This window comes from Mycolicibacterium sp. HS_4_1 (assembly GCF_054515875.1).
Genome location: NZ_CM137261.1, coordinates 5,857,923 through 5,914,707, shown reverse-complemented (window position 1 = coordinate 5,914,707; position 56,785 = coordinate 5,857,923). Strand labels below are relative to the sequence as shown.

Below are 56,785 nucleotides of genomic sequence, written 5' to 3'. Positions count from 1 at the left end.
CCGGCACCTGGTAGGGCGCGGCGAATTCGTTGGCCAGATGGGCGGTTTCATGTCCGAGGCTGGCCTCATCGACCGCCCGGGTGCCGACCGGCATCGGCATGATGGCGAATAGTGTGCGGATCCAGGTGGCGCTGGACCGTAGCGCGGCAGCGGTCGCGGCGTCACTGTGCCGGAACGGTTCCGGTGGGTCGAGCGCCTCGATGTGCCAGGTGACGGGACGTCCCGTTGTCGGATCGGCCTGGTAGTCGCGGGTCAGGAAGACGGCCGCCTCGGGCAGGGGGCCGAGCTCGAAGGAGAAGTTGCCGTCGGCATCGAATTCGATGTCGGTATCCCGGATTATCGCCACGACGCGGTTGGACCAGGCTCCGGGGGAGGGCTCGTTGTACGCGGTCAGCGAGAGATAGACACTGTCGCCCTTGTTGCCGAAGATCCGGTATTTGCGCTCCGGGTCGACCGGACACATGTGGTAGTACGCGTCGGTGTTGTCGCCGCCCCAGCGGCGGTCGTGCCGCGTCGGGGTGTTGACCGCGACGAACTGTGGCCGTCCCGGCTCGGGGAACAGGTAGCAGTCCAGGGCCACGCCGAGTCCGGTCGCGAGCATCCGGTAACCGTCCGCGATCTGCCGGTCGTCGGTGACCGCGCGGGGACCCTCCAGGAAGGACTTGTCGAGGTCTCGGAGAGTGTCGAGGAGCTCCCGCCATGCTGCACCGGATTCGGTCATGCGCCAATACCTTTCAGAATCATCGTGGTGTTGCGGTCGATCCAGTCGTTATCGGGGGTGTCGCTGCGGGTGAGGGCGGCGAGCAAGGCGATGCCGGTGATGGTCTCGGTGAGGTCGGCGGCGGTGACGCCGGAACGGAGCTCGCCGCGTGCGGCAGCGGCATCGAGGCGGGCGTGTAACCCGGGGCCCAGTGCGTCGGCGAAGCGTTCGAGGAGGGCACTGTGCAGGGTGGCGTCAGCGGTCATCTCGCCGAGCAGTCCCGGCAGCGCGGCGCGGGCCGCCGGGGTGCTGAGGACCGCGATGGTGCCGCGGACCATCGCCCGGACGTCACCGGCCAGTGATCCGGTGTCCGGCAGGTTCGTGGCGATGCCGGCCGGGAACACGGCCTCGTGAACCAGATGAGCCTTGCTGGGCCAGCGCCGGTAGATCGCCGGCTTGCTGGTGCCGGCCTGCTGGGCGATGGCGTCCACCGACAGTGCGGCATAACCGACCTCGCCGAGCAGTTCGGCGGTGGCGGCCAGGGCCGCACTGTCGATGCGCGAATCACGGGGGCGTCCAAGTTCTTTCACCATTACGAAACTCATAGTAACATAACTAGTGTGACTGACACCACAGATGTCGTGCGGCTCGACGACCTGGCCGCTCCCACCTTCACGGCCGAGGCGCAGCAGCTCCGCGACATGATGGCGATGATGGCGGCGGACTGTCCCCTCGACGCGGACGCGCTGCACGCCAGGGCAAGCGCCGACACGGGTCTCGATGACTTCGGTGCCGACGACTACCGGGAACGCCTGGACGTGCTGCTGGGCGCGCTCCGGCAGATCGAGGGTTTCAACGGCCCCGGCGTCGTCAACTTCTACGGCCAGCTGCTGCAGCTGTTGAAGAACCGGCTGCTGCTCACTGATTTGTTGAAGCGGCATCCCGGGATTCACGACATCGAATTGCTGCCCCCCGTCGTGATTGTCGGGTTGCCGCGCACCGGGACAACTCACCTGCACAATCTGCTGGCTGCCGCCGGGACCTTCCGGACGCTGCCATATTGGGAGGCGGTGGAGCCGTTCCCCCTGCTATCCGAGGCCGGCGTCGAGCCGGACCCCCGCCGGACCCGGATGGATGTCGCGGTCAACGTCATGAACATCGTCATCCCGCATTTCCCTCTGATGCACGAGATGACCACCGACCATGTGCACGAGGAAATCCAGTTGCTGGCCAACGACTTCTCCACGATGTACTTCGAGACGTTGGCGGACGTCCCGGCGTGGCGTGACTACTACGAGTCGCATGATCAGACGCCGCATTACCGGCACATGGTGACCCAGCTCAAAGCCTTGCAATTCCTGCGCGGCGGCCGGCGCTGGTTGCTCAAGTCGCCACAGCATCTCGAACAGCTACCGGTGCTGAACGCCGAATTGCCCGGCGTGGTCGGTGTTTTCACGCACCGCGATCCGGTTCCGGTGGTGCTTTCGATGATCGCGATGATCACCTACTCGGCGCGCATGCACCGCAGCCCGGTTCCGGTCGAGCACATCGCGGCCTACTGGGTGCAGCGGCTGGAGCACATGCTTGCCGGACTGGTCCGTGATCGCGAGACCATCGGCCGGGATCGGTCCATCGACATCCGCTTCGACGACTTCATGGCCGACGATCTCGGCGCGGCGGAGAGCGTATTCGCCCTTGCGGAGGAACCGCTTTCGGAGACTGAGCGCAGTGCGATGGCGAACTATCTGGCCGGCCACCAGCGCGGCCGGCTGGGCCGGGTGGAGACGTCGTGCGCGATGTTCGGACTCGACCCGCACGACCTGAAAGCCCGCTTTGCGCCCTACACGCGGCGGTTCTTGAGCTAGGGCTGCTCCATGGTCGCCGGGTCGGCCAACGGCACCACCAGATGTGACGCGTGCACGCCCCCTTGGGAAAGCCGGTAGATTCCGCCTGCCAGCGCCGTCCGCTGCGGGCGCGTGGGCACGAGATGAGGGAAGTCGTAGGTTGTCAGCGTCAGCCGCAACCGGTGGCCCGGCGCGAGAAGTGCCGCCGTGGGGAAAACCTCGATGTCGTAGCGGGTCAGCTCGCCGGGCACGACGGGCTCGGCCGCCGATTTGGTGCTGAGGTGCTGCGGCCGGAGCGCGGTGCCGTCGGGCAACAGCCAGCTGGCCTCGGGGTCGAGCGCCCGGTGCGAACCGAGTAGCGCCCCCTGCGTCAGCGGACGGCTGATGCCCTCCGGGGAGAGGTCGTCGAGGTGTGCGACCCATAGGGTTTCACTGCGGTCGGCGGTGGCGAAGATGGTCAGCCCGACGGGCCCGGCCAGCAACTGCGCGGTGTCGAACGCCTCGCTGGTGTAGGTCAGCGCGTCGCGCTGCAGCCGGGTGTTGTTCTGGTCGTACCGGACACTGCGGCCCGTCTGCGAGGCCATGAAACTGCCCATGCCGAGGCTCCACTGCTCCAGGCTGCGCCCGGAAACCGGTCCGCGAGACAGGTATTGCAGCGTGGCGGTCGACTCCTCCGCGGACGGCGTGGCATGCAGGCCGCCACCCAGGCCGAGATAGAGCCGGGTCGGCATGGCTTCGGGGAACGGATAGGCATTGGTGCGGAACCACTTTGAACTCCCGATGGCCTGGAAGCGCACGGGCTGACCGGTAACGGAAGCGGTCTCATCGTCTTTGAGCCAACGGTTGAACCAGCGCAATTGCAGAGCCTGCAGATGCTGCCCGTCGAGATCCGAGACGTGGTACCAGGGGCCGGCCATCAGCTGGAACTTGTCGGAGACGGGCTGGTCGGCCGTCATGGCAGCGCCGGCGGGACGGCCGGCGAAGGTGTTCTGCAGCGCGGCGTAGTTCAGTGGCGCACCTCGCTGGAACGCGTCATGCCATCCGGCCACCAGAAACACCGCGATGCCGTTCTCGACGATCTTCGGCAGCACGTCGGCCGGGCGCATGGTGTCCCAGAACGCGCCGTCGAACGCGGTGTCACCGCCGGCCATCGCGTCTTTGATCAGGCCCTTGAAGTAGCTGCGCTGATCACGGCCGCGTTGTCGCACGGCGGAAATGCCGCCGGCTCTTGGCCTTTCATGGTCGCCCCGATGGGCGAACTCCAGCGCCGGGTTGACCACGTTCAGCAGCGAGTACGTGGCTCCATAGGCGCGCACCGTGCGCATATGCGGCACGCCGCCCATGGTGACGACGTCGCGATAGAAGTCGTTGGCTGCCATCGCCGGGAAGATCGCCTTCAGCGGTGAGCCAGGGCCCACCGCAGCCGCCGTCATGAGTTGGTTGATGGCCAGGTAGGAGATTCCGAACATGCCGACGCGGCCATTCGAATTGGGCAGGGAAGCAGCCCAATTCACCAGGTCGACGCCGTCCTGAACTTGCTCGGACCCCAGCATCGCGAAGGAACCGCCCGACACGCCTGTGCCCCGCACGTCGGCCATTACCTCGATGTAGCCACGACGGATCAGATACGGCGTTGCGCCGCCGCCGATCTGGGCGGCCGGTGGGGGCGCCTTCTTGCCGTAGGGCGTCATCGACAGTAGCACCGGGAAGGGCCCGGTGGCGGGCTCGCCGGTCGCGAGGTCGGTCGGGTAATGGATATCGACCCGCAGCGAGATGCCGTCGCTCATCGGTACGGCCACGTTGTGGTGGACACCGACGCCGTACTGCGCAGGCGGGGCCTCCCAGGGCGGCAGCAGTGGCGACGGGCTGGTCTTCCGCGTGCGCGCGGCGGCCCAACCCGCTATCGCCTTGATCCGTGCGCCCATCCCCGGTGTCTCGACATTCGTCTCCACGCCTCGACCGTACGCCGAACCCGAAAGAAGTTATTGCTTCGTGACGGAAACGTGTCTGGGTGCTCGGCGGTGTTCCCAGGGTTGGTCCGTAGCATCCGATCAGTGACCAGTAGTCCGTGTGAAAGAACTGACGAGGCCAAGGGCGTCGGCTGCATCTCGCGCCGGCGCATGCTGAGAATGGCTGCGGCAGCACCGGTTCTGGTCGGTATGCCTGCTGTGGTGTCCTCGCTCACCGCGCCGATGGCGAAGGCGGCCGGCCTCTCGGGTGCCGTCGTGTTCCTCGACCCCGGTCACAACGGGGCCAATGACGCGTCGATCACCAAGCAGGTGCCCACCGGCCGGGGCGGTACCAAGGATTGCCAGACCAGTGGAACGTCCACGGCTGCGGGTTTCCCCGAACACTCGTTCACCTGGAACGTGGTGCTGCTGATGCAGCAGCAATTGGCGAATGCCGGGGTTCAGGTGCACCTGTCCCGCAGCAACGACAATGCCTTGGGGCCGTGTGTCGATCAGCGGGCGGAAATGGCGAATTCCCTGCGACCGAATGCGGTCGTCTCGGTCCACGCCGACGGCGGCCCTGCCGGCGGCCACGGTTTTCACGTCAACTACTCGGCGCCACCGTTGAATCAGGTCCAGGCCGGGCCATCGGTGAAGTTCGCCCAGATCATGCGCGACCGGATGGTGGCAGCGGGGCTGACACCGGCGACCTACATCGGTAGCAACGGCCTCTATGGCCGGGCCGACCTGACAGGCCTGAACCTCGCTCAGTACCCGTCGATTCTGGTCGAGTGCGGCAACATGAAGAACGCGCAGGAGGCCGCCGCGATGGCCACCATGCAGGGGTGGCAGACCTACGCGAATGCCATCTGCCAGGGCATCGCCGCGTTCATCCAGGGCAGCTAGAGCTCGGCCAGCGCGATCCCGGTGACGCCCGGGCCCAGACGCGCCAGCTCGCGGTCGGTCCCGCCGGCGAGATCGACCACGCGGATGCCGCCGGAGCGCAGTTCGCTCACGTAGTACGTCGTGTAGTCGGGCGTGGCCAGGCCGATCGCTTCCTGATACCCGCGGGACAGGATCGTGTGCGCCCCGACCACGGGCTGGACCTGACCGCGATTGAGCGTGTTGCCGTCCGGCTCGGCGCCGCGGTCCGTCCAGACCAGGTTCCCGGAATTGTCCAGATCGAGGTCGATGGGCTCGGGCAGGTCCTGCCAGAGCAGCTCGACGTCGTCGCGGTCAGCGACCGTCTGTCGGGACGGAATTTCGGTGCCGCACCGGAAGATTCGGCCCTGGCCGCCGTCGGGCGCGCCCTTCTGTGTCCAATAGACCAGCTTGTTGACCGGGTCGACGGCGATGCCTACGCAGTGATTGCGCGGATCCTGCTCGTCGGTACCCGCCACCACCAGCGTCTCCAAACCGGAACCGTCCAACCGGCACCGCAGCACCTGCATGCCTTCGCGGTCGCACCAGTAGAGCAACCCCGCGTCGAAATCTGCGGTCAGCTGCTTGCCCGTGGTGAACGCACCCCGCGGGACGATGGTCCGTCGGTCCGATCCGTCCAGATTCACCCGCTCCAGCGACCCGTTGCGGGTGAAGAACGTCGAGAAGGCACCGCGTCCGGAGTCCGGGTCGGGCGTCCCCATGTTGGTCCAGTAGATGTGGCCTTCAGCCTGGTCGACGACGATCCCGTCGGGCGTCTCGTCGACGTCGGTCACCAACGTCCGCACGCGAGAACCGTCGAGGGGCACAGCAAGGATTTCGCGCTTGGCGATGTGCAGCACCAGCAGTTCGGTCACGACGCTCCCCATTCGGACGGCTCGACGCAGACGCTACTGAAATGTTTTTCCGGCGGCTAGCGTTGCTTCGACCCGTGAAATCATTGGAGGCTGACTGTGCACATTGATCTGACCGGCAAAACCGCACTGGTCACCGGGTCCACTCAAGGCATCGGACTGGCCATCGCCGAGGGGCTGGGTGCCAGCGGAGCGCGCGTGGCCGTGAACGGGCGCAGTGAGGAACGCGTGCAGGCGGCCGTCGCCGAGCTGGCCGGCAAGGGCATAGCGAACGTCATCGGCGTCGCCGCGGACGTCACCACCGCCGAAGGCGTATCGCAACTCACACAACAACTTCCGGATGTCGACATCCTTGTGAACAATCTCGGCATCTTCGGATCGGTCCCGGCCCGGGAGATCACCGACGAGCAGTGGCGCACCTACTTCGAGGTGAACGTGCTGTCGGCTGTACGGCTCATTCGTACCTATCTGCCCGGGATGACCGAACGTGGCTGGGGCCGCATGATCCAGATCGCCAGTGACTCGGCGATCGTCATTCCGGAAGAGATGATCCACTACGGCACGTCGAAGACCGCGCTGCTGGCGGTGACCCGCGGCTTCGCCAAGGATGCGGCCGGTACGGGCGTGACGGTGAACTCGGTGATCGCCGGGCCGACGCACACAGGCGGCGTCGAGGACTTCGTCTATCAGCTGGTCGACAAGAACTTGCCGTGGGACGAGGCGCAGCGGGAGTTCATGATCAAGTACCGACCACAATCGTTGCTGCGCAGGCTGATTGAGCCCGAGGAGATCGCGAACATGGTGGTCTACCTCAGTTCGCCACAGTCCTCGGCAACCACCGGCGCCGCGGTGCGCGCCGACGGTGGCTACGTCGACTCGATCCTGCCCTGACTTGCGTAAGCGCATCGTCATCGCCGGGCTGGGGGACAGCGGCATCCTCGCCGCTGTCCGCCTGGCGCCGCACGCGGACGTCGTCGGCATCTCGGTCAAGGACGGCCTGGTCAGCGGTCAGGAACTCGGCATGCGCATCTCGCGGCCGGACGCCTGGGCGCGAGACTATTTCATCGGTTACCGTCGGTTCCGCGGCCTGGATGGGGTGCGAATCGTGCACGGCGCCTTGACGAGTGCCGACCTCGATGCTCGGACCGTCACTGTCGTGGCGGCCGACGGAACCGAGACCGCCGAGCCATTCGATGTGCTGGTGATCTCGACCGGAACCACCAATGGATTCTGGCGCCGGCCGACGCTGCAGACGGCAGATGACGTCGCTGCGGATTTGAAGGACACCCACGAGCGGCTGGCCGGTGCGCAGCGCATCGCCGTGGTGGGTGGCGGCGCCACTGCGGTGAGCAGCGCCGGGAACTTGGCCCGCACCTGGCCGGACAAGGTGATCGACTTGTATTTTCCCGGTGCCCAGATACTTCCGGGATATCACGTGGGAACTCAGGTACGCGTCGCGCAGCGCCTGGCGGAGTTGGGCGTCCGGCAGCACCTCGGCCACCGCGCGATCCTGCCTCCCGGCCGTGATGAAATAACGACGGGGCCAATCGAATTCAGCACCGGTCAACCGGACGCTGTAGTCGATGCGGTGCTGTGGGCGGTCGGGTGCGTGCAGCCGAACACCGGATGGCTGCCGCCTGAGATACTCGACGACGACGGCTTCGTCCGGGTCACGCCGGCACTGACGGTGCCCGGGTACCCGGCTGTCTTCGCGGTCGGCGACGTTGCGGCCACCGATCCGCTGCGGACATCAGCACGTAATGGCGGTGGCGCCCTCGTGGCCCGAAACATCTTGGCGCAGATGAAGTCTCGGAAGTTGCGCCGCTACCGGCCGCCGTCTGTGCGGTGGGGTTCGGTGCTCGGCCCGCAGCCCGACGGGCTGGAGGTGTTCACCCCGTGGGGCCAGGCGGTCCGGTTCCCGGCGTGGACGGTCGACCGGGTGCTGCAGCGGTTCGTCGTGCGCCGCCAGCTGTACCGGGGCGTGCGGGATTGACGGCCGGGGCCTACTGCCGTTGAGCCTGTCGTTACGGCGCCCGCTACTCGCGCTTTTGCGCCCTCACTTCAGGGTCAACGGAACTCACCAGGTATCGACAAAGCCGCGGCGCGGGGGCAGCCCTGCGGGCTCGGCCGTCGCCAGCGTCGCGGCGATCAGGGACCGGGTTTCTGCGGGGTCGATGACGTCGTCGATCTCGAACATGGACGCCGCATTGAGCGCCGCGGCATTGGCTTGCGCGGCCGCGGTGGCGTCCCGCACCGCTTGCTCGCGGGCGTCGTCGTCGGCGATGGCTTCGAGTTCCTTGCGCAGCCCGAGTCGTACCGCGCCCTCGAGTCCCATAGGTCCGAGATGTGCCCCCGGCCACGCCACCGTCAGCAGCGGTTCATGCAGGCTGCCACCGCACATCGCCTGTGCGCCAAGGCCGTAACCGCGACGAAGGATCACGGCGATGAGCGGGACCCGCAATGCCGCACCGGCGACCAACAGCCGCGACCCGCGGCGCACCAGTGCTTCGGCCTCGGCCGCGGGGCCCACCATGAAGCCCGGGCAGTCGACCAGCGACACCACGGGAATCCCGAAAGCGTCGCAGAGTTGCAGGAACCGGGCCGCCTTGTCGGATGCCGCGGCAGTGATGGCGCCGGCCATGACCATGGTGTTGTTGGCCAGAATCCCGACCGGCCGGCCCTCGATGCGGGCCAGCGCGGTCACCAATTCGGGCGCGAACTTCTGCCGCAAATAAGTGACGGAGCCTTCGTCGGCGAGCGTCTCGATGATCGGCGCGACGTGGTAGGCCCGCCGGGCACGCTCGGGAACAATTGTGCGCAAAGCGTTTTGGTCTGGCGCGGTGCCGGGTGTGGTTGGCCCGCGGAAATAGCCGAGCAGTTGCCGGGCCACTGACACTGCCGCGGTCTCGTCCGCCACCACCACGTCCACCACACCGTTGGGTGCCTGCACCGAGAGCGGGCCGACGGCATCGGGTGCGATATCACCGAGACCGCCGCCGGCAATCATCGCCGGGCCACCCATGCCGATCGAGGTGTCCTCGGTCGCGACGATCAAATCCGAACAGCCCGCGATCACGGCATTGCCCGCGAAACAGCGGCCCTTGACCACCGCGATCCGCGGCACCACGCCGGACAAGCCGGCCCACAATGCGAAGGCGCGGACGTCGAGTGAGGACACCGTGGGATGGTCGGTGTCGCCGGGGCGCCCACCGCCGCCCTCGGCGAAGAACACCGTCGGCAACTTCATCCGCTCGATCAGTTCGAATAGCCGATCCTTCTTGAGGTGCCCGAGCGCGCCCTGCGTGCCGGCGAGCACGGTGTAGTCGTAGGACAGCACCGCGCAGGGCCGGCCGTCGACGTGGGCGGTGCCGGCCACGAGGCCGTCGGCCGGGGTGCGGGCGATCAGGTCGTCGAGCTCCCGGCGCGCCCGCTGTGCGGCGATCGCGAAGCGCCCGTATTCGACGAAGCTGCCGGCATCGACCAGGTCCTGGATGTTCTCCCGGGCCGTCCGCCCGCCGGCGTCATGCCGCCGCTGTACGGCGTCCGGCCGGGCGGCGTCCTCGGTCAGCGCGCGGCGGCGCAGGAGCTCGGTGTGGTCGTCGCGCAATGGTTCGTCCGGCATGAGGACAGCCTGCCAGGCGTCGCGGGTGGCGGTGCGGCATGATCGGTCCATGCAATCGACCGCAACCACCACCGTTGCCCGCCCGATCGACGTGGTCTGGGCGACCCTGATCGACCACGAAGGCATGGCGAACTGGGGCCCCGGCATCAGCGTGACCATCGACCAGCCCGGCACCCCGGCGCCGAATGGCCTGGGCGCCGTCCGGCGTATCTCGGCGCCGGGACCGGCTCCGGCGATCGTCGAAGAGGTCGTGACGTTCGACGCGCCCCATGTGTTCGGCTACAAGGCCCGCTCCGGCGTGCCGTTCCCGGGTTACTCGGGTGAGGTGCGCCTGACCGCCGAGGGTTCGGGAACCCGCATCGACTACACGCTGAACTCGACGGCGTCCTTCCCGCCGGTGAAGCTGGCGCTGACGGCCATCAACCAGGTCCTGCTGCGGCTGTTCGCGAAGGCCGCGTCGAAGGCGTAGTCCACGTCGGCCCGGCACGTTCGACTGCGGTAGAACGTGCCGGGCACACCGGTACCGTCGATCGCGAGTTGTCGCGATTCCGGACATTGTCAGCCGAAGGTGACGGTTTCGGATCGAACAGGTCTGGCGAGCTGCCGCATGGCGGTATGTGTCTGGTGTACGAGTGGCGCGGCTGTTTGCGAGAAGCTCTGCAGCCAAGTACGTGGCTTCAATCAGAACGCAATCGTGCCCGCCGTAATTGAAGGCGGGTACTTGCTGAGGCCGTCAGCAGTCCCTACTTCAATAACGACCGGCAGATCCCACCGCGACGGAGCTCGCGTACTTATCGTCCCTACCCAAGTGATCCGGCGTCGCCAAGCGCCCAGGGATTTATCAGTAGAGCCAATCTCGTGCGATAGAACCCGTGGGCGGGAGGCGTTCCAGGCTGATCGGCGGACTAGCGAATCTCTCGGGCGATCGCGTCGAGGAGCGCCGGGTACCGGTTCGCCTCGGGATGACCGCCGGGCTTACCACTGCTGACGACGGCGGCGGCGAGGTTCCGGGCCGGGTCGGCCCATACCGCGATGTTGGTCAGCCCGGTGTGGCCGAAGGCCTCGGGAGCGCCCCGGCCGAACGGGCCGAATCGCTTGGAGCCCAACATGTATCCCGTGCCCCAGCGCATCGGTTGGAGCCCGACGGCGATGTCGGGGCGCAACCGTCGGCATGGGGCGGTCGCCGCGCGCAGAGTTTCCGCACGTAGCACCCGAACTCCGTCGAGTTCCCCGCCGCGACAAAGCATCTCGGCGAAGCGGGACAGTTCGACGGCGTTGGAGACCGTGCTTGACGATGGCACCACACTGGTCAGGAAGTCCGGCGTGTTGCTGAACGGGATGATCTGGTTCGGGGTTCCCCCGACCGCTTTCTTGAACGCCGCCGCCATCGGTGCGGGCAGCGGCTTGCCGGTGACATGGCTCGGCGCGACCAGCGGAACGTCTTCCGACGCAACGCCGTAATTGGTCCAGCGGAATCCCAGCGGTTCGAGGATTTCGGTGGCCAAGATGTCGCGGATGCTGCGACCCGTTGCGGCCGAGACGATTTCGCGGATCAGCGGTCCCCAAGTGAGGCCGTGGTACATGTGCATCAGGCCCGGCCGGTAGATCGGCCGCAGATTCCCGAGCATCTCGCGGGCGTATTCACTGTCGTTCATCCGCTTGAGGTCGGGCCGCGGGCCGGTGGCCAGCGGAACCCCGGCGCTGTGGGTGACGACGTGCCGCACGGTGGTGCGGTCCTTGCCGTGGCTGGTGTACGTCGGCAGGTAGTCGCAGACGCGGGCGTCCAGGTCGAGCTCACCGCGCTCGACGAGCATGTGCACCACGGTCGTGCTGATCGCCTTCGCGGCCGAATACACGCAGAACGGGGTGTCGACGCCGACCGGGATCTTCTCGGCGTCAACCGGATCGTCGGGCCCGTTGCCCCAGCCATGACCGATGGCGCGGTTGAGCACCACCCGGCCGTTCTGCCGCAGACAAACCTGGATTGCCGGGTGCATGCCGGCGGCGTACCAGTGTCGCGCCGCCTGCCAAATCCGCTCCACCGCTTGCGGATCGATGTCGGTGTGGTCTTCTGCGCCGGTGGCCGTCACCGAGTCCAGGTCGGCGGGGAGCCGAATGCGGCCGGTCTGGGGTTCCGTCATGCGTCCTTCCGATGCAGCACAGCCGCGAGGTGGTGGCGCAGCGGGACGCCCACGGCGGCCATCCGGACGTTGTAGCTCAACGTATCTCCGTCGAGTCGGTACCAACGGCGCAGGGCGTCAACCTCTTTCGCGGAGTCGGTGCGTCCGATGTCGGTGGTGGACAGGTCCAGCACGAATTCGCCGTCGGTGCTGAGCGTGCCCTGCAGGATCTCGGTGATGCCGGTGGGATGCGCCAGCACCCACTCGATGCGGCCGGGCGCGGGGACCCGGAGGTAGCCGGTCTCGGCGTGCAGGGGACGGCCGTCCTCAGCAGCGCGGGTCTTCTGGCTGTAGGCCAGGAATGGCTTGCCGACGTGGCCGAAGGTGACCTCTTCGAGGTAGTCGAACGAGGCGATGGTCGGGTACTCGCCGGAGCCGGTGCCGGCCCAGGTGCCCACCAGCGGGGCCAAGACCGCGATGTCAGGGTGTAGATCGGGCATATCGGCTACTTCGTTCCGACGGTCAGTAGGTCGGACACGATGAGCGTCCACGCCGGCCGCTTCACCCGGTGCTGCTCAGACACGGTGAAGCCGGCGCCCTCGAACAGCTTTTTCATCTCCGCGGGCGACGGGTTGTGAGCGGGGTTCAGAATGTGTGACGACAGCACGTGAAATGGCAGCACCTGCCGTGGGCTGATGGTGGTGACGGCCGCGATCCCGCCGGGCTTGAGCACGCGGTGGAACTCCCGCAAGGCCGCCGGTTGGTCGAACCAGTGGAACGCCGACGTCGTGACCACCGCGTCCAGCGCACCGTCGTTGAACGGCAGCTCCTCGGCGGGCGCGGTGACCCAGTTGACCTTCGAGGACCGGGCCTTGGCCTGGGCCAACATACCCTCGGACATGTCCACGCCGGTGACCACGGCATGGAGCTCACGTTCGATCCGGTCGGCGAAAATGCCGGTCCCGCAGCCAATATCGGCGACGGTCAGGGCGCCGTGCGCGCGGAGCTGAGCCAGCACCTCGTCCTGCGCGGGCTGGTAGACGATGCGCTGGAGCACCTGGGTGTCATAGGCGGGGGCGGCGAAGCCCCAGAATCGGGTGACGGTGTCATTGAATCCCCGGCGTTGAACCATGAACGTAAGCCTAGGCGTCGCCGCAGCTCGGACGGGGCTGGCTACGCTGCCGCTTTATGAGTTCCTGGATCGCCCAACTTCTGGACTTCGCGCGCGACGGTGACACCTTCATCGCACCGCAGCCGACGGAGGGGCCCGGACGGTCCTTGTTCGGTGGGCTGATCGCCGCGCAGGCGCTCGGTGCGGCCGGTCGTACCGTCGAGCCCGACAAGCTGCCGCAGTCGCTGCACCTCTACTTCGTCCGCGGCGGCCAATACGGGGTCGACGTGGAGTTTCACGTGGAACGGACCAGAGACGGCCGGTCCTTCGACACCCGTCGCGTCACCGCGCAGCAGCACGGGAAGACGATCCTGGAGATGATCGCGTCGTTCCATGTCGCCGAGCCCGGCGCCGACTGGCAGCGTCCCGAAGTGGTGGGTCTCGAGTTCGACGTCGCCGTGCCGAAGGCGCCCAGCCTGACTGCCGCCGACCATTTCGATATCCGGGTACGGCCGGAAGACGCCGGTGCGTTCGCCGTCCCGCCGTTCTGGATCCGCACCAGAGACCAGATCGAGGACGATGCCCTGATCCGGGCCGCCGCCCTGACCTTCATGTCCGACTTCGGTCCGGTGCCCGTCGCGCGGCCCGACGGAACGGATCTGCACGACGGATTCGCGGCGAGCCTGGACCACGCGGTGTGGTTCCACCGGCCGTTCGCCCCGCACGACTGGCACCGCTACGAGGTCACCCGGCTGAACAACACCGACTCCCGAGGGCTGGTCACCGGAGCCCTGTACGACACTGGTGGGGTGCTGATCGCCAGCACCAGCCAGGAAGCCCTGTGGCGGCTGTAGCCCGGAAGATCACTCAATGACCGTCCCGACGCCGACCTGCTACCGGCATCCCAGCCGACCGACGTACGTGAGCTGCAGCCGGTGCGGCCGTCCCATCTGCCCGGACTGCATGACGCCGGCTGCGGTGGGCCAGCAGTGCCCGGAGTGCGTCAATGAAGGCAGGCAGTCGGTGCGTGAGGCCCGGACCCACTTCGGCGGACGGATCACCGAGGGTGCGCTGGTCACCTACACGCTGATCGCGGTCAACGTGGTGATGTTCGTGCTGCAGCACACCTCGGTGCAGATGCAGCAGGACCTGGTGCTGTGGCCGCCCGGGGTTGCCGTCTACGGGCAGTACTACCGCTTGGTGACATCTGCCTTCCTGCACTACGGCCTGGCGCACATCGTCTTCAACATGTGGGCGCTGTGGGCGGTCGGGCCGCAGTTGGAGCAATGGCTGGGCCGGCTTCGCTTCGGGGTTTTGTACGCGCTCAGTGGCCTCGGTGGGGCGGTCCTGGTGTATCTGCTGTCGCCGCTGAACTCGGGTACGGCCGGTGCGTCGGGCGCGATCTTCGGCCTGTTCGGCGCGACGTTCGTCCTCTTCCGGCGGCTGCAGCTCCAGGTCCGCGGCATCGCGCTGCTCATCGTCATCAACCTGGTGATCACTTTCGTGCTACCTGCCGTCAGCTCGCAAGCGATCAGTTGGCAGGGGCACGTCGGTGGGTTGGTCACCGGCACTTTGGTGGCAGCCGTTTTCGCCTACGTGCCTGCGCGGCAACGACTCCTGGCGCTGATCTCGGTGACCTCGGTGTTGCTCGTACTGTTCGTCGGCTTGGTGCTGCTGCGGACGCAGCAGCTACAGACGATGTACGGGATGATCCCGAGTTAGGGGAGCAACGCCATCTCGCGGGCGTTCTTGATCGCGGTGGCGACCTGCCGCTGTTGCTGGACGGTCAGGCCGGTCACGCGCCGGGACCGGATCTTGCCGCGTTCGGAGATGAACTGCCGCAGCATGGCGGTGTCCTTGTAGTCGATGCGCTCGATCCCGAGCTTGGTGAACATGTTCGCGGTGGGCCGTTTCGCTTCGACCGGCCGCCGAACGGTCTTGCGCTGCGCCATTACCAGCTCGCTTTCCGGATGCCGGGCAGTTGTCCTTCGTGCGCCAGTTCCCGCACCCGGACGCGGGACAGCCCGAACTTGCGCAAGTGGCCCCGCGGACGGCCGTCGACCGCGTCCCGGTTGCGCACCCGCACCACGCTGGCATCGCGCGGCTGACGGGCCAGTTCCCGCATGGCCGTGGCCTGTTCGTCGGCAGTGCTCAACGGAGACTTGATGATTGCCTTGAGTTCGGTCCGGCGCTCGGCAAAGCGCGCGACGGTCAGCCGGCGCTGCTCGTTCTTGGCGATCTTCGATTTCTTGGCCATGGCGGCTCAGCGCTCCTCTCGGAAGTCGACGTGCTTGCGGATGATCGGGTCGTACTTGCGCAGCACCAGCCGATCGGGATCGTTGCGCCGGTTCTTGCGGGTGACGTAGGTGTAGCCGGTGCCCGCGGTGGACTTCAGCTTCACCACGGGGCGGATATCGGTGCGGGACATCTAGATTCGCACCCCGTCCCGACGTAGCCGGGCCACCACGGCTTCGATGCCGTCCCGGTCGATCACCTTGATGCCCTTGACGCTGACCTGGAGCCGGATCCGGCGGCCCTCCGAGGGCAGGTAGTAGGTCTTGCTCTGGATGTTCGGGTTCCACCGACGCGAGGTGCGCCGGTTGGAGTGCGAAACCGTGTTGCCGAAGCCGGGTTTGCGCCCGGTCACCTGGCAGTGCGCTGACATGTCTTCCGCCCTATCGTTAATGAAAATCGTTTTCGACAAGTGCCGGTCGCCACTGTAGCGTGGCGGCGACAGAATTGAAAATGATTGTCGATAAGGAGTGGCGATGCGGACGCCGGTGATCGTCGTGGCTGGTCAGGGACCGACCGGATACGTGACCGAGGAACTGTTGAAGGGACCGGGCACGGTACTCGTGGAGCATCAGTTCGACGGGCACGTCGTGCGTCGTCGCACCGTCACCGCGCCGCACGGGATCGTCAACGAGACCGAAACGGCGCTGGAACTGGCGCACGGCTGCGTGTCCTGCACCGTCCGGGGCGACCTGCTGGTCTACCTGCGCCTGCTGCACCGGCGCGACGACGTCCACCGAATCGTCGTCCACCTGGAACCGTGGATGGAGCCCGAGTCGATCTGCTGGGCCATCAACCATGTACGGGTCCACGTCGGTCCCGGATACATCGACGGCCCGGCCGCCCGGGACGTGGCGATCGCCGGCGTGGTGACGTGCGTCGAAGCCGCCGACTGGCTCACCGACGCGCTGGGCGACGACGAACTGCCCGACGGTCGGACCGTCGCGCAGGTGGCGGTGGGGCAGGCCGAGTTCGCCGACGTCCTCGTGGTGACCCACGCCGAACCCGTGCTACTGGCGGTCTGCCGCCGGCTGGCACCGCGAGCGCAGCTGGTCACCGAGCCCGACATGATCGAGGGCGCGTTGCGCACTTTGTGGCCCGATGCCCGGCTGGGCCGCGCCGACGAACCGCACGGACCGCTGCTCGCCGGGCAGCCCAGCCTCAATACTGAAGGGCCCGTTCAGATTGTCGAGTTCAACGCGCGCCGGCCGTTTCACCCCGAACGTCTGCACGACGCCATCGACCACCTCCTGGACGGCGTGATCCGGACGCGTGGCCGGATGTGGCTGGCCAACAGGGCTGATCACGTTATGTGGCTGGAGTCGGCGGGCGGTGGCCTGCGAGTGAGCAACGCCGGCCGGTGGGTCGCCGCCATGACGGTCAGCGAAGCGGCCTACCTGGACCTCGAACGTCGGGCCCTGGCTGACCTGATGTGGGACAACGACTTCGGGGACCGGCACACCGCGATGACGATCCTGGTGTGCGGTGCCCGCCCAGGCGACGTCACCGCTGCGCTGAACGGCGCCTTGCTGACCGACGAGGAATTCGCCGCGCGCGACGCCTGGTCCGGCTACCCGGACCCGTTCGGGGACTGGCACCAGGAGCCGTGCACCGCCGGCGACGTGACCGTTGTCGGCGACGGCACCGATCATGGCACGGCGTGACCCGTTCTGGACTCGATAGTCAAACGCCTTGGTAACGAGGCGATCACACCGCGCGTTGGTCGGCCGAGCCGGCGCGCCCCGGCGTTAGTTTTCACTACGTGTTGGCGACTCTGGTTGGCAAGAATTTCGGCGCGAAACTGCGCCGGCTCGCGGTGGCGGCCGTCGCTGCCCTGACGGTCCCGGCAATGGCGATGCCCGCGGCAGTGCCGCAGGCGCACGCTGCCGCGAAAGCGGTTGAGGTGCTCAATATTCCGTCGCCCGCGATGGGACGTGACATCAAGGTCGAGTTCCAGGGCGGCGGGCCGCACGCGGTGTACCTGCTCGACGGACTGCGCGCCCAGGACGACCAGAGCGGTTGGGACATCAACACCGCCGCGTTCGAGTGGTACTACCAGTCGGGCATCTCGATGGTGATGCCCGTCGGCGGACAGTCCAGCTTCTACAGTGACTGGTACCAGCCCGCGACCAACAACAATGGCGTCATCACCTACAAGTGGGAGACGTTCCTGACCCAGGAGCTGCCGGCCTGGCTGGCCGCGAACCGGGGCGTGCAGCCGGCCGGCAACGCCGTCGTCGGTCTGTCGATGTCGGGTGGTTCCGCGCTGACGCTGGCCATCTGGCACCCGTCGCAGTTCATCTTCGCGGGCTCGCTGTCGGGCTTCCTCAACCCCTCGCAAGGCCTGTGGCCGACGCTGATCGGCTTCGCCATGAAGGACGCCGGCGGGTACAACCCGACCCAGATGTGGGGCATCGCCAGCGATCCGGCCTGGCGGCGTAACGACCCGACCGTCAACGTCCAGCAGCTGGTGGCCAACAACACCGCCATCTGGGTGTACTGCGGCAACGGCATGCCGTCCGACCTCGATACGCCGGGCGACATGGGCATCCTGTACAGCGCCCAGTTCCTGGAGAACCTCACGATCAGCTCCAACCGGGACTTCCAGAAGCTGTACCAGCAGGCCGGTGGCCGCAACGCGGTCTTCAACTTCCCGCAGGACGGCACCCACAGCTGGGGCTACTGGGGCCAGCAGCTGCAGGCCATGAAGCCGGACCTGCTGCGCGTGCTCGGTGTCGGCGCTCCGGTACCGCCGCCGGCCGCCCCGGCTCCGGCTCCCGTGCCCGCGCCCGCGGTGGCTCCGGTCGCGGTGCCGGCACCGGCTCCTGTCGCTGCCGCGGTTCCCGCCGCGGTGCCTGCTGCGGTTCCGGCCGCAGTCCCGGCGCCTGTCGCACCTGCTCCGGCCACCACCGGTGGCCTGGTGCTCGCGCCGACGGGCTAGATCCGCAAGACTCGGGGGTCGGAAACGACACCTGAAAGGGCGGGCAGCCGTGCAGACCACGATCATCTACGGGCCGGGCGACATTCGACTCGAGGAGCGCCCGGATCCGCAGATTCAGTCACCGGGCGACGCAGTGGTCCGGGTGGTGCGGACCTGCGTGTGCGGTTCGGACCTGTGGCCGTACCGCGGCGTCGCGCCGACGACTGCACCGCACCCGATCGGGCATGAATTCATCGGGATCGTGGAAGCCGTTGGCGCCGAGGTGAAGAACGTGCGCGTCGGGGATTTCGTGATCTCGCCGTTCACCGACAGCGACGGCACGTGCGTGCACTGCCGCAACGGGATCACCACCTCGTGCGTGAATTTCGGGGTCTGGGGCGGGGCCACCCGGTCCGGTGAACCCCTCGACGGGGCGCAAGGGCAATACGTCCGTGTGCCCTTCGCTGACGGCACCCTGTTCACGGTGCCGGAAGCGCCCGACGCCGCGCTGTACCCGCACCTGCTGACCCTCGCCGACGTCATGTCCACCGGGCATCATGCCGCACGGGCCGGGAACGTTCACCCCGGCGCCACGGTGGTGGTCGTGGGCGACGGCGCCGTCGGGTTGTGTGCGGTGCTGGCATCGAAACGCCTTGGTGCGGAACGGATCATCGCGATGTCTCGGCACGAAGACCGGCAGAATCTGGCCCGCGCCTTCGGGGCGACGGACATCGTTGCCGAACGTGGCGATGAGGGGATCGCGGCCATCGAGGAAATGTTGGGCGGGATCGGTGCCGACTCGGTGCTGGAGTGCGTCGGCACCAAGGATTCGATGCGCCAGGCGCTCGGCGCGGTCCGTCCCGGTGGCCATCTGGGGTTCGTCGGCGTGCCCGCCGGCGCACCCGAGTTGCCGATGCGCCAACTGTTCAACACGAACATCCACGTCGCGGGCGGCATGGCGACCGTCCGGCCCTACCTCGACGAGCTGCTGCCGGACGTGTTGTCCGGAGCCATCGAGCCCGGCCGGGTTTTCGACCTGGCCCTACCGCTCGCTCAGGTCGCCGACGCGTACACCGCGATGGATCAGCGCACGGCCATCAAGGTGCTGCTCGAGCCCTGATTGCCGGCGCGTCGGCCACAGGCAGGTGGCCGGTTCCTCCAATGTCATTGCCAGACTTGGCTCGTAGCGTTTGCGTTGAAGGCGTCTCTGGGGCGATGGAGGGACGAGCGATGCGCATCAACAGCAAAACAGCCGGGCTGGTGATTGGCGGTGCGGCAGTTGCCGCGGCGGCCGCGCTGGCCGTCGGTCATGACAGCGGTGTCTCCGACGGCGGTGTCACCTTGGCCAAGAACGGGGTCGCGGTCAGTTCGCAGTTTCCGTTCACTTCTCCGCCGCCGGCGAATGTCCGCGCCGGCGGATATGACTCGGGCCTGACCACGACGACCAATCCGCCCTAGTGTCGCGCGTCTGAAATTTGTTTTACGGGCGTGGGGCAGGATTTCGTCGGCGGTCTTGGTCCACACGAATGGGTGGCATCCGCTGTTCCAGCCGTCGATGCACGCACTGATGGCGGCGATGAGTTCTTTGACGCTGTCGAACGATCCCCGGCGGATGGCTTGTCGGGTGATGATCGAGAAGAACACTTCGACCACCGGGACTGAGCCCTAGCTAGCTAGGCGCGATCGACGGCGCCTCCGCGTCCACTGTCATCCGAACGGGCGAACTTTCATTGATTTGCTGCGGGTATTCCGTCCGGCGCTGACCGGGCGAAAGGCAGCCGTGATATACCGAACGGGCGCATGACGACCCCTGCCCTGATAGAGAATTGAGGACCAGTTGAAGGATTCATCGGCTTTAGTCACCCGGTCCCGCGAGTTTGCGACCAGCCAGCGTGGTAACCGGCCATCACGGTGGATCCCGGCGATGCTCGCCGCAGTACTGACCAGCCCCCTGCTGGCCCCGGCGGCCCACGCGGACCCGGTGGCCACAGTCATGGACAAGACCCAGCGGATGACCGAGCCGAATCTCAGCTCCCACCAGGACGGGTGGTACAGCCCCGGTGATCGCCTCACCCTGGTCTGTTCGCGCCGAGGCCAGCAAGTGAAGGGCCACTTCAGCTTCAACATTCCTGGCGGCTGGGACAACTTGTGGTACCGGACCTCTGACGGTCACTTCGTCGCCGACGTCGACATCGAAACCGGCACCCTCAAAGACGTGACCCCGGACTGCGGTGACGGCGGCGGGGCGCCCGCCCCGGCCCCAGCGGCCGCCCCGGCGCCGTCAGACAGCGCCAGTTCTGCGCTGGCCTGGGCGAATAGCAAGATCGGCTCGGATGACTACGACCAGGCGTGCGGGGTGTTTGTGGCGAACGCCTACGGCCAACAGGGGCTCGGGGTCGGCACCGCATACGCGTTCTACGAGAAACTGAATGGTGAAGGCAAGATCCACCCGGGCGTTGCGGCGCCCGCAGGAGCGCTGGTCTTCTCACTGGCGGGGGATCCCCGCGGCCATGTGGACCTGGCACGCGGTGACGGCACCTTTATCTCCGGTGGCGTCGACCCGCGCTACAACCTCGGGCCCGGCGGGGGCCACACCGTACAACTGCTCTCCAGCCCGAATCCATCGCGCGGATCACGGGTTCTGGGTTGGGCGTACGCACCATGGTGACGCGCCGGCGCGGTAAGGCTCGTCGGTCCGGCCGCGCCACCACATCTGGCGCCTGGGCTCACGATTCAGGCCAATGGCCGTCAGCGAAACTTGTTGTCGGACGGAATATTCGACGTTTGCGTGCATCCATTGCGCTCTGACACGTGCAGTTCTTCGACCCCCAAAAGAGAGAACACGGAGAAGCACCGGCGTCTGGACGCACCCTGGGACCTGATGGGCATGTGCCCGGGGAGGACATCCCCGCGACTGTCTGAGCATGTACGTGACCCGCACCTGACAGCGAGCAGTCGCCCGGATCGACATGTCCAAGATCGACGACGATCAACACATCCGGACGGGGGAGGGGGCACGCCAATATTTCATCGGCCGAGACTTCGTGTTCAAAATGGAGGACGTTGGATTGTCGGGGTCGATTCCGAGTTCCTCCGCTACGAACCCAACGACCGGGCGCACCCGGCACTGGAACCGTTGGTCCGTGATTGGCTGCAGCCGTGTGAGATTCAGCAATCTATGTAGGACGCCGCGGGAGTGCGGTGTGACTCCGGCTCCTCATCAATCACCGGATGATCTTGTCGTGCAACGTGTTTGACTCGCCGACCACGGTCAGCATCGTAGTCGGCGCGCGGGGCGATGCGCGCCGAGTGCAGCCGAGTTGGCCATCAACCCCCGCGCCTTCGCCGGACTGATCACCAGGTGCTTCGACCCGGCGGCGGACACGGGGCCGGCGGTGGCTACCGACGCATGATGGTGGTCCCCGACGAGCCCCGGTTGTGACTGAGCAGTTTCGCGAAGCAGTGGTCGGCGTCGAAACCCTGACTGTCACACCACCTGTTGGCCTGATCGCCGCCGGCGAACGGGACTCCGGCAACCGTCACCCACCAGGTGGGAGAGCTGAACACCGGCCAATCACCCGACCACAGTAGGCGCGCGCCGGGAAAACGCTGCCGCAACTGCATGTGTTCGCGCATGATGTCGCTTGCCGACCAAGTGATTCCGTCAGCGACCAGACCCGGTCGTTTCGAGCTGAGTTGCGGTTGCCACACCTCGAGCAGCGTCGCGTCGATCGCAACACGGTCCGCGGCAGCGAGATCGGTGAGCGCCGACTGGGCCGCGTCATCGACGGTGCCGGTTGCCGGTGTACCCACGGCGGCGGCGGTGATGCTGGACGCGCCGAGGGTGCCTGCGGTCGGCGTCTGGTCGGTGCCTTGTCGAGTAACGGTCATCCGCAGCTGATCGGCCGATCTTGGTGTCCGCCAGTAAGTTCCGGCGGGAAAGATCAAGGTGGCTCTACTGCCTCCGGGGGCGGCGGTCAGTGGGGCGGACGCCGTGTCGAACAGGCCAGCAGCCACATTGCGCCCGGAACCGTCGACGACGTCGACCTGTAATCGGCTGTTGGCCAGCAGGTCTCCGGCAGCACAGGCCGGGGTGATGCGGGTATCGATCGACAAACCCGCCGACCCGAGGTTAGCCGACTGGGGCGAGAAGGTTGGTGTGCTGTTGCAGACGGTGACCTGGTCCACGCGTGGCGGTGCAGTCGACCCGCCGGAACTCGCTGCAGGTGACGAACTGCCCCCACTGTTCATGAGCACGATGGCGAGCAGCACCAAGGCGACGACGGCCAGAGCCGCGCCGGCGAGCAGCAGGGGGGACCGCCGACGTTCCGCGGCGCGTACGGCATCGCGCGAGGCGGCCTCGGCGGCGCGGACTCGCCCGGGGGTAGTTGCCGCCGGTTCATGCTGTGGCGGATACCCGGGTACCGCAGTGGTGGATGTCGGTGCCTGGCCCGGGCCAGGCTGTCCCGGTGCGGTCTGTGGTTGTGGGGTGGGTTGTGGTGGGGAGGTGGGGAGGTGGGGGGTGCCCAGGGGGATGTGTGGGGCCGCGGCGCGGGCGACGAGGATCTGGGCGGCGGCGTCGACGTATTCCGTTGTCGCGGTGGGGTGCTCGAATCCGATCGGTTGGTACATCAGCACCAGGTCCCCGGCCGCTTCCACGAGGTACGGCGCTTCCTGGCGACCGCGGAACCTTTCGGGCACGACGCCGTCGATGGTGGTGGTGCCGATTTGGGTGACGACACCGAAGGTCTGGTTGTGTCGGGAGAACACGAACGCCGATTGCACGCCGGCGCCGATGAGCGCGATGTCTTTGCGCAGTCCGTTTCCGGCCGGTTCCCAGCCCCGCGCTGTCAGGCCGGCGACCAGTTCGGGGGGCAGTGCACCCGATGTGTCGGCGGGGATGTGCTGCAGACCGGGCAGGGCGTGGAGTTCGATGACGTCAGCGGTATCGAGGATCCGGGCACACCCGGCCGGGACGTTGCCGCCGGTGCAGATGCCCCATTGCCAGGGTGCTCGGGCGTCCCGCAGCCGCATGGCGATGTGATTGGTCACGAATTCGGTGTCGGCGCCGGCGGTGACACAGACCGCGATCGCCGACCCGTGCGGCCCCCCGAAGGCGAGCCAGAAGATTCCGGGCCGCCCGCGCAGGGCACCGAGGTAGCTTCCGCCGTTATCTCCGTCGGTGTCGCGCAACGCCGGTGCCAGAGCGGCGAACGACTGGAAGCAGGACGCTGCATCGCCGGGCCCGTAGAACACGAACCCCAACCCCACCGTGGTGAGCAACTCGTGGGCGACCTGGCGGGGGTGCCCCTGGGCCAGGTGGGGATCGGCCAGCCGGACGTGCTCGTCAGCCATCAGTGCCCTTTCCGTCCGCGCGGTTGGCGTGCTGCAGGTGAGCTGGTCGAGGTCACGATGCCGATTCCGGATCAGTCCAGCAACGCCAGTGTCTGCGCGCGCATCATCTCCGGGGTATGGGACTCATCCCACCACCGCAGACCACCGAACTGCTCCATGAACCCGGGAGCCACATCCCGATTGAGCACCGTGCCCAGACCGACACAGGTCTGCAGCACGACATTGGCCAGATGCTGATCCATCCAGTCCCACGGGAATTTCACCTCACACACCAACTGCCAATGATGCTCATCAGCGCCCGGCCGCAGCCAGTAATGACCCGCGTACTGCCCCGAGTTACGGCCGCTGATCCACTCGAGAATCTCCGGCGACACCGTCAGGTCACTGACCAGGGGAACGCGCACCGACAGCTTCTCCTGGTCTGCGTGGATGAACACCGTGCCGTCGCGCAGCCAGGTCACCAACGGGGTGCTCTCATCAGGAAACGATCCCCAATCCCGCTCCCGCGGGCCCAGCTTGACAGTCAGCTCAGCCTCCAACTGCGAAACGAAAACCTGCTTCGTATCGGTCACACCAGCAACCTAACAAGCAACAACACCATCACGCCCTCCCCCGAACGGACGACAAAACCCGATCCACGCACCGCTCAGTGTCACTGGTACCGAGGCTTTCCCTCGTCGACCGAACGTACGATTGCGATCCGACTACGGCAGTGCGAGGATTCGCTGGTCCAGCAAACTTGAGAGGGTGATCGATGTGAGCAACTGCAAGAAGTGTCACCGGCCGCTGAATGATTGCCAAGGATGCAATGGCGGACGGGCCAGCGGTATCGCCGGCAAGCTCACGTGCAGCAAGTGCAACAACACCGGGTTGGTGTGCAACGAACATGGTGGTTACTGGAAGTGAGCCTGCCGGGGTGGGGCTGAACATTCGGTAGCCGAGGCACATTCGCGTGGACCACGACCAGCGCGAAGTGCGCCCTGAGCGGGAGGCCACGCCGCCTCAACCGCGGCCAGATCATCGTGACGAGGACCGCACGGCGTATCGATGCTGATGGACACAAGGAACGGGAGAACGAGACCCCGATGCGTTTGGTAATCCAACGGAGCCAGAACGAGATTCGCGGAATGATGGGCGGCAGCAAGGGGTTCAAATTCACCCTGTCCTGCCAGCTGCAATTGACGCAAGCCGAACTGGACATCGTTCAGCGCTACAAACTGACGGAGTATCCGCTGACGTTCGTTAGCTTTCAAGGAACCCAGGTGCCTAGTGACACGATCGGCAAGCTGTTGGCCGGAACGTCCCAGACGGTGGATGACGTGGAAACGCTGCTCGGCAATGAGGAGACCATCAAGTCCGCCTGCGACAAGCTCCCCACGCTATTCGAAGTAATGAAGTCCTTTGGCGGCACACAAGTGATTGATTACCCCCGCGCATAGCCTCAACGCTGGATCGATGCCATTGAGCTCTACGGCTTCGGGCGGTGGGCCTAGCAGCATCAGTGGCGAGATACGATCGCGCCGCGACCGTCGCCCTCGAGAGCCGCCCGGTGAGACCCGGCGTCGCGGAGACGCTCGCCGCCCAGCCGTACGGGGATGACCTGCAGCGCAAAGGTATCCGCAAACCACGCCCGTTCACCTACGAGTCGGATCCGCGGCTTGCCATCAATCTCTCAATCGAGGATGCCACGACGGATTCCGCATCCGCTGGCCCAACTCGGCGAGGAATTTAAAGTAGGGCACACCCGGCATGTCAGAACCGAAGTACTGAAGTTCGCCGTTCTGGAACCGAACGCTTCCCCGATCCAGACCGATACCCTCGCCAGGCAATGTTTCTGACGTGATGTCCACGTACTCCAGGTGCGGCTTGTGTCCGTAGCGGGGAGCAGCTTGCGTGTATCTGCACAGTCGGCCATCCAGTGTCAGGATGGTCATGGAATCTATCGGTGCAAGAGTCTTGTCGACTTTCTTTTGACTGACAGAGATGATGAATCCCTTGGGGCATTTAAACTTTGAGAGGGTGCCTGTCTTCTGAACATGAGTGTATTGGTTGGCATGGTCCTCGGTCAGATACCGCGCTAGATCCCGTAGCGACTCCACTATCACCGCGGCCTCTGGAGCCGCAGCGGCTCTCAACGAGTTGTCGTGCGCCGCCGCAGTCCGATTCACACGATCCTGCTGCGACTCGTGCTCCCTCATGGCGTCGTCAAACCTGGACATTTGTTTGCGTCCTCCTGTTTCGCGGTACCAATCGAGCATCATCGATGGCCAGCGCGAGCCTGTCGATTCTGCAAGTCATCTAGTTAATCTCAAGCGGCGCTAGTGCATTTCGCCCGTATCTTAGCCTCCAGAGCTCACCGTAGAAGTGATATCGCGGCTACGGTGGGGGCTGATAGTTGGCACAGCTGGTGCCGCCTATGCACGGTCGGGCTTGGACTCCAGTGTTCCCAGTTTGGCCCGTGTGCTGATGGTCCGTCGGGCGGCGTTACCGACTGGTGTGTCACCACACGTCTTCGCTGACGAGCAGGTCGGTGCTCAGCGGCGTCTAGCCTGCGACCTCGGCGATCGGGCGGGCCTGGATACGGGTGAGGAAGACGCCGACGAGCCGATGAAGCATTCGAAATCGAGGTACTCGCCGGGGCCAACCAAACCCAGGTCGGTGATCTGGCGACGGATGTGCGCGTGGCGGAACCCCGTGAACACGATGCCTTTCCACCGTACGGTGGCCACAATGCGCGAGCGGGCGCCCCTGTGTGGTCAGCGGGCGCGCGCATTGAGGAGTCGACATGGCGGTCGGACGGGTCGGGCGATGGCCTCAAATCGGGACAATCCTGCTCGGGCACAACAGGTTACGCATGAAGTAGATCCGGTACCGCGGATCGTGGCCCGCATCCGGTGGGGAATCGGTTGACCCGATGCAGGCACCATCCGGTGCCGGCCTCATGCGCGGGAAGGACCACACTCATGCCCACCTCGGCCGATGCCGCTCACGACGGTTGCTCCTGCGGGTACGCGCAGTCCCGCAGCATTGCCCGCGCCGCGGTGGCGCGCCCACACCTGACCGAGCGGCAGCGCCAGATCGTCCTCGCGTGGCTGCAATACGGCACCAAGGAACGGGTCGCGCGGGCGTTGTTTGTCACCCCCAGCACGGTCAAGACCCATATCCAGCGCATCCGCAAGAGCTACATCGACGTCGGCCGCCCCGCCGGCACGAAGTTCGCCTTGTTCATCCGCGCCATCCAGGACGGCCTGATCAGCATCGACGACGACGCGGCGCTCCGCCGGTTCTTCGCCGATCCCGACCAATGAACTCGAACCCCTGGGCCACCGACCACCGGATTCACAGTTGACGGATCGGCGACGCCAATCAGCGGACCACGCCCCTGCACAGGGTTTTTGGCTGTTCGCGCACACGAGAGGGCGCCCGACGGCCGCGCGGCGACAGTTCGCCGATGTCGCCCGTCCGAGGGACAGACTCCGCCGCACCGCTCTGACACGATCAGACGACGTTCTACGACGATCGATGGAGTCCACGATGAAGTTCTTGTTCCGCGCATTCCGGGCCGTGTGTCCCAAGTGCAACGGCACCGGCGGTATCAGCGATTTCGGCAACTGGGTCAACTGCTCACGCTGCCACGGCACCGGCCGGGTCTGAGGCCAAGCGAAGCGCCGTTGGCGCGCTCCTGCCGCGCGCGCCAACGGCGCTTCGGCGGCAGGCGCGGGGAACCGGCCAGCGGGCGCGGAACCAGCAGTGAAAATGCCCGCGGAGAATAGGACCGTGCACGCCGATCTGTCCCGATCTTCACGGGCCGCCCCGCTGGTGTCCACCGTGTTGTTGATCAACCAGGTGGTCGCGGTGGCATGCCAGTTCTTACAGCACACCGACCCCCGATTCCCGTTGTGGTACTTCACCGTGGATTCCGCGATCCTGGCCGGGGTCGCGGCGGTGGCCGATCTGGTGGTGCCCGGTGCCCGGTGGCTGCCGGCGCTGCGTCACACCGCGGCGGTGGGGGTGGTGGTGTCCGCGGTGGTCTTCGCGGCGGTCATCGCGCCGGCAACCCCCAGTGGCACCTGGTTCCAGGGGCACGACGATGCCGTGGTGCGGGTGGCCACTGTGCTGTTCCACGCGGTGGCGCCGGTGTTGGTGAGTGCTGGCTGTCTGTTGCGGTGCAATGGTATTCGTGGCCGCGCAGCGGTGGGTTACGCGTTTGTGTGGCCGGTGGCCTACCTGATCGGCTTGTGCACCATGGTGGGCATGCGGGGGGCCGCGGTGATTCCGTATCCGTTCCTGGCTCCCGGCCAGATGGGCTGGGGCACGGTTGGCCTGGCTGCCGGCGCCGTGGCGCTGCTGATCGCGGTGAGCGGCATAGCACTGGGTGCGCTGGGGCGGTTCGGGTGCGCAGACAGATCGAGAATCGGCGTGTCGTGAATTTCACGACCCGGGCGGCAGAAGCAGATTTGAATGGTGCCACCACCGAGGAACTTGGAGGCCTGACCGATGACCGATGCGGAATTGCCCGACCTTGAGGATCCCTATGCCGGGGTGGACCTGATCCCCGACCTGTGCCGGGTGCACAACCCGTGGCGGCAGATCCTGCGGGATATGACGGCCCCGGCACCGATGTCCCATTGGGCCGCTGATGTCACGAGCCGCCGGATCTTTCATTACGACCGGATCCGGCCGTTCGTCACTCGGGGCGCTCTTCTGGGGCTCACGGCACTATTTCTAGGCATGGCCCCCGGCACCTGGTGGCTGACGTGGGTCCTGCTGATTCCGTCGGTCATACAGGTGGCTTTGGAAATCGTGTTGGAGCCGTTCATCGCGGCAAGCGACGAGCCAGGTCGAGCCATGATGAAATCCCTTGCGGCGGTGGCGGAATCCGCCCATGCGAGGACCCTGATCAACGTCACCGGGGTGATCGGAGCTGTGGCGGTGCCGTGCAACATCGTGGCCGTCGCCTACCTGTCTGGTCCCGGACAGCCGACCTGGCCGAAAGTGCTGGCGCTGGCCGTGGCCGCGGCCTACGGGGTGTCCGCGATGATGAGTTTTCTCGCCGACGCCACCCATTACTCGGCGAATCAGAGTCCGGGACGGGGACACCGGATGTTCCGGGCGGTACGGCCGCATGTGTGGCTGATCATCATGGCCGCGATGACCGCCATGGTGGCCGGTTCCATCGCGGCGGGCCGCTGGGCACCCGAGATGGTCCCGCTGGCCTGGGCGCTGTGCACGGTCCCGGTCCTCATCGGTACGAAACAACGTGAGTACGAACGAGTCCTACGTGCCAGTGCCGAACAAATTCCCGAGGTCCAGGCCGGCGCCAAGCGGGCGATGTCGAAGGACTATCACAACGCCAATACCGACATCCGGTCCTTTACCCGCCGTATAGCGAACAACACTTCGGTGCCTGCCGAAATTCGGATCCAGGCTGCGGAGCTGGCCCCGTTGATCAGCCTGATGTCGGAAGCCGTTGATCATGAACAGTGGCTGCGGCAGGGGCAACGGCCCTCGCTGGCCGGAATCGCAGGTAAACACGCTTCGGACAGGGGCTTGGCGCTCACCACCGACATCCGCCTTGACGACCTGCAGCCCGAAAACTATGCGCTGGCACGCTCATTGATCTCAGCGCTGTTGATCAACGTCGGCCAGGCTGTCGAGAAGCGGCAGCAGGCACTGGGCAAAGAGAATCAAAGGACACCAGCCCAGGTTCCGGTGACGGTCGTCGGTGCAGTTCGGGCCGGCCAGGTGTGCATCAGCGTCCGCGACCCACTGCCGCCGGTTACCAGCTGGGGCCGCGCCGGCTCCACCACGGCCTGGCTGCACGCCGAACTGCTGGCGCGCGGCAGCCGGGACGGCCTCACCCAGCAGCCGGTCGACGTCGCCGACCCGACCCGGGGCAAGGAGATCCGGGCGACCTGGCCGGTGAAGAAGCCACCGATCAATTTGAGGGAGCTCCGCAAATGACCGATCAGACCACGGCCGGCCGCCGCATCTACCTGCTACTGGACGACCACGGTGGGCGGAGCCAGACGTTCAAGACGCAAGTCGGCACCGAGAACCTATTGATTCAAACCGCGTTTGAGGCCAACGAGCTCGCCGGTCTGCGGAACGACCTAGAGGTGCTTGACGGGGCGATCGTCGATTTCCACCTGAGCACCTCAACACGCCCGGGTTACGAGTATCTGCGGTATCCGTGCACCGAGCCCGACTGCCCGGACATCGCGGCCGGCGGCGGGTCCGCCGACCATGTCGAGCGCGCCCGACGCGAGCACGACTGGCACACCACCGTCGGGATACCCCAGGTGAACGTGACGACCGGGCTCGGCGCCATGCTCTACATCAAGCAGCACGCCCCGGACACCGCCCTCTACGGCTTCTGTGAACTCAATGCCAACCACGCGCTGATGTTCCACCTCGCGGCGCGGGTCTGGCTGCAGGCCAGCGCGATCAACGCACAAACCTCTCCGTCGGCCATTCAGCACGCACTGATTTCCGACACGCCGGAGAATTTTCTGCCGATCAACCAGCAGCTGAGCCGCGCTGAAGTGGGATTCACTCAACTCACCGACAGCCTGGATTTCCTGACCTTGCCGGCGGAGGCCTTCGACTGGCTCAACGGCTACCGCCAGTGCGGGTACCGCGGCACCCTCGCGGAGTTCACCAACGTGGTGAAGGCCCGGTTCGGGGGCCGGGGTCTGGAATCGGATGTGTACGTGCAGATCATGTGCCGGTGGCAGGCCGCGCTGCATCGCATCCTGACCGCGTTCGACATGGACACCAGTGGGTGGCCGGACCTGCGGACGGCGAAATCGGCCCGGCACTGGAATGGCCACAATCCGGTCCTGGATTTCCTGAAAAGTCACGACTACCACACCTTCTTCACCGCACCCGATACCCGCGCGGCCCTGGCCTACCACCGCGCCAACCAGCGCCGGATCGGCGAGGAGGACCCCTACTGTGGCTACTGATCAGCATCCAGGCTGGTCGGCAGTCACCCATCCCCGGCCGGGGGAGGCCGGATCTCCGCTGCTGGTGGCCTCCACCGACGGCCGCCGGCAGCCGGGGGATCGCACTTTCATCGTGGTGCAGGGCATCCGGTCATGGATCGAACCGTTTGAGATGCAACGGTTTTCGCTCATCGCCGAGCGGTTGAGGGCTCGATTGGTCATTGTGGAGACACCCGGCTTCGGTACGGCGGGATCGCACCTGTTGACCCCGGAGCGGCGGGCGCTGCGCCGGGGTGACTTCGGCCCGGTCGCGGCCCGGATGTTCACCGCGGCTCGGACGACCTTGGGGGAGGGCGGCGCCGCGGCCGCGCCGGTGTCCTTCCTCGGCTACAGCCTGGGCGCCTCGATCGCCGCGGCGATGGCCCGCGCGGCCGCTGACCAGGGGTGGCCGGTGGGTGAGCTGGTACTGGTGGAACCGGTGGCACTGCGCCGGTGGCGGGCGCTGGATCTGCTTGCCGCGTCGCGGCGTGAAGACCGCCGGCTTGATGACTATCTGTCCTGCAACGAGGACATTCCCGATGTGGTCGTACCCTGGGACCGCCGTCCCGGGACCCGGCCGCCGAACGAACGGCGCCGGGACCTGCTGGCATTGGCGCTGGCGCTGCGGCACGGCCGGCTGTACGCCGATCTGCTGACCACGCCGGCGCGGAGGCTGGTGATCATCCGGGGTGACCGCAGTGCGCTGTCCACGGCAGCGGGTGATCGGCCAATGGCCGACCTGCAGCGGCGCGGCATTCCGATGGTCGAGATGAGCGTCCCCGGCCACCACGCGCTGTGGCATTCGTTGCCGGCGGTCGACGCTCTCACCCGCACCTTGCGCAAGGTGCTCGACACGCCGCTCTAAGACAGGCGAGGCCTCGGTCGCAGCAACCGCTGGCCCGGAGCGCTCCGGCACCCCGAATCGGGTGATCGGGGCCTGCATCCGCGGGTCGTGAATTCCCCGACCCGCCGGTCGTCGTTTCGACGACCGCTGCGTCGTCGACGCCACGACCTGCAAAAACATCGATTGACACCCTCCGGGGGATGGTCGGCACCACGCCGACCTCCTACCGGAGGAGTCAGCGATGAGCGAACGCAACGACGAGCGTCGACCTGCGATCGAGCAAACCCCGATCACCGATGCGATCGCGGCGCGGCCGGCCGCGTCGCCGCTCTGGACGCGCGCCGCGGCGACTGCCGAGGTCGCCGAGAGCTGGGTGCGCGCGCACGCCGAATACGACGTCACGGTGAACGACCTGTCCAAGTTCACGCAGCAGTTGCTGACCGAGCTGCTGCAGACCGGCCGTCAGCGCGGGCGCAATCGGCTGGCTGGGCATGCCGGGTCGGTGCTGCGGGCGGCGGGTATCGATGTCGAGGCGTTCGCCGCCGCGCGCACCGCGACCATCCGGGGCGACGTCCCCCGCGAGGAAGCGTTGGCGTTCGGCCGGCTGGCTGAGCTGATGGCGCCCTTGGCCGCGGCCATCCAGCTGGCCCGCACACCGGTGGCCGATGTCGCGGCCCAGCTGGTAGCGGCCCGGCACCCAGACAGCGGCCTGACCCGCCGCCAGCTGCGCGGATTCGTGGTCGGTCAGGTCCGGCCGCACGCGCAGGCGATACAAGCCCGGGTCGGCGTCGGGGCAAGCACCGAGTCGTATCTGCAGCTCATCATGGCGGACCTCGACCGGCTGGCAGCGGCGGTGGTCACCGTAGCACTGGACAAGCAGGCCGTACCCACCACGATCAGCGGCGGCGCGGCGGCGCGGCTGGAGGCGTTCACCGCCGAGCACTTGCCCGAGTTGCGGCGGATGGCTCGTCGCTACGGTACCGATGCCGAGGACATCGTGGCGCAGACGATGCTCAAGCTCACGGTGGCGTTGCGCAACGACCCCGAGGGCACCCTCGACATGGGTTTTGTTCGCACTGCATTGGCCAACACGGCAACCGATTTCGCCAGCAAAGCGGCCCTGCGGGCCGCCCGGGAGATGAGCGATACCGAGGCCGTGGAGCGGGAAGATGCGCTCCGCGACGACACCCTCATGGTGGATGCCGCGGACACCATGCTGCACCTGGTGCTCGACGCAGCCGCGACATTGGGGAATCCCGAGGCCGGCTCTGAGCGCGCGCTGGCCCGCCAGACGCTGCTGCGGTACTTCCTGACCGATCCCAAGGTGGCCGACCCCCGGCGCGCCCGCTTGGCCGCGCATGTCCTGGAGCTGACGGCGGCGCGCGCGCGTGGCCGCGACGAAGTGACAACCGGCCTGGAGACTGCGGCCATCGGCCTGGCGGCGAACCCGACGGCGGCCCGTCGGGTCAGCCGGTTGGCGCTGACCGCGCTGCGAGGCGGACCGCACCGCTGACGCAGCGCCCACAGGTACGGCGGCCAGCCGGGGAATCGGTTGCAGCACCGGATGGGTCGTCCGCCGACCCGGAAAGGACTGTCGATGATCGGCTCCGAACGGCACGAATTCGAACCCACACCGCGGTGGCAGGGTGTCGAACTGACGACGGCGCGCCCTAACCCCGATCAGGATTGTGCGCGGCTGCGTCACAGCTTGCCGGTCGCGCTGGGGGAGGTGCTCGCCGAAGTTCCCGACGCCACACTCCGTCTGAGGCTGATGACCGATGCGGACGGCATGGTGGCGGTGACGGTGGCCGTTGAAGCCGGCCCAGCCACGGGATCGCTGGCTGCCGCGGTGGACGACATTCTGCAGCCTGTCGCGGAGACGACGGTCCGCGGGGAGTTCGACGAGGCCGCCGCGTGGTGGCCCATCGTCGCAGAGTACCGCTGCGGCACTATCGGTTTCGGCAGCGGCCCCGACCCGCGTGCGGCAACCGCCCTGTCGCTCGCGAACGACGCCACGCCGACGCAGCTGGTCGAGGACCTCGCCGCGTTGCCCGGTCATGGCCTGCACATCGAGCTGCAGTCCCCGGGGACATCGGCGCAGCCGAGGTGGGAGGCCCGGATGTGGGCCCTGACCACGGGCGGCGAACCGTCGCTGCGGATGCGCGCGGCCATCCGTCGCCGGTTCCCGGACCTGCTGATCGCCAGCGACCCCAGCGTGGACCCGGTGCGGGTCCGGGTGGATGTGTCCGGTCTACCCGCGGCGCTGCCGGTCCCGGTGGCCGGTGCCACGCTGCTGGCCGGGATGTACCCGGGTCCGGCGGCACCGATCCCGGTCGCCCCAGATCGGCGAGCCACGGAACCGGGTCTGCGGATCGGGCAGGCGGTGACCGGCGGCGGTCGGCCGATCCCCGTCGAACTAACCACAGCCGAACGGCTCCGCCACGTTCATGTGCTGGGCCAGACCGGCACCGGTAAGTCGTCGGCGCTCGCGGGCATGGTCGCCGGGCTGGCGACCCGCGGGGATGGTGCGCTGATCGCCGATCCCCACGGGCAGCTGTGCGACCGTGTCCTGGCCGAGCTGCCGGCGCAGGCGCGGGACCGGGTGTGGCTGATCCGCTGCGGCGATGTGGACCACCCCGTGCCGCTCAACCCGCTGGCCGAGAGCGACCCGGTGCGGCGGGACATCGCGATTCAGGAAATGTGCGCGACCTTTCAATACTTGTTCGACAAGCGGCACACCGGGATCGTGGGGCCACGCTTCCTCGACCACGTGGCCATGGTGCTGCGGGCACTGGCAGAGATGCACGGGACCCGCGCGTCGCTGCTGGATGTGCCGATCGCCTGCGCCGACGAACGCTTCATGACCAACGCCGTCGCCCGCTCCACGGACGAGCGGCTGCGGACCTGGTGGCAGACATTCAAGTTGTCGGCTCGGTCGAACGAGCACGGCGACTTGCTGTCGTGGGTGAATTCGAAGTTCGGGCCGCTCTCGGGCACCGTCGCGATGCGCGCCATCCTCGGTTCCGGTGCTGACGCCATCGATTTCGCGGCCGCCATGGATGAGGGTCGCATCATTCTGCTGGATCTGTCGAAAGCCACCCTCGGCGAATCAGCCAGCCGATTGCTCGGCTACCTGTACCTGAGCCGCGTCTGGGAAGGGGCGCTGCGGCGCCGGCACCCGGAACGGCCGTTCACGGTGATGGTGGATGAGGCGCACACCCTCATCTCCGGGTCACTGACCAACATGCTCGCCGAAGGCCGCAAGTTCGGCCTGTCGGTGGTACTGGCACACCAGTACCTCGACCAGCTGGACGAAGACCTGCGTCCTGCAGTGGGCGGTAATGTGGCCACCACCATCGCTTTTCGGTGTGCCGCCAGTGACGCCGCACAATTGGCCCGGCGACTCGGCGACATGGTGAATCCCGCGGCGCTGGTCACCTTGCCGGACCTGACCTCGATCATCGTGCGCAGCTCGGCCGCGGGACCGCCGTTGCCGCACACGCTGATGATCGATCACAACGACCGGGCTGTGCCGAGGCGGGGGGCAGAGTTGGCGGAGCACATCAGGGATGTGGAGGACGCGACACGCCTGGACCTCGTCGCGCCGCACCGGTCGGTCACCACGGCCGCTGTCGCCGGCGTTTCGAACGTCACCGCGATCCACGTGGAGATGCCGCTGGCCCCCCGGCCCGCCCCGCCGCAGCCGGCTTCGCCGAAGCCGGCCGCGCCCAAGGCCACACCGGACGAGCCGTCGTCTGCCGCGCGCGGCGGCTCGTTCCTGGACGAGTGGCTGGCCAAACGCCAACGGTTCGCTGCGGCCAAGAAGGACCCTAACGATGCCGATTCCCCTGGGGCGCAGCAGGAGTCGTCGGTATCCGCCGAGCCGGCGCCGGGCACATCTGCCGACAGATCCCGCGATGCGGTGCCGGGGGAGGACGCCACGTCGGCGGCGCGCGCCTCCTGAGCGCCCGCGCCTCGGTTCGGTGGATTGCCGGGTCGTCCTGGTGGTCTGGGGGCCGGTGGTGTCGTCCGGACGGGTGATCGTTGTGGTGTTGAGGTGAAATTCCTTGCTGCGCTGCAGGATCGGGGCTATTATTACTGGTTCTGTGAGATGACCTGTGCATGTTCTGAAACCCCGCCACCTCTCCAAGGGGAGAGGTGTGTGCACAGGAGGTTTCAGATGGTCGAGCAGGACAAGATGCAGGCAGCGCTGGCCCTGGTGAAGGGCCGGCTGCACACCGCCGCCGGTAGCACGCGGTGTGGTTGTGGGCCGTGCGCGCACCAGGTCGCCACGGCGGCCCGGCGGGCCGGGATCCCGCGGCAGCGGCTGGAGGCGGCGTTGGCGCCGGTCGCCAAGCCGGACCGCTTACGGCAGGCGCGGCGGCCGGAGCCGATGCGGACCTGGATCGGCGACTCGAGCACGATCCGGCCGCGGGGCCACGACGGTAACCGTGACGAAGGTCTGTCGGCGTTGTTGTCCCGGCTGCACCGCCCAGGACCCGACGCGGTGGTGTGGCCGGCGCGATTGCCGGCCACACCACCGAAAACCCTGGGGGATCGGTGATCTTCTCGACCACCACCACCGACGGTGGCCTTGTCGAGAGGAATATCGCCATGTCCACCAACATGATGCGGGGCGCCGCGGTGATCACCGCTACGGTCGCGGCCGTGACGCTCGCCGGCTGCGGCGCCGTCCCCGACCGGTCGCAGGCGGCCAACCTGATCGTGCTGGCCACCGCCACCAGTAACGAGCCGGGCGCGGCGCTGCCGGCCGACTTCGACACGACGCTGCGCGCGGCGAACGCTACGCATCACGGCACACTGACGGTGCTGATGCCGCACGGCGGCAAAACCGACCAGGTCGGCACGGCGCTGCCGGTCGCCGTGCTACGGGCCGGCAGCGGAGCGGAGAACGACCCGCAACTGATCGACCAAGGCCTGCAGAAGATTTCGACCACTGTCACCGGCCTGGTGACCGCGCTGGCCAGTAACGAGCCTTCGTTGGACCTGCTCACCGGGCTCAACGACGCGGCCCGCCGGACACCCAAGGCAACGATCGTGGCCATCAGCAGCGGCTTGCAGAGCACCGGGCTGGCCGACTTCGCCGGCCTCGGCTGGGACTTCGGCAACGCCGAGGTGATCGACACTTTGCGGTCGAAAGGATTCCTGCCGGACCTGAGCGGGAAGAAGGTCGCTTTCGTCGGGCTCGGTGACACCGCAGGGACGGCCCAGATGCCGCTGCCGGCACCCATGCAGACCAAGGTGGCGTCGCTGTGGCTGGACATCTGCCGTGCCGCGCACGCCGATGAGTGCGCCGCCGTGCGCCCCGCCGCCGATCTGCCTCCGGTATCGACGGCACCGGCGAAAACGGTTGCGGTACCGACGTTTGCGCTGCCGCCGCTGCCCGTCGACGGCGGCAGCGTGCCGCTGGCCACCGAGGCCCTGTTCGCCCCGGACAGCGCCGATCTACTGCCCCAGGCACAGGGCCCGCTGGCCACCCTGGCCGATGAGCTGCGGACGCGCGGGGCCAGCGTCGACCTGGTCGGACACACCTGGTCAGTAGGCCCAGCAGACAGCGCCCGAGACCTGTCCCGCCAGCGCGCCCAGGCCGTCGCCAATGCGTTGGTGGCCTATGGGCTTCCGACCCAGCACCTCGGCCAGGTGACCGGCGTCGGCTACGACAGCCCCGTCGAGACCACCGGCACGGACCCCGCCGCGACTGCGGCGGCCAACCGAGTCGTCGTGATGACCGTACGCGGGGCCTGAACACCTCGACCGTGCCGCAGCGGGTAACGATCCACGATCGATACCCGTTGCGGCACCGGAACACTCAACACCCTCCGATCGTCGACCCGACCCACATCGGTTCCGCTTACCACCGGTGCAGGGCGCGCCGGGTGGTCCCGTGGCCCCGGCCGTCGTCGGCCGCTTTCCGAACGGACTACACACCGGGCGGGGGATCGGTGCCACGCAGTGAATGGCCCAATCTCCGACGAAAGGACACACCAATGCCCCTGCCCACCTGGTTCCGCCGAGCAGCCCCCCGCCGGCAGCGGTCGATACTGATCGACACCGCCGGTGAACAGATCAGCCGGATCAATCCCGGCGATTGGCACGCCGACCGCATGCTGCACGGCGAGTTGGCGATCATCTCCGGCGTGTTGGCGACGATTGCCGCGCTGGTCGATGCCGCGACCGCCAAGATGACCAAGCTGTCCAACCGGCACGGTATCGCGGCATCCGCGGTGACCGCCCTGCAGCTGCAGATCGCCCAGCTGCCCGATCGCCAGCATCTGGTGGCGCCGGCACCGCACCAACGGCGACGCCGACGCTTCCTGCGCCGACTACCGCGCCTACCTCGCCTGGCAAAACGTAGCCCCGGCCGGTTTGTGTCGAAACTGCAAGACCCCGAACGGGTTCCGGAAAACGCCGTATACGGCGATGCGATCAGCACCGTCGACGCCATCAGTGAAGCCGAGCAGCTCGACGCACGCATCGCCGCGGACATCGCTGCGGGCCAGTCCCGTCACGATCACCACGTCAGCCGGGCCTGGCAACGCGTCACCCGCGTCGTGCTGCTCTTCGACGTGGTGGCGCTCTCCACGCTGACCATCAAACTGCTGAACGTGCCGGTGCAGGACCTGACCCCCTGGCGGGAGAACCCGGTGGGCCAACTGCAGCTGTTGGTGCCCGCCGTCTGCTTCGCATTGTTCGCGGCCCTGGTGATCGCGGTGGCCGCCCACCTGGTGGGTGAGCACACCTGGCGCTATATCCACCGCATCAGCCCGCTGGCCGCCGCGACCAAGGTGCACAAGCGGATTCTGATCGCCGGGTGGGCCGGCCTGGCGGTCTTCTCCAGCCTGATGGGGCTGGCGATCCTGGTCCGGCTGCACGCCGATGCCAACGGGACCAGTTCTCCGGCGTCGGTGGTGTGGTGCGTCGCGCTGCTGATCGGCTTCGCCGGCGTCTTTGCTCCGCTGGCGGTGGCCGTGGTCGACGCGTGGCACTCCTCCCCGGAGGTCCAGCGGCGAGCCGCGCTGGCCCGCATCGTTGAAGCGGTAAACCATGATGGGCAGGCCCTGACCCAGCAGATCTGCCACCAGCAGACCACCATGACCGAACTGCTGCAGCGCGCCGAACGACTACTGGCCGACACCAAACGGCGAGTCGACACCGAACGCCTACCCGCCCACCAGGCCATCCTGATCCTGCGCGCCCGGCACGGCTACGCCGAGGAACACGCCACCCCGCTCGCTTACCCGCAGGGCAACGGATTTCGCGTGGACGCCGAGCACAGCGTGCAACTGGGACCGCTGGAGGAGCAGGTGCAGCGGATGCGCCACGCCACGGTGGCGCACCAGCTCATGCTGATGCCCGATGGCGAGCGCACTTCGGCAGTCCCGATAATGGCCGTCGCCGCGGCGATATCGGAACCCGGGGCACACCCGAACGTGCCGGCGCACAACGGCCACCCCGTTTCTACCGGGTAGGAGGCAGGCGGGTGGGTCCGGATCACCACAGCCCCTACCCGGACCCCGACGGCCGGACGACGTATCCCAAAACGCCGGACCGCGAACTTGACACGCCTTCGAGCCGGTGCCGTCGCAACCGTTCGGGCGGTCCGGCGGCGTCGGAAATTCACCGCGGGAGCCGGGGCCGTGGCGGCGCAACTGACATGTTCTGCTGCAGCGACTTCCGCTGGCCTTCCGGCGAGAATCGAGCGGCTGCGCTACACACGTGAGTAATTTCGACCGCGCCAGTCGACGCTTGAGCGGTGCGCATGCCGTCCTACGGAGGTCGTTCCCCCTCTATTGGGCGGGATCGGTAGCCAACAGCCGGGCGATCCCAATATGGCTTTGAGCAGCACGCCCGTCAAGAGACGCTGAGCTTCGACGAACGGACCGACAGGCTCGTTGTCGTGGCGCTCAATCCAGTCGACTGCGTCCGTTGTGAATCGCCCGACGTCGCGATAGTGAGTACGCAAACAGGTGCCCTAGTGGTCGCTGCCGCGATGGCGATCGACGTGACCATCGTTCCGTTGGGACGTCAAGGCAGCGCCGGCCGAGATCTGCGAGGAGCCGGGAAGCGTTGTGCACGTGCGAAATTGGGTGCGATATAAGCGGGTTGCACGTCGACGGCCTAGCCGATGTCGGGGGACATCGGACCGTCGCCGCAGGCGCCGGTTCCGGGCACGGCCCCCTGGATGGATCCTTCGATCCATTGGCTGCAGTGGGCGAAGCCGAACCAGTGGCCGGGGGCGAAGAAGCCGCTCGGGCCGTAGGACCATGTCTGTTCGTAGAAGGTGCCGTCGGCGAATGGCGTTCCGAGACAGTGCCGTTGGCCGCCGTAGCCGGGTCGCTGGCCGCCGGGGCACCAGTTGGCGGCGCCGTCAGGCAGATGCGGGTCGGGATCGGCGACCGCGGGTGGGGCGAGCGCGAGGGTGAGCGCCGCGGCGATCGCGGCGATCAGGCCGGTCTTGGTCATCGGGTGTCCTTTCGGCGCGGCGGCGGGAGAGGTGGGGCTCGTCACAGGAACGGCGCGGGGTCGATGCGGCCGTGGGAGGTGTGGTCGTCCCAGTTGGGGTTCAGCGGGAGCACTTCGAAGTGCAGGTGCGGCCCGCTGGCCGCGCCGGTGGCGCCGCTATAACCGATCAGCTGCCCTTTGGAGACGTGCTGGCCGTTGTTGATCACGGTGCGGCTGAGGTGCGCGTAGCCGGTGTATTTGTCCGAATGTTTGAGCAGGACGCAGATGCCCGCTATCTCGGTCATCCAGGGGTTGTTGGCGCCGTAACCCTCGAAGGTCACCACCCCGTCGCCGGCGGCGTAGACCGGAGTGCCCGCACCGACCGCGTAGTCGATGCCGTCGTGTCCGTTGCCGAAGCCGCGGCTGATGGGCGGCGCACCGTCCAGCGGCACCCGCAACTCGCCGGATGGCGCGGGTGGGTTGGCGGCCGGGGGCGGCGTAGTGCACTCGGGGGCCACCACGTTCAGCGTGCCGGTCTCGATGTCGACGTCGGCGACGTAGTTGCCGTCAGATGTCTTGTACCAGAGGTTATCCCAGCCGCCGTTGGGGATGTTGAAGCTGAAGAAGCCCTTGACCGCCTGCCCGCGGGTCGAGCAGACCAGCGTGAGCCGGTCGCCGGGGTTGTACCACCCGTTTTGGGCCGAGGTGAGGTTGGCGGCGGACATGCGTTGGGTCTTGGCTTTCACGGTCGCCGACGCGTCGGCGACGGCGGCTGGCGCCGCGCCCAGTGCCACGGCGGCTGCCGTCAGTGCGGCGATCGTGGCGGCGCGGGCAAACGTGGCGGTGCGGATGGTCATCGTGCTCCCTTGCGGTTCGGGTCAGCCTTGCCGGCTCTACGCTGGGTATACCGATTCCCCCGGGACGGCGTTACGCGTTATCGGGCCCCGACCGGGCTTGTGAGCAAAGTTCACCCGTTCGGCGGACACCGCCGGAGCTGGTGGTTTGGATCTGCCGATGGCGCGGTGGTTTGGCGGCTACGCAACTTGCGGGGCGCCGGTGTCGGTCCGAGGTGCCGGGTCCTTGTCCGTCGGTGTCGGTTGACGCCGGTGACTGCGCGTGAACGGTTGTCGCGCACCGGATGAAGGTAGCGGCGGTGTGCGAGGGGGAAGGGGCTTGCGCAGGCGGCTGTGCGTCGTCAGCGAGCCGGCTTGCCAGCGGTGAAGAAGTCCAACGTGGCAAGTGCCGTCCGCCGGTCGTCCCATCGTGATGGCTGCTCGCTTGCGCGAACGCTATTAATACCCCGACCGCCAATAACCGCCGGCGACGGCGCCGAGCGGAATGAGCAGCCAACCGAGGGAGATATCGAAATAGCCACCGACGATCAACGCAGGAACGAGCATGGCCAGCGCACCCCACAGTGCGTCAACTACCAACTCCGACGGGCTATTTGGCTTGCCGTCCAGCGGCGATGCCGTTACCAACGGCGTCAGGTTGCGGCCACTTGTCGGTATCGAGAGGACACCGGTCCGGTCGTACTGTTGAAAAGTCGCGATCCACGAATTCGCCGTAGCAGCATCTTGGTCAATCTTCGCGCCGGTCTTCTCCTTGCACATCCGATCCGCGATTCGCCGTAGCTGATCGTCTCAACAGAACTCGACTTCGACTGTGGTGCAGCTGGATTCATCATGATCTACGCAGGCTGCGTTTCCTGGTGGTGCTGAATTACGGCTTCCGACCTAGGTTCGAAAGCCGTAATTCAGCACACCCTTGATGTGCGAATTCGACCATCACGAAACGTATTTGCACCAAAAATGCACAGTGTTACAGAAGCGCCTCGGCCTATCCGGTCTCGACGTTCTTCACGTACTTGTCCTTGCCTGTTGTGTGACAGAAGGCTTCAGCGGAGAGCCGAGTCGCCGTGATATTCGACTTGGAAGTGCTTTGGCCGCGGGAGGAAAGGAATGCCTCGATGGTGGCGTTCTTTCCCGCCTTGTCCTGCGCAAGGAAAGCCTTGCACGTCATATCGCCACCTGTCCCGCTGGCACTCGACCCGCTTGACGAAGAGCTGCCCGAATTCGAGCTCGACGATGAACTCTGGTGCTTTGAACACCCCGCGAGCAGGAATGACATAGCCGTCAACGACACCAATGCTCCGGCAGCGACATCCTTGATCTTCACCTTGAGAATTCCGTTCTGTTCGTTGGTCAATCGGACTGGGACCTCATGACGATGTCTGGGTCGGAGGGTCCCGATTCCGGCCATGGTCGAATCAGTGGCCACTGGTGAAACGTAGCAAACTCAATATCGCGAAGTATGTCGGTCGAACGGTTGATATATCGAGCGCTTATGGGGAGAGGAGAGAGGTCAGCTAATACGGATTGCGGCACGACACGTGTCGGAGTTAAGACGAAGAACGCGAGGTGACGACCATCAGGCAGCTCCGGTCACCTACAACTGGGTCAGTCTCGATTTCATCTACTACTCCGTTTCTGGGAATCCTGTGGATCTGGCACACGAGTTTCAGCTGGATTTTTGCGCCGATCGTGTGGCTTCTCGTGTGCGCTTTTCGGTCGTACTGTTGGTGTTCAACATCGGGTCGACCCTGTTCGCGCGGTGGTGGGATCGGCGCGCACGACACGACAGATGCAATAACTCCAGCCGCAGATCAAGGCTTTGCAGAAGCAGTTCGGTACGGACCGCCAACGGCTCGCGCTGGAAATGCAGAAGCTACAACACGATCACATATTCAACCCACTCATGGGATGCCATCCCATGTTCATACAGATACCCGGTTTCTTCGGCCTTTACTGTGTCATCCATTCATGCAGCCGGACGGTCTGGCGTTGCGGGCACGACGCGCAGATCCGTCGTTAGCAAATTGTGCGTCTGGGTCAGGTTGTGTGAGTGTCGCGCGAAACGCTGGAATCATGTGCTTCGTGGAGGACATGACGGAGCGCACTGTGTCCACAATCAGCGACAGGATGATGTCGACAATCACGAGCGATCCCGTGGTTCGACACTGAGCAACAGCAGGCGATGACGGCGGCGGTCGGCGCAGCCCGTCCACGGCAATGACCCGTCGCCACGTTATTTCGATCCGAAGACGCGTATGCGGCGGAGCTTCCTCCTCGAAACAAGCTGCGCGCCAAGCCAGAACACGACGGCGTATCCGACGAGCATGGCCATGGGTGTGGTGGACATCAGCTGACCGCATTCAGCACCGTGCCCGGTCGTCACTGTCAAGAGTTGCGCAAAACCAAGAAACAGGCCGCACGCCATCATGACGATGCCAGAAGAAAACGCGGCAGCGGCACCGATTGCGGCTGCCGCGGCCAACAGCACGACGGCACCCGCCGCGGACGCCCCATCGCCCAGCGGTCCCGACAGGTAGATGATGACGTCGACGGCACCGAATGCCGCCAACCCTGTTGGCGCGGAACGAAATCCGGACATTGTCTTGACCAGTAGACCGAGCGTCAGCATTGCCGCCCAGGTCGCGGCCATCATCACGGCGCCGACAACCCGCACCGTCTGCGCGGTCCCGGCATCACAGCCCGCAGCTCCGACCAACCGGACGATCGCTGGGATCGCGGCCACGAGACCGAGAACACTGTAGAAAAGCTCATAGCCAAGCCTTCCTGGCCACCACCGACGTATTCGCAGACCCAGCACCGCAACGCCACCCAGGAACGCGCCCGCGGTGAACGAACGCCCGTCGCCGCCTCCGGCAGCGGCGATCTCTGCGCATGCCAACACGACGACGATGCCCTCCAGGAAGGCACCAACCGTCCCGCCGAAGGTGGTGTTGCTGACCCATCCACCTCTACCGTCGAGCACCCGCCCGACGCCGACGCGGCTGCCGAGGATGAAGTAGTAGGCCATCATCAGCACGCCGAGAACAGCGACGAGTCCGGTCGCCTCTTGCATGACCGGTCAGCCGCTCATGAAGGTCGGCGAACCAGACCCCGGGCCATCGACGCGATCGATTCGGCGATGGTGTCCGAGGTGGCCGCGCGCGGAGATTCGGATTTTTCGGTGGAGATCACGTCGAGCTGGGCGGCGCTCTGGTCGCCCAAACCACAGGTAATGATCCGAATGCCATCAGCTTTCAGCAGCGCCGCCGCGTCGACGGCAGACTTCGGATCGCCGAGATCGCCATCACCGAAGATCGCGACCACGCGATCGCCGGCAGGTGTTTTCATGAGCGCTGCGTGCGCGTCCTGGAGACACGGAACGATGTCGTTGCCGCCGTCGGCGGTCGCCGAGTCGATCATGGTGCGGGCCTTCGTGGGCGACGCGTCGGGCGCGGTGAATGCGCCGATGCCGTGGTGCCACAAAATCACACCTACCGAGTAGTTGTCGGCCACGGCCTCATCGATGAACCGCTGGCAGCCTTTCTGCGCTTGTTCCAGGCGGGCACCGTACATCGACCCGCTCACGTCGAGCGCAAGAATCACCGCTCCCATGAAGCCCGCCCGCAATCGGTCCAGGTTGGGGCCCGGCAGGTATTCGGTTACCGGATCGGCATCAAATTTCTTCTTGGTCCAGCCGGCCATGGCGCGTCCCTTATTCCTAATCGGCCAGCATCAGCTTGGCTACGGTCTGGGTTTGGCGGACGACCTCATCGTCATCGAGGACGCCTTCGATGAAGCACTCCATCGGCAGTGGCTTGTTCTTACGGCAGCGTGCGGCGACCGAGATGCGGCCGTCGATCCCCACCGAGATGAGCAACTTGATTTCGCTACCGCCTTGTGCCGCAGGGATTTCTGACACCTCGCCGTCGAAAATCAGCCGGTTGTCCTGCGGGCGTTCAGAGACGACCGCGCCGCCCTGCTCATACAGGCGGATGCGGGCCCGTTCCTGATTGTTCAGGATGGTGCCTACCGACACCTCGTGGTTCACGATGGGCAGTGGCGTGTTGGCCGACAGGGCCGGTCGAATGTACGGGTCGGGCCGCCAGGGCTCGTGACTCGAATGGGTGTACAGCCCAAGCGATCTCGGGAGCACCGGGGTGATCCTGGCCACCTCGGACGGCCGATTGATCAGCGCCGGCTGACCGAGCTGTTCGGCAAGCACCGCGGCGCCGCGGGCGACGGCCTTGTCGGGGTCGTTGATCTCCACCGGGACGTGTAGCACCGACGCCAGGTAGTCCCGGATCATCGGCATCCGGGTCGATCCGCCAACTAGCAGCACCCGGCCGATCTTCGGTGCGCCGAGTGCGCGGGCGGCCGACGTCACCCGGTCGACACTCTGACCGCATTGCAGAACCAGGTCGCGGGTCGCTTCCTCGAACGCGTCCCGGGACACCGACAGAGCGAATTTGTGGCGGCCGTTCCTGATCGTCTTGGGCGCCGACACCGACTGACTCAGTTGCCTTTTGATCTGCTCGGCGGCAGCGCTCAACTCGCCGGCGAATTCCTCGTCGTCGCGCAGGTCATCGGTGTCACCGACCTGTTGTTCGATCTGCTCCCAGAGGATGTCGGTGAGCCGGGCGTCCCAGTCCAGACCACCCAGTCGTGTTTCGCCGTCCACTGCCCAGACGCGCGGGGTGCCACGGTCGATGCCGACCACCGCGACGTCGAACGTTCCCCCGCCAAGATCGAACACCAGCGACGTGGTTGCCGAATCTTTGTGCGCGCCATAGGCATATCCGGCCGCCACCGGCTCGGCCAACAACTGCAGACAGACCAGCCCCGCGATCCTGGCGGCGGCGTGCGTGGCCTCTTTTTCGGCGACCCCGAAGTACGCAGGCACGGTGATCACGGCCTCGAGGTCAGACAGGCTGCAGCGCAACGCTTCCGCAGCGTCCTTGGCGAGACGTTTGAGGATCAGTGCCGAAATAGCTTCGGGTGTCAGTGTCTGGCCGGCGAACTGCAGAGGGAACTCCCGGCCCATCTGCCGCTTGATACCGACCACCACGTTGTCCGGGTCATCTCGCAGGTGCGCCTTGGCGTCGGCGCCGACCTGTACCGAACCGTCATCGCCGAAGTAGACGACCGACGGCGTGAGGTCTGCCCCGTCCGCAGCCCGGATCAGCGTCTCATCGCCTCGCGCGCAACTGAACACGCACGAATAGGTGGTGCCGAGGTCGATCCCGATCGTGTGCGCGGTCATGACGATGTCAGCTCCACGGGAACGGCACCAGCGAAGCGAGCTGATTGCTCAGGTTTTGCACCCAGTAGTAGCCATAATTGAACAGCTCGACGCCACGGTCGTCCTCCAACAGCCACGCGGCCAAGGTGATGCCCAGAAGCGCCACCATGACCAAGTGCGCGACGCTCCACGCGTAGCGAAAGGTCCAGTAGATAGCGGGAATTCCGTCTTTCATCGTGCCGCCTTACGCTGGTTCCGCAGCTGCCGTCGCGGCCAGCGACGGGCTGATCATGATCTTGGTGTTCGAGGTGTCGAGTACCCACTGGCAGACATGGATGGGATGCATCGGATCGTCGATAGTGCACGGGCGCAGGAGATCCACCCCGAAGTAGGCGATGTTGTCCTCGAAATCATCTTCGAGACGCCGCACCAATCCATCCTGCCCGACGCTGATCAGCCACTGCCGGATGCCGAGCGAACTGCCCGGAGTCATCCCGGAACCGGACGGGAGACTCTGCAGCACATCGAGTTTGGTTATCACCACACCCAGGTGGCGCTGCTTGAGTTTCACGTTCTCGGCCCGTAGGCGGTCGATGGCACTGGCGTACGCGTCCTCTTGGTCGGCAGTGGCGATACCGAGCCGCTGCGGCAGACCGGCCCGCACCGCCTCGTCATAGATGCCGGGCAGCCCCAGCGGATCGAGCACCAGCAGCAGTACGTCGGCGGTGTCGATATAGCCCAGGCTCTGGGTGCTGTCCATGCTCGTGAACGACTCACCGGCCGCGTCGATGAAATGCAACTCAAGCCGGCGGGGCCCGACTTCCAGTTTGTACGGCAGCGCCTCCGGATTGTCGTTCTCCGCGGTCTTCATGGGAGCCTGCCCCGAATTCATCAGCGCCTGAGCCGTTTGCAGAAATTCGCCGGCCGCGGCGGTCAGCGGGGTGAGTGAGCCGCCCTGGCGGGCGAGCTCACCGTTGAGCGTAGTCGCGGCCGCGGCCAGGAACCGGGTCTTGCCGGCCGAGACGGCGCCGATCGTCGGCAGCTGAATCGTGCGCCGGGTCGCCGATCCCTCGGCGACAGCCTCACCGCAGAACGGGCAGACCGCTTGCAGTTTCGTGGCCGCGGCGCTGACCGTGGTCGGGAAGCCGGTACCGCATTCGCACCGCCGATGCCTCAGTCCCAACGGGCCGGGGGAGATATCCCGGTGGATTACGCCGCAGCTCGGGTTGGGGCAGAGGTAGCTCGGCATCGTGGTCTCGCGGTAGCACTTCTTGCACTTCAGCGAGGCGCGGTCCTTCTTCCGGCTCAACTGATCGAACCACCGATAACCGACCACCCACGCTTGCTGGCCGAGATAGACCGCACCACCGAAGATGGCCATGGCCGCCAGCCAGAACACGATCGAGATCCACACGCCGACGAAGGCGCCGGCCACCGGAACCGCGGCAAAGGCCAACCACGCGATGCCGGGCAGGTTGGTCAGGGCTCGCCGCGCCCGCCCGGTCAGGCCGCTCTTGGTGCCTTTGGCGCCCGCCGCCGCAGCCGACCCCGGTCTCTTCCAGTTGCTCGGAGAGACCGACTTCCAGGTCGAACGGACGATCAGGCGCGTTTCCTCGACCACGGCACGCGCATCGTTCTTGGCCTGATAGGGGTTGTACACCGGCCAGGCGTGATCCCAGCCGAAGTTCTTCGCGGCACCACGGGCTTTCGTGGCCATCACCTTGTTCGCCACGACGGAGGCAGGTGTGGCGATGACCGGCGACACCTTGGCATGTCCACGCAGCACCCGGATCGGAATGGCCAGTCCGCCGAGCACGCCGACCAGCAGACCGAGAGCGAACGTGCCCGCCCAGTACATCACGAGCACCGCCAGCACCCGCATGACGATGGCCACCACCACCCACACAGCGAAGACGACCGCGCTGATCACAAACAACGCGTAGACGAGGAAACCGCCCAGCTCATCCATTGTTCACCGTTCCTTACTGAAGAGGCGCTTGCCGCCCCGCATCATGTTCCGTGAGAGGCGTCCCTTCTTGGACTCCTCCATCAACTTGTCGAGCACCGGTACCCAGCTCCGCGCAATATCGTCTCGGACCTCGTCGAGCCGGTGGCGACCCGAGCGAGAGTCCATGAGCCCCAACAGAAATTCGGTCGCCGCGTCGGTCTGCAGTTCCGTGCCGGACTCGTACAGGTTCAAGGCCGACTCCACCGCCACGACATCGCCGGCCTGCCGGGCGATGGCGGCGAATGCCGCGTCGATGCACGGCGCCGCCCAGTCACCCACCGCGCGTTCCAGGCGCTCGATCCCGCGTTGGTCCCGCGCCGTCACCAGGAGCGTCCCGGCCTCCGGACAGAAGTAGCCGATGTAGGGGGACACCCGGGTGGCGAAGGAATGAAGTGCCGGATTCTGCGGGTTTTTCGCCGTTTTCTTCGCCTCCTGGTACAGGCTCCCGAGTTGATCCGCGTCACCGAGTAGACGCGCCAGACCCGGGTCCCTGGTCATGGCCCGCACCCGCAGCATCGTCGAGAGCACGCGCCGGCGGGCTTTACCGTCCTCGAACCGTTGCGGTGATGCGTTGAGCCCCTGGAAGATCCATGCGCTGAGATCGGTGGGAAGTTCGGGATGCGATTCGACCCACGCGGCCACCACCGCGGCCGCGGCCGGTAACGCACACCCGGCCAGGACCAACGGCCAACTCTGCTCCGGCAGCTGCGCGCCGGCCGCGGTGACGGCGTCGGCGCGGCGATCGATATCCAACGCCCCGGTCCGGACCGCGGACTGCCATGGCGCCAACGCCGAACCGGGCCCGCTCAGCCAGCCCCACGCTCCCGCGGCGAACGCGTCGACCACCGGTTTGTCGTGGCGTTCCAGCGCGGAGACGACACGAGCCGTCAAGCGCTGCCCCAGATCCGGCTGGTACGGCAGATCGGACTTCCGGCTGGACAGCTCCGGATGCTGGCACCAGTGCGTGCTGAGCCGATCAAGTGCCGGCGCAAGGGTTCTGGCGTCCGGGAGCAGGCCGGCGATCTTGCCGGCGATCAGGACGTCGACCAGATGCTCGGCGCCGGTGTGGTTGACGATCTCCGACTGCGCCCGCAGTGCGTGGACTCGACTGTCCGCCGAGTCCCATCCGATCGGTGCCGACCCGGTCGGCCACCCGGCGGTCGCGTCGCTCCACGCCGGGATCAGATCTGACCGTGACGCAAGGACCTCCAAGGTGGGCAACAGAATTCCGGTGCCCACCTCGTCCATGCCGGCCTGGTGGGCTGCGTCGATGGCGGCAGCGGCCAGCACGATGTCCTCCGCCCCCGTCGGCGGGTTGGTGACGATCGCGTCCAGCAATTCGTCGGTGTACATGGCGAGGTCGTCGCCCAACCCGCCGGCGACCAGCCCGCGGACGGCCCGCAGCGCGGCCGCCCGCTCGCGCGGGGCCGCGACCGAACCATCGGTGAAGCTCACGATCCCGGCGGCGTCGGTGGCCACATCGGCACCCAGTGCGGCTTCCCATCGCCGGGCCACGTCAATGGCCGCCAGCGCATCGAGTGCATCACCGTCGAACCATTCGGCCTGCCGGGCCGCGGACTGACTCACCTCGACCGGCGACATCTGCACCGCCAGCAGGTCAACGACGTTGTAGGCCGCAGCAGCCGAGCTTGCACTCGGTGTGGAACCGAAATCCGGTGTGGCACCGACAATGTCGGCGACTGCGGCGAGCGGCTGATCGGCGAATGCGACGAAGCTCATGGCCAGCGCCCGGCCTGAATCCAGGAACAGGGAGGCCAGCGCGATGTAGCGCATCACCACATCGAGCTCGGTGTGCACGATGATCAACTTCTTGCCCGGATCGGCGACCGCCTGCTCGACCATCGTCAAGAACCTGGGCAGGAACGACGCGCCGAACGGCGACCCGGTGACCAGCGCGGCCTTCAGTTCGTCCGGCTCGTACGCCGCGTCGATCTCCAACGGAGTGGGCCATGCCGCGATCTGCTTGCCGCCGGTGTCCCGGGACAGCTGCCACTGACTGGCGGCGTACAGCTGCGCCGGGCGATACGGAACGAAGTCGTCGGAGTCGGCAGTTGCGATCGTCTGGGTGATCTGATTGCCGGGCCGCGGCGCGGTGATCGTCTGCCCGGTCGATTTACCGCGCGACAGGAAGTAGCGGTCGTCGGACCTGCGGTAGAGGCAGGTGGGCGGATGCGCCAATTGATCGGTGTGGTCGACGTGCCAGCTCGACTTGACCACGTGCAGCATGTGTTGGGCGATGAATTTCTGGTCTGTCGCCGTGCTTCCCGGCGATGCCGCGATGAAGTTGAAGCCCGCCACGCCGTCGAGGGCTTCGTCTTCGCGAGCATCGGTGTAGACCGTGACATCGAACATGTCAGCCTTCCTTGGGCAGGAAGCCGCGGTCTGCCATCAGCCAGAGCAACGGTTCGCCGACGCGGTGGGGCAGCACACCCCGCGAGTTCACCTTGAGGCTCGAGTACGACGGCTCCGCCCCGAGCGCCGACGCCCCGAACAATCGGTACTTCTCGAAGTTGCTGTCCAGCATGCGGAGCAACCCGTCCCCGCCCCACTGCTCGATCATGGCGGCAATGTGGTCGTGGATGGTCAGCGATTCCGGCTCGTCGAAGTACCGCAGTTTCGACGATGGCCGCCGCATGGGGTGATCGTCGGGAATGTCGTCGAAGAATGCGTCGATCTTGGACACCACGACTGCCACCGGTTGTTTGATCTTCTTGTTCTTCTTGGTCTTTTCCGCGGTCTGCAGCACGGTGGTCAATGCCCGCAGGACCGTCTCCGGGGACGTCGTCAAACTCTCCGGATCCACGCCGCTGCGGATAGCGCGCTCGCGATTGCCGGGGAAGCCGAACGGGTCGAGCAACAAGATCACCCCGCTGGTCGCGGCCAGATAGTGCTGTCCGAGGGCTCGGTCCTCGGTGGCGAGGTCCTCACCCGCCGAGTCGAAGAATGAGAACAAGGTCGACGCATCGCGAGTGAGCTTGCCGCCCAACGACTTTTTGGCGAACCGCCATTCGAAGACCGCGGGGATGCTCATCCCGGTGTCGTGGCGTGCGGTCTGTGCCGGCAGCGTGCCGTTCGCACTGTCTTCCATACCCCGCAGAAACGCCTCGAGTTGACCCGCCAACCCGGTCTTGCCGCCCGGCGAATCGATGGACGCGTCGAAGCGGCGGGCGATGGTCGAATACAGCTCCTTCTGTAGCACCGCGAGCATCACCGTTTTCCCGGACCCACGGACGCCGACCAGGCCGAAGAGCGGTGAATTCGCGTCGAAGCTGCGGGGCATGCGGGAATGGCAGTCGGGGCACACCCGGATGGCGCTGACCGAACCGCAGTCTGGGCAGGTGGCCTCCGACCGTGACAACACCTGTCTCTTGTCGGGTCCGAGAATCACCGGGAGCACCGGCGTGCCGTCGGTGAAGTACTGAACCCGGGCCGGGTCCGGGGCTTCGGTACACCGGCTCTTGCCGGGTGCGGCACGCCCGGAACAACGAACCGCCAGCGCATTCGGGGCGATCTCGTTGTAGCAGTACGGGCAGGGGACCTTCCGCTGGAAGAGTGCCATTCGTACCTAGCCTTTCAGCTGAGTGGTCGGAGGGTCTTCGAGTTTGATGTCGGTACCGTTCGCGAAGAGCCGAATCCAGAACGGGCTGGGCAGCTTCGGAACATTGAATTCGACTGCGGCTGAATTGATCCCGTCGACGGTGACGTCCAGGCGGTCGATCACATCCCCATCGTCGGGTCGCGAGGGCATGATCGAACTCGTGCGCGCGACCACCAGGAACGAGAGCTGACCGCGGTAGCCGTTCGCGTGTACGACCGCACGCGCGGGTTTACGGCGTCCGAAACGCGACGGGGGAATCTCCAGTTCGTAGCGAACGACCGGCAGGCGTGCGGCGAGCTGCACCTCGACCGGACCGGCCACCCATTCCGCGCCGTTTCCGTGGGCCACGGTGGCCACCGCAACGCGATCCACGGTGCCCGCGGCGGAGATGCGGAAGCCACCGTCGTTCTTGTATTCGGCCCGGGTGCACCGGCGGGACTGCGCGGCCGCGCCTTGAGTCCAGGTGACTGCCGCGGAGTAGTCGCCGTGCGGCCATTCCCAGGACACCACGAGTTCGTCGCCGTAGCGATCGGCGCGCAGGTTCTTCACGCTCGGTGCCGATCCGACGACCGCCGAATCGCCGAGCAGACCGCGCTCGCCGTCCACGGTGATCGCGGCGACCACGCGTAGTTCACGGAGTGAAGCGAACCCCAGCCCGGTGCGGCCGCCGGTGGAGTCGAGCACGCCGCTGACGCGCCGGCCGTCGAGCGCGGCCAGGTCGGCCAGGACGATCTCGCTGCCGGCCGCAGGCAGCTGCTCGTCGATGGGGAACGACCACAGCTCCACCGGAAAGCCGCCGGGTTCGGACCAGGTGGCCCGGTGTCCTTCCCGCCCGTCCTGGAGCCGCGCGTCACCGATCTGCAGGTCCTGCACCGCTTTGATGGCGCCGCGCGGGGTGGCATCGATCGCGGCCGCCGGCGACACCATCCGGGCGCCGTCGGTGAGCACATAGATCGCCTCGAGTTTGAAGCGATAGCGGTTGCCTGTCGCCAACCCGCTGACGGTGACCCGGTTGCCGCCGCTCACGCTCACCGGCGTGGAGGTGCCGTCAGGGTTGACACGCGTGATCTGAATGCCGACGGCTTCCTTGGCCAGCCGCCACATCACGGTGATCTCCGTCAGCGTGGCCCCCGCCGACACCTCTGTCGGCGGGGGCAGGCTGAGGTAGCTGATCGATACCGGTAGCGACGCCGCCCCGCGCCGCTCGGCGAAGACCGAGTAGTGAATCCGTTGCGCGACGGGTGGATTCGCGTCGGTGAACGAGGCTGAATTCAGGTCACGGGCGAGTTGTGCGCCGTCGCCGGTATTCGCCGGTGCGTGACCATCCGTGTTTCGGACCACGATGTAGCTGCATCCGCTGCTGGCGTTCGAACTCCAGCTCAGGGAGATTCCGCCCTCCGCAAGGGGTTTCACCGCCAGGTTATCCGGCGGTGGCGGCGGCAGGCTGTCGAGCTGGTTCTGCAGGCGCGCGTCCTGCTGGTCGATGCTGACGGCCTGGCTCAAGGCCTTGGCTGCGGCGCCGTAGTCCCGCGATTTTATCGCGGCCTCGTACTCGGCGACCAGAGTGGTTTTGCGGGTCTCTGCCGCCGTCAGCAGATCATGGACGCGCTGGACTTCGTCGGTGCCGAATTGTTCTGAGTCGGCGACCGCATCGAAGGTGCGGCGGGCGTCGGCGAGTGCACCTTCGGCGAGCAGATTGGTGACGTCGTTGAGACCGCGGGTGCTGGTCGATCCCGACAGTTTCGCCAACAACCGTGCCGCATCGACTCGATCAAGCCCCGTGTCAGTCGACAGCCGGGCCAGGGCGCTGGCGAGTAGCTCCCCGCGGGCCAGCATTTCCTTCGCGGTGGCGACGAAGGTGGCAAGGACCAATTCGTGCAGCTTGGCCGGTCCTGCGAAGTCAGTTCGGATGAGCCCCAACGCTTTCTGAGCCGCCTGCAGCGCATCCGAGTCTTTGCCACTCTCGGCCGCCTTTTTGGCCGCATCGATGTGTGCCGCGGTGATCGTGGAACCCCCGTCGTGGGTCAGCGCGTCGATGACCCGGATCGACGTGGGCTTCGCCGCGTCACCCAACAGCAGGACGTCCACGATGCTGCGGTACTCGGTGTGCTTCGCCACATCACCGATGACCCGCGGAATCGCGACCTGGGGAAGTTGGAAGTCGGCGCGTACCGCGATACCGGCGCTCTCCACCGCCGATGCCAGTTTCTTGGCCGGCACCGCGCCGACCAGGCCCTGCGACTTCGCCTTCTCCTCGAGTTGTTGCTCGGTGATGACCTTCAGGGCCTGGTGCTCCAGGGCCACCGCGTCGGCGAACTCGGTGACTTTTGCTTCCAACGCCTTGGACTGGGCTGATTCGAATTGATCCCAGAAGGACGCCTCCGCCAGCTTCAGACCCGCAGATTTGAGCTCCGTAACCAGTTTCTTGAGCAACTGGGCAGCCGACATGCTCTGCCGCTTGTTCAGCAGCATCTCGACCGACGTGAAGTGTGCCCCCAAACCCTGGTGATCGGCAGGGATGGCGAGCAGCCGTGGAAGGTCCAGGCCGGCAACAGCTTCAGCGCCGGGGGTCTTCTGCAGTTCCCGGACCGCGCGCTGGATCTCGGCCAGCAGCACCTTGTCCTTGCCCAACGGCTTCAGGACGTCGGTGTCATACGCTTTCGCATCGAAGCTCATGACCGGGTCTGGAGCCCGCCGACGAGCTCCTTGCCGGCCTCGATCTCTTCAGGCTTCAACGCCGAGATCTTCGCCTCGATAGTCAGCTCCTGGCCGGATTTCGGTTCGCGTGCCCGCAGCGTGGCAAGTCCCTCGCTGGACACACTGAGCAACAATTCGATCGTCGAGCCCCGCGGCAGCGGGGGCAGGCCGCTGATTTCGGCTTCCTTGAGAAGGTTGTTCGCGGCGACGTCCTCGGATTCGACCTCGCCGCCCTGCTCACAGAGCCGAAGGCGCACTCCGGTCTGGTTGTCAGTCGCGGTACCCGCCTCCAGCAAGGTATCGACCACCGGCAGTGGGTCGTTGGCGTGGGCCAAGAACCCGACGTAGTCGACCAGGTTCCCGGAGCCGTCCTCACGAACGAACTCCACCCCGATGCCGCGCGATAGGACGTTCTTGATGTTCAGGGTGGCGGCACCACCCAGGAAATACTTGGGCTCGGTGTTCGTCGCCGGCTGGCCCGCACCGTCACCGGCCGCCGCACTGGTGTCACCGGCTTCGAACGGCACCGAACCGCTGAGGATGGCCTCGCCATAAATTGCTGCGCCTTTGGCCACCGACAGGTCGTAGTCCGTGGGGATCGGGTCGAAACCCGCGGCCTTGAGCGCGTCGTGCACCATCGGCATCCGTGACGAGCCACCCACCAACAGCAGCTTGTCGATCACCAGTCCCGGGGTCTTCTCCTTCGCGGTCTCGATCACCCGCTGGGTGATCTCCACCGTCTGCTTGATCAGATGTGCTGTCGCCGCATCGAATTCGGCCCGCGTGATGACCACTTTCTCTTTGGCGTCCTCGAACTTGCACAGGACCATGGCATCTTGTTTGCGGGTGAGCGACTTCTTGCAGTCCTCAACGTCTTTCATGATTGACGCTTTGAACTCGGGGTCCTCGCCCGGGTCGTCGGCCAGCCCGGCCAGCTGCCGGAACTTGTCGATCACCAGGTGGGCCAACGCCTGATCCCAGTCCGCGCCGCCGAGCAGGCGGTTGCCGTCCACGGCCACCACCCGGACATCGCCGGGCTCCGCAATCATCACCGTCGTGTCGAAGGTGCCGCCGCCCAGGTCGTAAATGAGGATGGTTTCCCGCTTTTCGCCGCGCACACCCAGCGACAGGGCGGCCGCGATCGGCTCGGCGAGAATGCCGATCACGTCCAGGCCGGCCATTTCACCGGCCTGCTTGGTGGCTTCCTTCTCCTTGACCCCGAAGTACGCCGGCACGGTGATCACGGCTTTGTTGATCGCCGTACTCTGTTCCAAGTTGGCCGCGTGCACGAGTTCTTTGAGGATCACGCCGGACATCGACTCCGGGGTGTAGGTCTGGCCGGCGAACTCCTGCGGGAATTCCGTCCCCATGTGACGCTTGATCAGCGCGCAGCCGTTGTCCGGATCGGCGATGAGCGACGACTTCGCCTCCGACCCCACGATCGCGACACCGGCATCGAAGTAGACCACCGACGGTGTGGTGTCTTGACTGTCCTGATTCTTGATGATCTCAGCCTGGTCCAGGTCGTTGATCACCGCCACAGCGGAATACGTTGTCCCCAAGTCGATCCCAAATACGTCACCGGACATTGGCAGCTCACTCCTTCTTTCGGGCCTGCGGCCGCGTGACTAGTTCGTGGTTTCGGGGGCGGCGGAGGCGACGACGGCCGGCTCCGGTGCGACGTAGCGGTACACGTTCACCATCGCGGGGACGAACACTCGTTCTGCGCCAACGAAAGTGAAGCCCTGCCGAAGAATCTTCCCGACGCGGCGGTCAAGGGACGGGTCATCGGTATCGACCCGGCGACGTGCCGCGTGCTTGCTCGCGTCGAACTCGTCGCCCGTCGACACCTTGATCGACTCGATGTCGAGCAGGCTCAGGACCTCTTCGATCTCCGAGACGAAGTAGTCGAAATCCTTTCGCGCCGAGTCATCCTCGCGCGTCGACGCGCGAGCCTCGGCCTCCGCCGCCTCGGTGTGCAACGACGCAAGTTTGAGGATCACCGGCTTGAGCAGTTCCCGGACCTGGTCAGCCTGCAGTTCTTCGATACGACTCTGCATCCGCCGGATGATCGACTCGTACTGTTCGGCCCGGCTGTGGAACCGTTCCAGAGCGTCGGCCATCGCGGCCAATTCATCACCCGGGACAATATCTGCCGACTTTGCCTCATCGTCAGGTCCGGGCGGGGCGTGGTCGGGTTGATCCGCTTCGTCCGGTCGGGCAGCCGCGCAATCCGGCCCGGTCGTCGATGTCGCGTGCGCTTGCTCGTCTGCTGCGATCGCCGATGGAACAGTATCGGACACTTCGTCGTTCACGGACATGTAGTGGTGGTGCTCCTACTCCGTCAAGTCAATGCCGGCACCATAGCC

At 66.4% G+C, this 56,785-nt stretch carries 53 protein-coding genes and 1 pseudogene (1 of these 54 running past the window's edge); 24 read left to right on the top strand and 30 right to left on the bottom strand.

Annotated features, from left to right (window positions below):
* Together ACX12F_RS28445 and ACX12F_RS28440 are read right to left on the bottom strand one after the other, a co-directional pair.
* Positions 1 to 721, bottom strand: partial view of a DUF1214 domain-containing protein gene (locus ACX12F_RS28445; protein ID WP_459367560.1) — the 5' portion only. 380 nt of this gene lie to the left of the window's left edge; the window shows 721 of its 1,101 coding nt (coding positions 1-721); the start codon lies at positions 719 to 721; its stop codon lies beyond the left edge, outside the window.
* Positions 718 to 1,293, bottom strand: coding sequence for a TetR/AcrR family transcriptional regulator (locus tag ACX12F_RS28440; protein ID WP_459367559.1), 576 nt, complete (start codon positions 1,291 to 1,293; stop codon positions 718 to 720). Before ACX12F_RS28440 ends, ACX12F_RS28445 begins: the two co-directional genes overlap by 4 nt.
* A 108-nt stretch (positions 1,294 to 1,401) precedes the next feature.
* Here ACX12F_RS28440 and ACX12F_RS28435 point away from each other — a divergent pair, with 108 nt between their 5' ends.
* Positions 1,402 to 2,565, top strand: a complete 1,164-nt coding sequence (locus tag ACX12F_RS28435) for a sulfotransferase family protein (RefSeq protein WP_459370545.1) — start codon at positions 1,402 to 1,404, stop codon at positions 2,563 to 2,565.
* Here the strand turns inward: ACX12F_RS28435 and ACX12F_RS28430 are convergent.
* Positions 2,562 to 4,331 (bottom strand): CocE/NonD family hydrolase, encoded by a 1,770-nt coding sequence (locus ACX12F_RS28430; protein ID WP_459370544.1) that lies wholly within the window; start codon positions 4,329 to 4,331, stop codon positions 2,562 to 2,564. The genes ACX12F_RS28435 and ACX12F_RS28430 overlap by 4 nt on opposite strands.
* Positions 4,332 to 4,664: 333 nt before the next feature.
* Here ACX12F_RS28430 and ACX12F_RS28425 point away from each other — a divergent pair, with 333 nt between their 5' ends.
* Positions 4,665 to 5,399: an Rv3717 family N-acetylmuramoyl-L-alanine amidase gene (locus ACX12F_RS28425; protein ID WP_459370543.1), complete on the top strand. Its 735-nt coding sequence runs from the start codon at positions 4,665 to 4,667 to the stop codon at positions 5,397 to 5,399.
* Here the strand turns inward: ACX12F_RS28425 and ACX12F_RS28420 are convergent.
* Positions 5,396 to 6,289 carry a hypothetical protein gene (locus tag ACX12F_RS28420; RefSeq protein ID WP_459367558.1) on the bottom strand — a complete coding sequence of 298 codons (894 nt, stop codon included), beginning with the start codon at positions 6,287 to 6,289 and terminating at the stop codon, positions 5,396 to 5,398. The genes ACX12F_RS28425 and ACX12F_RS28420 overlap by 4 nt on opposite strands.
* 96 nt (positions 6,290 to 6,385) lie before the next feature.
* Between ACX12F_RS28420 and ACX12F_RS28415 the strand changes: the two genes are divergently transcribed.
* Complete coding sequence (locus tag ACX12F_RS28415) at positions 6,386 to 7,177, top strand: SDR family NAD(P)-dependent oxidoreductase (RefSeq protein WP_459367557.1); 792 nt, start codon at positions 6,386 to 6,388, stop codon at positions 7,175 to 7,177.
* A 1-nt stretch (position 7,178) separates the two neighbouring features.
* The gene (locus ACX12F_RS28410; RefSeq protein WP_459367556.1) at positions 7,179 to 8,279 is read left to right on the top strand and encodes an FAD-dependent oxidoreductase; all 1,101 of its coding nucleotides are present in this window, start codon (positions 7,179 to 7,181) and stop codon (positions 8,277 to 8,279) included.
* A gap of 84 nt (positions 8,280 to 8,363) precedes the next feature.
* Here the strand turns inward: ACX12F_RS28410 and ACX12F_RS28405 are convergent, their stop codons facing one another.
* Positions 8,364 to 9,908 carry an acyl-CoA carboxylase subunit beta gene (locus ACX12F_RS28405; RefSeq protein ID WP_459367555.1) on the bottom strand — a complete coding sequence of 515 codons (1,545 nt, stop codon included), beginning with the start codon at positions 9,906 to 9,908 and terminating at the stop codon, positions 8,364 to 8,366.
* A 49-nt stretch (positions 9,909 to 9,957) separates the two neighbouring features.
* On the opposite strand from ACX12F_RS28405, the gene ACX12F_RS28400 reads away from it, so the two are divergent.
* Positions 9,958 to 10,377, top strand: a complete 420-nt coding sequence (locus tag ACX12F_RS28400; protein ID WP_459367554.1) for an SRPBCC family protein — start codon at positions 9,958 to 9,960, stop codon at positions 10,375 to 10,377.
* Between the two features lie 436 nt (positions 10,378 to 10,813).
* Here the strand turns inward: ACX12F_RS28400 and lipE are convergent, their stop codons facing one another.
* The 3 genes from lipE to ACX12F_RS28385 are packed head-to-tail and all read right to left on the bottom strand — an operon-like array spanning position 10,814 to position 13,160.
* Entirely contained in the window at positions 10,814 to 12,049 is a 1,236-nt protein-coding gene (lipE, locus tag ACX12F_RS28395) for a lipase LipE (RefSeq protein WP_459367553.1), read from the bottom strand.
* Complete coding sequence (locus tag ACX12F_RS28390) at positions 12,046 to 12,528, bottom strand: peroxynitrite isomerase (protein WP_459367552.1); 483 nt, start codon at positions 12,526 to 12,528, stop codon at positions 12,046 to 12,048. Before ACX12F_RS28390 ends, lipE begins: the two co-directional genes overlap by 4 nt.
* A 5-nt stretch (positions 12,529 to 12,533) precedes the next feature.
* The gene (locus tag ACX12F_RS28385) at positions 12,534 to 13,160 is read right to left on the bottom strand and encodes a class I SAM-dependent methyltransferase (protein ID WP_459367551.1); all 627 of its coding nucleotides are present in this window, start codon (positions 13,158 to 13,160) and stop codon (positions 12,534 to 12,536) included.
* Positions 13,161 to 13,216: 56 nt separating this feature from the next.
* Here ACX12F_RS28385 and ACX12F_RS28380 point away from each other — a divergent pair, with 56 nt between their 5' ends.
* Together ACX12F_RS28380 and ACX12F_RS28375 are read left to right on the top strand one after the other, a co-directional pair.
* Positions 13,217 to 13,993, top strand: coding sequence for an acyl-CoA thioesterase (locus ACX12F_RS28380; protein WP_459367550.1), 777 nt, complete (start codon positions 13,217 to 13,219; stop codon positions 13,991 to 13,993).
* A 16-nt stretch (positions 13,994 to 14,009) separates the two neighbouring features.
* A complete protein-coding gene (locus tag ACX12F_RS28375) occupies positions 14,010 to 14,861 on the top strand; it encodes a rhomboid family intramembrane serine protease (RefSeq protein WP_459367549.1) in 852 nt (283 codons plus the stop codon).
* On the opposite strand, the gene rpsR is transcribed toward ACX12F_RS28375, so the two are convergent.
* The 4 genes from rpsR to rpmB are packed head-to-tail and all read right to left on the bottom strand — an operon-like array spanning position 14,858 to position 15,804.
* Positions 14,858 to 15,091, bottom strand: coding sequence for a 30S ribosomal protein S18 (gene rpsR / locus ACX12F_RS28370; protein WP_459367548.1), 234 nt, complete (start codon positions 15,089 to 15,091; stop codon positions 14,858 to 14,860). The two genes, ACX12F_RS28375 and rpsR, sit on opposite strands and share 4 nt — an antisense overlap.
* Positions 15,091 to 15,396, bottom strand: coding sequence for a 30S ribosomal protein S14 (gene rpsN / locus ACX12F_RS28365; RefSeq protein ID WP_459367547.1), 306 nt, complete (start codon positions 15,394 to 15,396; stop codon positions 15,091 to 15,093). The genes rpsR and rpsN overlap by 1 nt, the downstream gene beginning before the upstream one ends.
* Before the next feature lie 6 nt (positions 15,397 to 15,402).
* The gene (rpmG, locus tag ACX12F_RS28360; protein ID WP_043402332.1) at positions 15,403 to 15,567 is read right to left on the bottom strand and encodes a 50S ribosomal protein L33; all 165 of its coding nucleotides are present in this window, start codon (positions 15,565 to 15,567) and stop codon (positions 15,403 to 15,405) included.
* The gene (gene rpmB / locus ACX12F_RS28355) at positions 15,568 to 15,804 is read right to left on the bottom strand and encodes a 50S ribosomal protein L28 (protein WP_459367546.1); all 237 of its coding nucleotides are present in this window, start codon (positions 15,802 to 15,804) and stop codon (positions 15,568 to 15,570) included.
* A 103-nt stretch (positions 15,805 to 15,907) separates the two neighbouring features.
* On the opposite strand from rpmB, the gene mrf reads away from it, so the two are divergent.
* From mrf to ACX12F_RS28335, 4 genes are all read left to right on the top strand, one after another.
* The gene (gene mrf / locus ACX12F_RS28350; RefSeq protein ID WP_459367545.1) at positions 15,908 to 17,095 is read left to right on the top strand and encodes a ribosome hibernation factor-recruiting GTPase MRF; all 1,188 of its coding nucleotides are present in this window, start codon (positions 15,908 to 15,910) and stop codon (positions 17,093 to 17,095) included.
* A gap of 185 nt (positions 17,096 to 17,280) precedes the next feature.
* Positions 17,281 to 18,372, top strand: a complete 1,092-nt coding sequence (locus tag ACX12F_RS28345; RefSeq protein ID WP_459370542.1) for an esterase family protein — start codon at positions 17,281 to 17,283, stop codon at positions 18,370 to 18,372.
* A 49-nt stretch (positions 18,373 to 18,421) separates the two neighbouring features.
* Entirely contained in the window at positions 18,422 to 19,471 is a 1,050-nt protein-coding gene (locus ACX12F_RS28340) for a zinc-dependent alcohol dehydrogenase family protein (RefSeq protein ID WP_459367544.1), read from the top strand.
* Positions 19,472 to 19,581: 110 nt separating this feature from the next.
* Positions 19,582 to 19,809, top strand: coding sequence for a hypothetical protein (locus tag ACX12F_RS28335; protein WP_459367543.1), 228 nt, complete (start codon positions 19,582 to 19,584; stop codon positions 19,807 to 19,809).
* Here the strand turns inward: ACX12F_RS28335 and ACX12F_RS28330 are convergent.
* A pseudogene (locus ACX12F_RS28330) lies at positions 19,806 to 20,004 on the bottom strand (IS630 family transposase); the annotation flags it as partial. The gene ACX12F_RS28335 and the pseudogene ACX12F_RS28330 overlap by 4 nt on opposite strands.
* A 271-nt stretch (positions 20,005 to 20,275) precedes the next feature.
* On the opposite strand from ACX12F_RS28330, the gene ACX12F_RS28325 reads away from it, so the two are divergent.
* Positions 20,276 to 21,019, top strand: a complete 744-nt coding sequence (locus ACX12F_RS28325; RefSeq protein ID WP_459367542.1) for a hypothetical protein — start codon at positions 20,276 to 20,278, stop codon at positions 21,017 to 21,019.
* Between the two features lie 731 nt (positions 21,020 to 21,750).
* Here the strand turns inward: ACX12F_RS28325 and ACX12F_RS28320 are convergent.
* Positions 21,751 to 23,706, bottom strand: coding sequence for a hypothetical protein (locus ACX12F_RS28320; protein ID WP_459367541.1), 1,956 nt, complete (start codon positions 23,704 to 23,706; stop codon positions 21,751 to 21,753).
* A 71-nt stretch (positions 23,707 to 23,777) separates the two neighbouring features.
* A complete protein-coding gene (locus ACX12F_RS28315) occupies positions 23,778 to 24,278 on the bottom strand; it encodes a hypothetical protein (RefSeq protein ID WP_459367540.1) in 501 nt (166 codons plus the stop codon).
* A 513-nt stretch (positions 24,279 to 24,791) separates the two neighbouring features.
* On the opposite strand from ACX12F_RS28315, the gene ACX12F_RS28310 reads away from it, so the two are divergent.
* The gene (locus tag ACX12F_RS28310) at positions 24,792 to 25,145 is read left to right on the top strand and encodes a hypothetical protein (RefSeq protein ID WP_459367539.1); all 354 of its coding nucleotides are present in this window, start codon (positions 24,792 to 24,794) and stop codon (positions 25,143 to 25,145) included.
* A gap of 225 nt (positions 25,146 to 25,370) precedes the next feature.
* Here ACX12F_RS28310 and ACX12F_RS28305 read toward each other — a convergent pair whose 3' ends face one another.
* Positions 25,371 to 25,967: a hypothetical protein gene (locus ACX12F_RS28305; protein ID WP_459367538.1), complete on the bottom strand. Its 597-nt coding sequence runs from the start codon at positions 25,965 to 25,967 to the stop codon at positions 25,371 to 25,373.
* Between the two features lie 702 nt (positions 25,968 to 26,669).
* Here ACX12F_RS28305 and ACX12F_RS28300 point away from each other — a divergent pair.
* From ACX12F_RS28300 to ACX12F_RS28255, 10 genes are all read left to right on the top strand, one after another.
* Positions 26,670 to 27,014 carry a LuxR C-terminal-related transcriptional regulator gene (locus tag ACX12F_RS28300; protein WP_459367537.1) on the top strand — a complete coding sequence of 115 codons (345 nt, stop codon included), beginning with the start codon at positions 26,670 to 26,672 and terminating at the stop codon, positions 27,012 to 27,014.
* A gap of 469 nt (positions 27,015 to 27,483) precedes the next feature.
* Positions 27,484 to 28,134, top strand: a complete 651-nt coding sequence (locus tag ACX12F_RS28295; protein WP_459367536.1) for a Pr6Pr family membrane protein — start codon at positions 27,484 to 27,486, stop codon at positions 28,132 to 28,134.
* Between the two features lie 69 nt (positions 28,135 to 28,203).
* Positions 28,204 to 29,670, top strand: coding sequence for a hypothetical protein (locus ACX12F_RS28290; protein ID WP_459367535.1), 1,467 nt, complete (start codon positions 28,204 to 28,206; stop codon positions 29,668 to 29,670).
* Entirely contained in the window at positions 29,667 to 30,674 is a 1,008-nt protein-coding gene (locus ACX12F_RS28285; RefSeq protein ID WP_459367534.1) for a hypothetical protein, read from the top strand. Before ACX12F_RS28290 ends, ACX12F_RS28285 begins: the two co-directional genes overlap by 4 nt.
* Entirely contained in the window at positions 30,664 to 31,557 is an 894-nt protein-coding gene (locus ACX12F_RS28280; RefSeq protein ID WP_459367533.1) for an alpha/beta fold hydrolase, read from the top strand. Before ACX12F_RS28285 ends, ACX12F_RS28280 begins: the two co-directional genes overlap by 11 nt.
* A 220-nt stretch (positions 31,558 to 31,777) precedes the next feature.
* Complete coding sequence (locus ACX12F_RS28275) at positions 31,778 to 33,049, top strand: RNA polymerase sigma factor (protein WP_459367532.1); 1,272 nt, start codon at positions 31,778 to 31,780, stop codon at positions 33,047 to 33,049.
* Positions 33,050 to 33,133: 84 nt separating this feature from the next.
* Positions 33,134 to 35,500 carry a type IV secretion system DNA-binding domain-containing protein gene (locus ACX12F_RS28270; protein ID WP_459367531.1) on the top strand — a complete coding sequence of 789 codons (2,367 nt, stop codon included), beginning with the start codon at positions 33,134 to 33,136 and terminating at the stop codon, positions 35,498 to 35,500.
* Between the two features lie 216 nt (positions 35,501 to 35,716).
* The gene (locus tag ACX12F_RS28265; protein WP_459367530.1) at positions 35,717 to 36,100 is read left to right on the top strand and encodes a hypothetical protein; all 384 of its coding nucleotides are present in this window, start codon (positions 35,717 to 35,719) and stop codon (positions 36,098 to 36,100) included.
* Positions 36,049 to 37,302, top strand: a complete 1,254-nt coding sequence (locus ACX12F_RS28260) for an OmpA family protein (RefSeq protein ID WP_459367529.1) — start codon at positions 36,049 to 36,051, stop codon at positions 37,300 to 37,302. The genes ACX12F_RS28265 and ACX12F_RS28260 overlap by 52 nt, the downstream gene beginning before the upstream one ends.
* Positions 37,303 to 37,544: 242 nt before the next feature.
* Positions 37,545 to 39,026, top strand: a complete 1,482-nt coding sequence (locus ACX12F_RS28255; RefSeq protein WP_459367528.1) for a hypothetical protein — start codon at positions 37,545 to 37,547, stop codon at positions 39,024 to 39,026.
* Between the two features lie 649 nt (positions 39,027 to 39,675).
* Here ACX12F_RS28255 and ACX12F_RS28250 read toward each other — a convergent pair.
* From ACX12F_RS28250 to ACX12F_RS28235, 4 genes are all read right to left on the bottom strand, one after another.
* Positions 39,676 to 40,020 carry a hypothetical protein gene (locus ACX12F_RS28250; RefSeq protein ID WP_459367527.1) on the bottom strand — a complete coding sequence of 115 codons (345 nt, stop codon included), beginning with the start codon at positions 40,018 to 40,020 and terminating at the stop codon, positions 39,676 to 39,678.
* A gap of 41 nt (positions 40,021 to 40,061) precedes the next feature.
* Complete coding sequence (locus tag ACX12F_RS28245) at positions 40,062 to 40,856, bottom strand: M23 family metallopeptidase (protein WP_459367526.1); 795 nt, start codon at positions 40,854 to 40,856, stop codon at positions 40,062 to 40,064.
* 435 nt (positions 40,857 to 41,291) lie between these two features.
* On the bottom strand, positions 41,292 to 41,612 hold the full coding sequence (locus ACX12F_RS28240; protein WP_459367525.1) for a hypothetical protein: 321 nt from the start codon (positions 41,610 to 41,612) through the stop codon (positions 41,292 to 41,294).
* Between the two features lie 226 nt (positions 41,613 to 41,838).
* Positions 41,839 to 42,207, bottom strand: a complete 369-nt coding sequence (locus ACX12F_RS28235; protein WP_459367524.1) for a hypothetical protein — start codon at positions 42,205 to 42,207, stop codon at positions 41,839 to 41,841.
* A 465-nt stretch (positions 42,208 to 42,672) separates the two neighbouring features.
* On the opposite strand from ACX12F_RS28235, the gene ACX12F_RS28230 reads away from it, so the two are divergent.
* Positions 42,673 to 42,873, top strand: a complete 201-nt coding sequence (locus tag ACX12F_RS28230; RefSeq protein WP_459367523.1) for a YidC/Oxa1 family membrane protein insertase — start codon at positions 42,673 to 42,675, stop codon at positions 42,871 to 42,873.
* Positions 42,874 to 43,086: 213 nt separating this feature from the next.
* On the opposite strand, the gene ACX12F_RS28225 is transcribed toward ACX12F_RS28230, so the two are convergent.
* The 10 genes from ACX12F_RS28225 to grpE are packed head-to-tail and all read right to left on the bottom strand — an operon-like array spanning position 43,087 to position 56,737.
* Positions 43,087 to 43,926 carry a hypothetical protein gene (locus ACX12F_RS28225; protein WP_459367522.1) on the bottom strand — a complete coding sequence of 280 codons (840 nt, stop codon included), beginning with the start codon at positions 43,924 to 43,926 and terminating at the stop codon, positions 43,087 to 43,089.
* A gap of 14 nt (positions 43,927 to 43,940) precedes the next feature.
* Positions 43,941 to 44,555: a VWA domain-containing protein gene (locus tag ACX12F_RS28220; protein WP_459367521.1), complete on the bottom strand. Its 615-nt coding sequence runs from the start codon at positions 44,553 to 44,555 to the stop codon at positions 43,941 to 43,943.
* A 16-nt stretch (positions 44,556 to 44,571) separates the two neighbouring features.
* Positions 44,572 to 46,113, bottom strand: a complete 1,542-nt coding sequence (locus tag ACX12F_RS28215; protein ID WP_459367520.1) for an Hsp70 family protein — start codon at positions 46,111 to 46,113, stop codon at positions 44,572 to 44,574.
* A 7-nt stretch (positions 46,114 to 46,120) separates the two neighbouring features.
* Positions 46,121 to 46,327, bottom strand: coding sequence for a hypothetical protein (locus ACX12F_RS28210; RefSeq protein ID WP_459367519.1), 207 nt, complete (start codon positions 46,325 to 46,327; stop codon positions 46,121 to 46,123).
* A 9-nt stretch (positions 46,328 to 46,336) separates the two neighbouring features.
* Positions 46,337 to 48,061 (bottom strand): TRAFAC clade GTPase domain-containing protein, encoded by a 1,725-nt coding sequence (locus tag ACX12F_RS28205; RefSeq protein ID WP_459367518.1) that lies wholly within the window; start codon positions 48,059 to 48,061, stop codon positions 46,337 to 46,339.
* Positions 48,062 to 48,064: 3 nt separating this feature from the next.
* Positions 48,065 to 50,473: a GAP1-N2 domain-containing protein gene (locus tag ACX12F_RS28200; RefSeq protein WP_459367517.1), complete on the bottom strand. Its 2,409-nt coding sequence runs from the start codon at positions 50,471 to 50,473 to the stop codon at positions 48,065 to 48,067.
* 1 nt (position 50,474) lies between these two features.
* Positions 50,475 to 51,680 (bottom strand): hypothetical protein, encoded by a 1,206-nt coding sequence (locus ACX12F_RS28195; RefSeq protein WP_459367516.1) that lies wholly within the window; start codon positions 51,678 to 51,680, stop codon positions 50,475 to 50,477.
* Between the two features lie 6 nt (positions 51,681 to 51,686).
* A complete protein-coding gene (locus ACX12F_RS28190; RefSeq protein WP_459367515.1) occupies positions 51,687 to 54,395 on the bottom strand; it encodes a fibronectin type III domain-containing protein in 2,709 nt (902 codons plus the stop codon).
* On the bottom strand, positions 54,392 to 56,005 hold the full coding sequence (locus ACX12F_RS28185) for an Hsp70 family protein (protein WP_459367514.1): 1,614 nt from the start codon (positions 56,003 to 56,005) through the stop codon (positions 54,392 to 54,394). The genes ACX12F_RS28190 and ACX12F_RS28185 overlap by 4 nt, the downstream gene beginning before the upstream one ends.
* Before the next feature lie 39 nt (positions 56,006 to 56,044).
* Positions 56,045 to 56,737, bottom strand: a complete 693-nt coding sequence (grpE, locus tag ACX12F_RS28180; protein ID WP_459367513.1) for a nucleotide exchange factor GrpE — start codon at positions 56,735 to 56,737, stop codon at positions 56,045 to 56,047.
* Between the last annotated feature and the right edge of the window lie 48 nt (positions 56,738 to 56,785).

Bases quoted from the DNA above. Each gene is read 5' to 3' on its own strand.
- ACX12F_RS28440 (WP_459367559.1), bottom strand. From the start codon at position 1,293: ATGGTGAAAGAACTTGGACGCCCCCGTGATTCGCGCATCGACAGTGCG.
- ACX12F_RS28435 (WP_459370545.1), top strand. From the start codon at position 1,402: ATGATGGCGATGATGGCGGCGGACTGTCCCCTCGACGCGGACGCGCTG.
- ACX12F_RS28430 (WP_459370544.1), bottom strand. From the start codon at position 4,331: ATGAGCGACGGCATCTCGCTGCGGGTCGATATCCATTACCCGACCGAC.
- ACX12F_RS28425 (WP_459370543.1), top strand. From the start codon at position 4,665: ATGCTGAGAATGGCTGCGGCAGCACCGGTTCTGGTCGGTATGCCTGCT.
- ACX12F_RS28405 (WP_459367555.1), bottom strand. From the start codon at position 9,908: ATGCCGGACGAACCATTGCGCGACGACCACACCGAGCTCCTGCGCCGC.
- ACX12F_RS28400 (WP_459367554.1), top strand. From the start codon at position 9,958: ATGCAATCGACCGCAACCACCACCGTTGCCCGCCCGATCGACGTGGTC.
- lipE (WP_459367553.1), bottom strand. From the start codon at position 12,049: ATGACGGAACCCCAGACCGGCCGCATTCGGCTCCCCGCCGACCTGGAC.
- ACX12F_RS28390 (WP_459367552.1), bottom strand. From the start codon at position 12,528: ATGCCCGATCTACACCCTGACATCGCGGTCTTGGCCCCGCTGGTGGGC.
- ACX12F_RS28385 (WP_459367551.1), bottom strand. From the start codon at position 13,160: ATGGTTCAACGCCGGGGATTCAATGACACCGTCACCCGATTCTGGGGC.
- ACX12F_RS28380 (WP_459367550.1), top strand. From the start codon at position 13,217: ATGAGTTCCTGGATCGCCCAACTTCTGGACTTCGCGCGCGACGGTGAC.
- ACX12F_RS28375 (WP_459367549.1), top strand. From the start codon at position 14,010: ATGACCGTCCCGACGCCGACCTGCTACCGGCATCCCAGCCGACCGACG.
- rpsR (WP_459367548.1), bottom strand. From the start codon at position 15,091: ATGGCGCAGCGCAAGACCGTTCGGCGGCCGGTCGAAGCGAAACGGCCC.
- rpsN (WP_459367547.1), bottom strand. From the start codon at position 15,396: ATGGCCAAGAAATCGAAGATCGCCAAGAACGAGCAGCGCCGGCTGACC.
- rpmG (WP_043402332.1), bottom strand. From the start codon at position 15,567: ATGTCCCGCACCGATATCCGCCCCGTGGTGAAGCTGAAGTCCACCGCG.
- rpmB (WP_459367546.1), bottom strand. From the start codon at position 15,804: ATGTCAGCGCACTGCCAGGTGACCGGGCGCAAACCCGGCTTCGGCAAC.
- mrf (WP_459367545.1), top strand. From the start codon at position 15,908: ATGCGGACGCCGGTGATCGTCGTGGCTGGTCAGGGACCGACCGGATAC.
- ACX12F_RS28345 (WP_459370542.1), top strand. From the start codon at position 17,281: ATGGCGATGCCCGCGGCAGTGCCGCAGGCGCACGCTGCCGCGAAAGCG.
- ACX12F_RS28335 (WP_459367543.1), top strand. From the start codon at position 19,582: ATGCGCATCAACAGCAAAACAGCCGGGCTGGTGATTGGCGGTGCGGCA.
- ACX12F_RS28325 (WP_459367542.1), top strand. From the start codon at position 20,276: ATGCTCGCCGCAGTACTGACCAGCCCCCTGCTGGCCCCGGCGGCCCAC.
- ACX12F_RS28320 (WP_459367541.1), bottom strand. From the start codon at position 23,706: ATGGCTGACGAGCACGTCCGGCTGGCCGATCCCCACCTGGCCCAGGGG.
- ACX12F_RS28310 (WP_459367539.1), top strand. From the start codon at position 24,792: ATGCGTTTGGTAATCCAACGGAGCCAGAACGAGATTCGCGGAATGATG.
- ACX12F_RS28305 (WP_459367538.1), bottom strand. From the start codon at position 25,967: ATGATGCTCGATTGGTACCGCGAAACAGGAGGACGCAAACAAATGTCC.
- ACX12F_RS28300 (WP_459367537.1), top strand. From the start codon at position 26,670: ATGCCCACCTCGGCCGATGCCGCTCACGACGGTTGCTCCTGCGGGTAC.
- ACX12F_RS28290 (WP_459367535.1), top strand. From the start codon at position 28,204: ATGACCGATGCGGAATTGCCCGACCTTGAGGATCCCTATGCCGGGGTG.
- ACX12F_RS28285 (WP_459367534.1), top strand. From the start codon at position 29,667: ATGACCGATCAGACCACGGCCGGCCGCCGCATCTACCTGCTACTGGAC.
- ACX12F_RS28275 (WP_459367532.1), top strand. From the start codon at position 31,778: ATGAGCGAACGCAACGACGAGCGTCGACCTGCGATCGAGCAAACCCCG.
- ACX12F_RS28270 (WP_459367531.1), top strand. From the start codon at position 33,134: ATGATCGGCTCCGAACGGCACGAATTCGAACCCACACCGCGGTGGCAG.
- ACX12F_RS28265 (WP_459367530.1), top strand. From the start codon at position 35,717: ATGGTCGAGCAGGACAAGATGCAGGCAGCGCTGGCCCTGGTGAAGGGC.
- ACX12F_RS28255 (WP_459367528.1), top strand. From the start codon at position 37,545: ATGCCCCTGCCCACCTGGTTCCGCCGAGCAGCCCCCCGCCGGCAGCGG.
- ACX12F_RS28250 (WP_459367527.1), bottom strand. From the start codon at position 40,020: ATGACCAAGACCGGCCTGATCGCCGCGATCGCCGCGGCGCTCACCCTC.
- ACX12F_RS28245 (WP_459367526.1), bottom strand. From the start codon at position 40,856: ATGACCATCCGCACCGCCACGTTTGCCCGCGCCGCCACGATCGCCGCA.
- ACX12F_RS28240 (WP_459367525.1), bottom strand. From the start codon at position 41,612: ATGTGCAAGGAGAAGACCGGCGCGAAGATTGACCAAGATGCTGCTACG.
- ACX12F_RS28225 (WP_459367522.1), bottom strand. From the start codon at position 43,926: ATGCAAGAGGCGACCGGACTCGTCGCTGTTCTCGGCGTGCTGATGATG.
- ACX12F_RS28220 (WP_459367521.1), bottom strand. From the start codon at position 44,555: ATGGCCGGCTGGACCAAGAAGAAATTTGATGCCGATCCGGTAACCGAA.
- ACX12F_RS28215 (WP_459367520.1), bottom strand. From the start codon at position 46,113: ATGACCGCGCACACGATCGGGATCGACCTCGGCACCACCTATTCGTGC.
- ACX12F_RS28210 (WP_459367519.1), bottom strand. From the start codon at position 46,327: ATGAAAGACGGAATTCCCGCTATCTACTGGACCTTTCGCTACGCGTGG.
- ACX12F_RS28205 (WP_459367518.1), bottom strand. From the start codon at position 48,061: ATGGATGAGCTGGGCGGTTTCCTCGTCTACGCGTTGTTTGTGATCAGC.
- ACX12F_RS28200 (WP_459367517.1), bottom strand. From the start codon at position 50,473: ATGTTCGATGTCACGGTCTACACCGATGCTCGCGAAGACGAAGCCCTC.
- ACX12F_RS28195 (WP_459367516.1), bottom strand. From the start codon at position 51,680: ATGGCACTCTTCCAGCGGAAGGTCCCCTGCCCGTACTGCTACAACGAG.
- ACX12F_RS28190 (WP_459367515.1), bottom strand. From the start codon at position 54,395: ATGAGCTTCGATGCGAAAGCGTATGACACCGACGTCCTGAAGCCGTTG.
- ACX12F_RS28185 (WP_459367514.1), bottom strand. From the start codon at position 56,005: ATGTCCGGTGACGTATTTGGGATCGACTTGGGGACAACGTATTCCGCT.
- grpE (WP_459367513.1), bottom strand. From the start codon at position 56,737: ATGTCCGTGAACGACGAAGTGTCCGATACTGTTCCATCGGCGATCGCA.